The organism is Paenibacillus selenitireducens (assembly GCF_002021565.1).
GTDB lineage: Bacteria > Bacillota > Bacilli > Paenibacillales > Paenibacillaceae > Paenibacillus_K > Paenibacillus_K selenitireducens.
This window is the reverse complement of record NZ_MSZX01000004.1, coordinates 461,372-519,042: the sequence shown is the minus strand read 5'-3', so window position 1 is coordinate 519,042 and position 57,671 is coordinate 461,372. Positions and strand designations below refer to the sequence as shown.

Annotated in this window: 56 protein-coding genes, 6 pseudogenes and 1 other annotated feature (2 of these 63 running past the window's edge); of the genes and pseudogenes, 12 read left to right on the top strand and 50 right to left on the bottom strand. The window is 41.4% G+C overall.

Features of this window, described 5'->3' with window-relative positions; all coding sequences use genetic code 11:
- Positions 1-352 carry the end of an NAD(P)-dependent alcohol dehydrogenase gene (locus BVG16_RS13015; RefSeq protein WP_078499122.1) on the top strand. Its footprint begins 563 nt before the window's first position, so the window shows 352 of its 915 coding nt (coding positions 564-915); its start codon lies off the left edge, out of view; the stop codon is at positions 350-352.
- A gap of 204 nt (positions 353-556) precedes the next feature.
- Here the strand turns inward: BVG16_RS13015 and BVG16_RS13010 are convergent, their stop codons facing one another.
- The 11 genes and pseudogenes from BVG16_RS13010 to BVG16_RS33345 form a co-directional block, all read right to left on the bottom strand.
- Positions 557-988: a serine hydrolase family protein gene (locus BVG16_RS13010; RefSeq protein ID WP_144027369.1), complete on the bottom strand. Its 432-nt coding sequence runs from the start codon at positions 986-988 to the stop codon at positions 557-559.
- Between the two features lie 10 nt (positions 989-998).
- Positions 999-1,463 (bottom strand): serine hydrolase domain-containing protein, encoded by a 465-nt coding sequence (locus tag BVG16_RS13005; RefSeq protein ID WP_158081688.1) that lies wholly within the window; start codon positions 1,461-1,463, stop codon positions 999-1,001.
- A gap of 135 nt (positions 1,464-1,598) precedes the next feature.
- Positions 1,599-2,318: an HAD family hydrolase gene (locus BVG16_RS13000; RefSeq protein ID WP_078499082.1), complete on the bottom strand. Its 720-nt coding sequence runs from the start codon at positions 2,316-2,318 to the stop codon at positions 1,599-1,601.
- 201 nt (positions 2,319-2,519) lie between these two features.
- Positions 2,520-3,278, bottom strand: a complete 759-nt coding sequence (locus BVG16_RS12995; protein ID WP_144027382.1) for a cyclase family protein — start codon at positions 3,276-3,278, stop codon at positions 2,520-2,522.
- 225 nt (positions 3,279-3,503) lie between these two features.
- Positions 3,504-4,481 (bottom strand): phosphotransferase enzyme family protein, encoded by a 978-nt coding sequence (locus BVG16_RS12990; RefSeq protein ID WP_078499080.1) that lies wholly within the window; start codon positions 4,479-4,481, stop codon positions 3,504-3,506.
- A 68-nt stretch (positions 4,482-4,549) separates the two neighbouring features.
- Positions 4,550-5,371: an aminoglycoside 3'-phosphotransferase gene (locus BVG16_RS12985; protein WP_078499079.1), complete on the bottom strand. Its 822-nt coding sequence runs from the start codon at positions 5,369-5,371 to the stop codon at positions 4,550-4,552.
- Positions 5,372-5,567: 196 nt separating this feature from the next.
- Positions 5,568-6,356, bottom strand: a complete 789-nt coding sequence (locus BVG16_RS12980) for a DUF3888 domain-containing protein (protein WP_078499078.1) — start codon at positions 6,354-6,356, stop codon at positions 5,568-5,570.
- A gap of 45 nt (positions 6,357-6,401) precedes the next feature.
- Positions 6,402-6,479, bottom strand: a pseudogene (locus BVG16_RS12975) (NIPSNAP family protein); the annotation flags it as partial.
- A gap of 47 nt (positions 6,480-6,526) precedes the next feature.
- Positions 6,527-7,297 (bottom strand): DeoR/GlpR family DNA-binding transcription regulator, encoded by a 771-nt coding sequence (locus BVG16_RS12970; protein WP_078499121.1) that lies wholly within the window; start codon positions 7,295-7,297, stop codon positions 6,527-6,529.
- Between the two features lie 366 nt (positions 7,298-7,663).
- Complete coding sequence (locus tag BVG16_RS12965) at positions 7,664-8,155, bottom strand: AAA family ATPase (RefSeq protein ID WP_198957456.1); 492 nt, start codon at positions 8,153-8,155, stop codon at positions 7,664-7,666.
- Positions 8,156-8,219: 64 nt separating this feature from the next.
- Positions 8,220-8,447 (bottom strand): annotated as a pseudogene (locus BVG16_RS33345) (IS1595 family transposase); the annotation flags it as partial.
- A gap of 221 nt (positions 8,448-8,668) precedes the next feature.
- On the opposite strand from BVG16_RS33345, the gene BVG16_RS12955 reads away from it, so the two are divergent.
- Positions 8,669-9,829, top strand: coding sequence for a serine hydrolase domain-containing protein (locus BVG16_RS12955; RefSeq protein ID WP_158081687.1), 1,161 nt, complete (start codon positions 8,669-8,671; stop codon positions 9,827-9,829).
- Positions 9,830-10,040: 211 nt separating this feature from the next.
- On the opposite strand, the gene BVG16_RS12950 is transcribed toward BVG16_RS12955, so the two are convergent.
- The gene (locus BVG16_RS12950) at positions 10,041-13,154 is read right to left on the bottom strand and encodes a hybrid sensor histidine kinase/response regulator (protein WP_078499119.1); all 3,114 of its coding nucleotides are present in this window, start codon (positions 13,152-13,154) and stop codon (positions 10,041-10,043) included.
- Between the two features lie 352 nt (positions 13,155-13,506).
- Between BVG16_RS12950 and BVG16_RS12945 the strand changes: the two genes are divergently transcribed.
- The gene (locus BVG16_RS12945) at positions 13,507-14,514 is read left to right on the top strand and encodes a phosphotransferase (protein WP_078499076.1); all 1,008 of its coding nucleotides are present in this window, start codon (positions 13,507-13,509) and stop codon (positions 14,512-14,514) included.
- 115 nt (positions 14,515-14,629) lie between these two features.
- Here BVG16_RS12945 and BVG16_RS12940 read toward each other — a convergent pair whose 3' ends face one another.
- Positions 14,630-16,306 (bottom strand): glutamine--tRNA ligase/YqeY domain fusion protein, encoded by a 1,677-nt coding sequence (locus BVG16_RS12940; protein WP_078499075.1) that lies wholly within the window; start codon positions 16,304-16,306, stop codon positions 14,630-14,632.
- 78 nt (positions 16,307-16,384) lie between these two features.
- Positions 16,385-16,638, bottom strand: a binding site (T-box leader).
- 77 nt (positions 16,639-16,715) lie between these two features.
- The gene (locus BVG16_RS12935) at positions 16,716-17,573 is read right to left on the bottom strand and encodes a helix-turn-helix domain-containing protein (RefSeq protein WP_158081686.1); all 858 of its coding nucleotides are present in this window, start codon (positions 17,571-17,573) and stop codon (positions 16,716-16,718) included.
- Positions 17,574-17,729: 156 nt separating this feature from the next.
- On the opposite strand from BVG16_RS12935, the gene BVG16_RS12930 reads away from it, so the two are divergent.
- Entirely contained in the window at positions 17,730-18,461 is a 732-nt protein-coding gene (locus tag BVG16_RS12930) for a phytanoyl-CoA dioxygenase family protein (protein WP_198957455.1), read from the top strand.
- A 228-nt stretch (positions 18,462-18,689) separates the two neighbouring features.
- Here the strand turns inward: BVG16_RS12930 and BVG16_RS12925 are convergent, their stop codons facing one another.
- The 18 genes and pseudogenes from BVG16_RS12925 to BVG16_RS12845 all read right to left on the bottom strand — a co-directional run bounded on the left by BVG16_RS12925 (position 18,690) and on the right by BVG16_RS12845 (position 34,747).
- On the bottom strand, positions 18,690-19,577 hold the full coding sequence (locus tag BVG16_RS12925; protein WP_078499073.1) for an aminoglycoside phosphotransferase family protein: 888 nt from the start codon (positions 19,575-19,577) through the stop codon (positions 18,690-18,692).
- 79 nt (positions 19,578-19,656) lie between these two features.
- A complete protein-coding gene (locus tag BVG16_RS12920) occupies positions 19,657-20,529 on the bottom strand; it encodes a copper amine oxidase N-terminal domain-containing protein (protein ID WP_233147022.1) in 873 nt (290 codons plus the stop codon).
- Positions 20,530-20,646: 117 nt separating this feature from the next.
- Positions 20,647-21,174 carry a putative periplasmic lipoprotein gene (locus BVG16_RS12915; RefSeq protein WP_078499071.1) on the bottom strand — a complete coding sequence of 176 codons (528 nt, stop codon included), beginning with the start codon at positions 21,172-21,174 and terminating at the stop codon, positions 20,647-20,649.
- Positions 21,175-21,438: a serine hydrolase gene (locus BVG16_RS34000; protein ID WP_408635333.1), complete on the bottom strand. Its 264-nt coding sequence runs from the start codon at positions 21,436-21,438 to the stop codon at positions 21,175-21,177.
- Between the two features lie 113 nt (positions 21,439-21,551).
- Positions 21,552-21,686 (bottom strand): hypothetical protein, encoded by a 135-nt coding sequence (locus BVG16_RS33690; protein WP_269845595.1) that lies wholly within the window; start codon positions 21,684-21,686, stop codon positions 21,552-21,554.
- Positions 21,646-21,885: pseudogene (locus tag BVG16_RS12905) on the bottom strand (MerR family transcriptional regulator); the annotation flags it as partial. The pseudogene BVG16_RS12905 and the gene BVG16_RS33690, both read right to left, overlap by 41 nt.
- A gap of 243 nt (positions 21,886-22,128) precedes the next feature.
- On the bottom strand, positions 22,129-23,166 hold the full coding sequence (locus BVG16_RS12900) for an alpha/beta hydrolase (RefSeq protein WP_078499068.1): 1,038 nt from the start codon (positions 23,164-23,166) through the stop codon (positions 22,129-22,131).
- Between the two features lie 188 nt (positions 23,167-23,354).
- Complete coding sequence (locus BVG16_RS12895; RefSeq protein ID WP_233147021.1) at positions 23,355-24,026, bottom strand: response regulator transcription factor; 672 nt, start codon at positions 24,024-24,026, stop codon at positions 23,355-23,357.
- Between the two features lie 5 nt (positions 24,027-24,031).
- A complete protein-coding gene (locus BVG16_RS12890) occupies positions 24,032-25,186 on the bottom strand; it encodes a sensor histidine kinase (protein WP_078499066.1) in 1,155 nt (384 codons plus the stop codon).
- Positions 25,187-26,166: 980 nt separating this feature from the next.
- Complete coding sequence (locus tag BVG16_RS12885; protein WP_078499065.1) at positions 26,167-27,189, bottom strand: serine hydrolase domain-containing protein; 1,023 nt, start codon at positions 27,187-27,189, stop codon at positions 26,167-26,169.
- A 590-nt stretch (positions 27,190-27,779) separates the two neighbouring features.
- Positions 27,780-28,748 (bottom strand): hypothetical protein, encoded by a 969-nt coding sequence (locus BVG16_RS12880; RefSeq protein WP_078499064.1) that lies wholly within the window; start codon positions 28,746-28,748, stop codon positions 27,780-27,782.
- A gap of 268 nt (positions 28,749-29,016) precedes the next feature.
- Positions 29,017-30,534 carry a glycoside hydrolase family 5 protein gene (locus BVG16_RS12875; RefSeq protein ID WP_078499063.1) on the bottom strand — a complete coding sequence of 506 codons (1,518 nt, stop codon included), beginning with the start codon at positions 30,532-30,534 and terminating at the stop codon, positions 29,017-29,019.
- Entirely contained in the window at positions 30,531-31,382 is an 852-nt protein-coding gene (locus BVG16_RS12870) for a MerR family DNA-binding transcriptional regulator (protein ID WP_233147020.1), read from the bottom strand. The genes BVG16_RS12875 and BVG16_RS12870 overlap by 4 nt, the downstream gene beginning before the upstream one ends.
- Before the next feature lie 174 nt (positions 31,383-31,556).
- Positions 31,557-31,853, bottom strand: coding sequence for a hypothetical protein (locus BVG16_RS12865; RefSeq protein WP_078499062.1), 297 nt, complete (start codon positions 31,851-31,853; stop codon positions 31,557-31,559).
- Between the two features lie 335 nt (positions 31,854-32,188).
- Positions 32,189-32,629 (bottom strand): SRPBCC family protein, encoded by a 441-nt coding sequence (locus BVG16_RS12860; RefSeq protein WP_078499061.1) that lies wholly within the window; start codon positions 32,627-32,629, stop codon positions 32,189-32,191.
- Positions 32,630-32,631: 2 nt separating this feature from the next.
- Positions 32,632-33,075, bottom strand: coding sequence for an SRPBCC family protein (locus tag BVG16_RS12855; RefSeq protein ID WP_078499060.1), 444 nt, complete (start codon positions 33,073-33,075; stop codon positions 32,632-32,634).
- A gap of 11 nt (positions 33,076-33,086) precedes the next feature.
- Positions 33,087-33,578, bottom strand: coding sequence for a MerR family transcriptional regulator (locus BVG16_RS12850; protein WP_078499059.1), 492 nt, complete (start codon positions 33,576-33,578; stop codon positions 33,087-33,089).
- A gap of 164 nt (positions 33,579-33,742) precedes the next feature.
- Positions 33,743-34,747 (bottom strand): serine hydrolase domain-containing protein, encoded by a 1,005-nt coding sequence (locus tag BVG16_RS12845; protein WP_198957454.1) that lies wholly within the window; start codon positions 34,745-34,747, stop codon positions 33,743-33,745.
- A 467-nt stretch (positions 34,748-35,214) separates the two neighbouring features.
- Here BVG16_RS12845 and BVG16_RS12840 point away from each other — a divergent pair, with 467 nt between their 5' ends.
- From BVG16_RS12840 to BVG16_RS12830, 3 genes and pseudogenes are all read left to right on the top strand, one after another.
- Positions 35,215-36,102: an ABC transporter permease subunit gene (locus tag BVG16_RS12840; RefSeq protein ID WP_158081682.1), complete on the top strand. Its 888-nt coding sequence runs from the start codon at positions 35,215-35,217 to the stop codon at positions 36,100-36,102.
- Positions 36,099-37,019 carry an ABC transporter permease gene (locus tag BVG16_RS12835; protein WP_158081681.1) on the top strand — a complete coding sequence of 307 codons (921 nt, stop codon included), beginning with the start codon at positions 36,099-36,101 and terminating at the stop codon, positions 37,017-37,019. Before BVG16_RS12840 ends, BVG16_RS12835 begins: the two co-directional genes overlap by 4 nt.
- A 197-nt stretch (positions 37,020-37,216) precedes the next feature.
- A pseudogene (locus BVG16_RS12830) lies at positions 37,217-37,792 on the top strand (transposase).
- Between the two features lie 381 nt (positions 37,793-38,173).
- On the opposite strand, the gene BVG16_RS12825 reads toward BVG16_RS12830, so the two are convergent.
- The 8 genes and pseudogenes from BVG16_RS12825 to BVG16_RS12790 all read right to left on the bottom strand — a co-directional run bounded on the left by BVG16_RS12825 (position 38,174) and on the right by BVG16_RS12790 (position 44,605).
- Positions 38,174-38,785, bottom strand: a complete 612-nt coding sequence (locus tag BVG16_RS12825) for a histidine phosphatase family protein (protein ID WP_078499055.1) — start codon at positions 38,783-38,785, stop codon at positions 38,174-38,176.
- A 137-nt stretch (positions 38,786-38,922) separates the two neighbouring features.
- Positions 38,923-39,348 (bottom strand): ankyrin repeat domain-containing protein, encoded by a 426-nt coding sequence (locus BVG16_RS12820; RefSeq protein ID WP_408635330.1) that lies wholly within the window; start codon positions 39,346-39,348, stop codon positions 38,923-38,925.
- Entirely contained in the window at positions 39,332-40,309 is a 978-nt protein-coding gene (locus BVG16_RS12815) for a proline dehydrogenase family protein (protein WP_078499054.1), read from the bottom strand. The genes BVG16_RS12820 and BVG16_RS12815 overlap by 17 nt, the downstream gene beginning before the upstream one ends.
- A gap of 78 nt (positions 40,310-40,387) precedes the next feature.
- Positions 40,388-41,197, bottom strand: a complete 810-nt coding sequence (locus tag BVG16_RS12810; RefSeq protein ID WP_078499053.1) for an AraC family transcriptional regulator — start codon at positions 41,195-41,197, stop codon at positions 40,388-40,390.
- Between the two features lie 368 nt (positions 41,198-41,565).
- The gene (locus BVG16_RS12805; RefSeq protein WP_078499052.1) at positions 41,566-41,985 is read right to left on the bottom strand and encodes a VOC family protein; all 420 of its coding nucleotides are present in this window, start codon (positions 41,983-41,985) and stop codon (positions 41,566-41,568) included.
- Positions 41,986-42,134: 149 nt separating this feature from the next.
- Positions 42,135-42,603, bottom strand: a pseudogene (locus BVG16_RS12800) (VOC family protein).
- 342 nt (positions 42,604-42,945) lie between these two features.
- Positions 42,946-43,275 carry a hypothetical protein gene (locus BVG16_RS12795; RefSeq protein ID WP_018759972.1) on the bottom strand — a complete coding sequence of 110 codons (330 nt, stop codon included), beginning with the start codon at positions 43,273-43,275 and terminating at the stop codon, positions 42,946-42,948.
- A gap of 451 nt (positions 43,276-43,726) precedes the next feature.
- On the bottom strand, positions 43,727-44,605 hold the full coding sequence (locus tag BVG16_RS12790; RefSeq protein ID WP_078499051.1) for a PhzF family phenazine biosynthesis protein: 879 nt from the start codon (positions 44,603-44,605) through the stop codon (positions 43,727-43,729).
- Between the two features lie 183 nt (positions 44,606-44,788).
- On the opposite strand from BVG16_RS12790, the gene BVG16_RS32430 reads away from it, so the two are divergent.
- From BVG16_RS32430 to BVG16_RS12780, 3 genes are all read left to right on the top strand, one after another.
- Positions 44,789-44,947 (top strand): hypothetical protein, encoded by a 159-nt coding sequence (locus tag BVG16_RS32430; protein WP_233147019.1) that lies wholly within the window; start codon positions 44,789-44,791, stop codon positions 44,945-44,947.
- A 622-nt stretch (positions 44,948-45,569) separates the two neighbouring features.
- Entirely contained in the window at positions 45,570-46,247 is a 678-nt protein-coding gene (locus tag BVG16_RS12785) for a hypothetical protein (protein WP_144027366.1), read from the top strand.
- A 541-nt stretch (positions 46,248-46,788) separates the two neighbouring features.
- Complete coding sequence (locus tag BVG16_RS12780; RefSeq protein ID WP_078499049.1) at positions 46,789-47,760, top strand: S-layer homology domain-containing protein; 972 nt, start codon at positions 46,789-46,791, stop codon at positions 47,758-47,760.
- A 558-nt stretch (positions 47,761-48,318) separates the two neighbouring features.
- Here BVG16_RS12780 and BVG16_RS32795 read toward each other — a convergent pair.
- Positions 48,319-48,456, bottom strand: a complete 138-nt coding sequence (locus tag BVG16_RS32795; protein ID WP_158081680.1) for a hypothetical protein — start codon at positions 48,454-48,456, stop codon at positions 48,319-48,321.
- A complete protein-coding gene (locus BVG16_RS12775) occupies positions 48,437-49,639 on the bottom strand; it encodes a bis-aminopropyl spermidine synthase family protein (protein WP_144027365.1) in 1,203 nt (400 codons plus the stop codon). Before BVG16_RS12775 ends, BVG16_RS32795 begins: the two co-directional genes overlap by 20 nt.
- A 622-nt stretch (positions 49,640-50,261) precedes the next feature.
- Here BVG16_RS12775 and BVG16_RS12770 point away from each other — a divergent pair.
- Complete coding sequence (locus BVG16_RS12770) at positions 50,262-50,498, top strand: hypothetical protein (protein WP_144027364.1); 237 nt, start codon at positions 50,262-50,264, stop codon at positions 50,496-50,498.
- A gap of 593 nt (positions 50,499-51,091) precedes the next feature.
- Here BVG16_RS12770 and BVG16_RS12765 read toward each other — a convergent pair.
- From BVG16_RS12765 to BVG16_RS12750, 4 genes are all read right to left on the bottom strand, one after another.
- Positions 51,092-51,619 (bottom strand): hypothetical protein, encoded by a 528-nt coding sequence (locus BVG16_RS12765; RefSeq protein WP_078499047.1) that lies wholly within the window; start codon positions 51,617-51,619, stop codon positions 51,092-51,094.
- Positions 51,620-51,824: 205 nt separating this feature from the next.
- Positions 51,825-52,310 carry a DinB family protein gene (locus tag BVG16_RS12760; RefSeq protein ID WP_078499046.1) on the bottom strand — a complete coding sequence of 162 codons (486 nt, stop codon included), beginning with the start codon at positions 52,308-52,310 and terminating at the stop codon, positions 51,825-51,827.
- A 40-nt stretch (positions 52,311-52,350) separates the two neighbouring features.
- Entirely contained in the window at positions 52,351-52,593 is a 243-nt protein-coding gene (locus BVG16_RS33995; protein WP_078499045.1) for an NUDIX hydrolase, read from the bottom strand.
- Between the two features lie 13 nt (positions 52,594-52,606).
- Positions 52,607-52,879: an HAD family hydrolase gene (locus BVG16_RS12750; RefSeq protein ID WP_233147018.1), complete on the bottom strand. Its 273-nt coding sequence runs from the start codon at positions 52,877-52,879 to the stop codon at positions 52,607-52,609.
- 7 nt (positions 52,880-52,886) lie between these two features.
- Here BVG16_RS12750 and BVG16_RS12745 point away from each other — a divergent pair.
- Positions 52,887-53,327, top strand: a pseudogene (locus tag BVG16_RS12745) (SDR family oxidoreductase); the annotation flags it as partial.
- A 33-nt stretch (positions 53,328-53,360) separates the two neighbouring features.
- On the opposite strand, the gene BVG16_RS12740 reads toward BVG16_RS12745, so the two are convergent.
- The 4 genes from BVG16_RS12740 to BVG16_RS12725 form a co-directional block, all read right to left on the bottom strand.
- A complete protein-coding gene (locus BVG16_RS12740) occupies positions 53,361-53,894 on the bottom strand; it encodes an RDD family protein (protein ID WP_078499044.1) in 534 nt (177 codons plus the stop codon).
- Positions 53,895-53,989: 95 nt separating this feature from the next.
- Complete coding sequence (locus BVG16_RS12735) at positions 53,990-55,000, bottom strand: phosphotransferase family protein (protein WP_078499043.1); 1,011 nt, start codon at positions 54,998-55,000, stop codon at positions 53,990-53,992.
- Between the two features lie 137 nt (positions 55,001-55,137).
- Positions 55,138-55,572 (bottom strand): LSm family protein, encoded by a 435-nt coding sequence (locus tag BVG16_RS12730; protein WP_078499042.1) that lies wholly within the window; start codon positions 55,570-55,572, stop codon positions 55,138-55,140.
- Positions 55,573-55,741: 169 nt separating this feature from the next.
- Positions 55,742-57,671, bottom strand: partial view of a heavy metal translocating P-type ATPase gene (locus tag BVG16_RS12725; RefSeq protein ID WP_078499041.1) — the 3' portion only. Its footprint extends 578 nt past the window's final position; the window shows 1,930 of its 2,508 coding nt (coding positions 579-2,508); the start codon falls outside the window, past its right edge; the stop codon is at positions 55,742-55,744.

The following is a 57,671-nucleotide window of genomic DNA, read 5'->3' as shown; positions in this document are numbered from 1 at the left end:
TGCGAATGTTGAGCTGGTGAAATCTCTAGGAGCGGATAATGTCATTGACTACACACAAGTGGATTTTACAAGAAATGGTGAAGCATACGATATCATTTTTGACACAGTGGGCAAGAGTTCACTGTCACAATGTAAAAGTTCGTTGAAGAAAAACGGATCTTATCTTAACACTCTCCGGGGTGGGACAGCAGTAATACGGAACGAAGATTTGGATTTGCTTATTGATCTGGTAGCGACGAACCGGCTAACACCGGTTATAGATCGCTGTTATCCGCTAGAGCAGGTCGTCGAGGCGCACAGGTATGTCGATCAGGGGCATAAGAAAGGGAATGTGGTTATCACATTGGCGTAAGAAATAATTAATTATTTCTTTTATAGATATCCTTAGCAATACTATTTTGTAGATGAGTATTTCTTTTAGATGGATAATAAGGTACTCATTTTATAATGATATAACTGCTGAATTGCAAATAAAAAGAGTGATAAATCAAATGATCTATCACTCTTTTACTCTCCGTATAAGCTAACGTGTCCCGTTAGCTTCACCATTCCTCAGTTACTCAGCCAGGCATTGTAACAACATACTGTTAAATGCAAACTGGTCGTCTTTATAATCGTCAGTATATTTATTTAACATTCGAATGCCAACCGTATTAAACTGAGGCAGGATTACGCAATGGCATCCTGCTGCGCCAGTAGCATAGTACCAATCAGCTTGATGGTACCAACCGAGTATGCGCTTGGTTTGAAATTGGGCTTTTAACTTTTCTGTAAGTTCAAACACTTCTTCGATAATGAGTTGAGTGCCATCAATAACTCCGTTTTTTAGGTGTAAATATCCCCATGTGGCCAAATCTCTAGTACTCGAATACAAGTTCCGTTCATGACCATCTGTTGATTCCAGTCTAACCATGGCAAAGTTATCTGAAGTAGTGTAATCGGATACTAAATTCTGATGTGGATTGCTGGCCCATTCCGTTCCTTTCATCTCTAATGGGTTAAGGATTTTCACTTAGATATTCGGATATAACTTTACCAGTCAGTGCCTTTACAACAAAGCCTTGCACACCTTCCCGTTCGATCTGCTCCTTTCCAAAATACTTAGGTCCAGTGGCGGTTGCCAGATCGCATAATGTAAGATCTCCAAGTTCTTTTTCGCCTAGTTCATTGATGATTTTGTAAATAGGTGTATTTAAGTTGATATTATTTTCCAAAGCAGCCATAGCCATTGCTAAGCAAACATAGGTCTTTCTCGTTGAATAGATATTGAACTGGGATTGATCAGATACAGCAAGAGCCCCCTTTTTGTGATGATGGAACCCGTAATACCGTTCAAATACGATTCGGTCATTTTGTATAATCAATACCGATGATGCTGATGCTCCAAACTCCTGTTGTGCTTTATGTATATAGTTGTGTATTGGCTCAAACTTCTCATTCTCATAACATACAGGAAGATTCACTTTGCCACTCCTCACAATTAAACGTTAGGAATATATGTTCGATATATATGGAAAAATATCCTTCCCCAACTTGAGCTTTTTGAAATCTTCTCTTCACATTACGTTAAACTGCCCGTTAGCGTAACGATTAGAAGCTTATAAAAGCAGCCTCTTGAGCAATATGTTTCGTATCTCTGTGACGTCTGACACAACTGCAACTGGAATATGTTTGGTGGACGGTGAAAGTCCCTTTCCATTAACCCAAATAGCTTCCATCCCAATTTCCATTGGACCAACAACATCGTGAGTCCAAGAATCTCCAATAAAGAGGGTCTCATTCGGTTCTTTACCAAAGTGCTTCAATGCGACTAAATAAATTTCTGGATCTGGTTTTCTATATCCTAAATGCTCTGCATGGAATATTGTGTCTTCGCTAAACACTTCCGATAATCCCATTTGGCGAATTTTCATTCTAGAATCATATAGCCCATTTGTAACAATTCCAACATCATAATGTCTTTTCAATTCATTTAATAAACTTGTGACTGACTTATTTATTTCAATATAAGCCATACTTGTTTTAAAGAAGAGTGTATCAAACTGATCTATGACTTCCACATCAGGGTGTAAGTTAAAATGGGTAAACGCATGTCTCCATCTAGCCCTCTTAAATTCCGTTGGAGTTAGTTCTCTACTTTTAAATCGCTCCAACAAAGAGTTCGGGACCTGCATCACTTGCTCAAGGAATAAAGATGCGTCAAGATATCTTGTAACAGAATGCATGCCAAGAGTCTGAATTAATCCAACGCTAAACCAAGATGAATTATTAAGAAGCGTGTCATCCAGGTCAAATAAGAGCAAACTATACTTACTCATTCTCCTCCCACCTTATCCCTTGAATCAGTAACGATTCCCCCTACTTTAACATCTCATACTGTCTAAAGACTCAGGGGTCGTTGTCGATTGGTGAGGCTGCCGATCTATCTCGCAGCAGCCTCGTAGTATATCACCGGTCTTGATTATCGGTGGGCAAGTTATACGCTACTACACGATGATACACGCTATACTTTTTCCGTCTCATTCCTCCACGATTGCGACCGGACGGGCCCAGCCGGCACTCGCCATTTCTACTTTAATCGGAAAGCAGCAGACTTTAAAGCCAAACGGCTTCGGAATTTTCTCCAAATTGGCCAGCTTTTCGATCTGGCAATATTCCCGGTCCTTGCCGACATAATGTGCTGCCCACAGAACGCCTTCCCTCGGCTGCTTTTTATACGCTTCGGCCTGCAGGTTGAGCGGAATATCCCAGCCCCAGCCGTCAGTACCGACTACCTTGACGCCTTGGTCCAGAAGCCACAGCGTAGCATCAGCCGATACCCCGGCATGAAGGAACGCATAATGTTCGTGGTACAACCGTTTGTCCGCATCGCTCCGGATGAGAACGATATCTAGCGGTTTCAGTGTATACTCGATCCGTTTCAGCTCGGCGATCAGGTCGTCCGTCGTAATCTCGTAACCCGGCGGCTTCGCACTGAAATCGAGCACTACGCCGTCGGAATAAAACCATTCGAGCGGCAGTTCGTCAATCGTTCTTGCCTGCTTCCCTTCCGAAGTCGGCCAGTAGTGCCACGGTGCGTCGACATGAGTACCCGCATGCGTATTCAGCGTCACCATTTCCGTCGCCCATGCCTTGCTTTCCGGAAAATCCTCCTGCTTGAGGCCAAGTGCCGCCGCCGCTTGCAGCGCCCCGTCTTCATGGGTCGCATACTCGATCTTCGCCGGCAGCGGCTCGCGGATGCGTGGACTAATAGGCACACTCAAGTCAATAAGCTTCATCATGTATTCCCCTTCCCTTGTCTCCCAATTCATGCATATTATACTAAATTGACCCAAATACCGATAGATCACCGTCGCGTGCTATGGCATCCTTTCGAGCAGTGAGTCTTCGCGCGACGCTCTACCGATGGTGTGTGATCTCAGTTTTCCTTGACGCCGTTTTTTATTACGCATGTGCTGTTTAGTTGAACAGAAATGATTGCTGAAATGATTGCTTCGAATGAATCAAATATTGTAAAAAACCGTTTTACCGTTTAGGAAAGGTTTGCAAAAATGTTCAATCAGACCTGGGATATTTTTATGTATCCACATATGCTTATCTTTATTACTTACGAGAAATGCGTAGTATGCAGCTATCGCCAAAAACATAAAGCTCTCTAGTTGCTCAATGTCTATTTTTCTGGAAATAATACTCGTGTAGCCGGAAATTAGGGCATCTCGCAATTTGTTCTCGGTCAATAGGGCACCCATAGCGACGTCCATCGCGTAATATCCAAACCCTGATAAACCAAAGTCAATGAATGAAATCCCTCTTGATGTGTGGATTAAGTTACTATAGTTGATGTCGGCATGGATGAATCCCCATGTTTCAATCGATTTGCTCAATACTTTCATACGATCGTCTATCAACGAAAACGTATTTTCAAGAATATGAAAATCTCCCGTGGTAATAATACCCATTTCTTCACCTGATCGCAATTTGGTCAACACGCTATTTGTCCACTCCATCCCGTATTCGGGTCGCATAAAACTTGGACCATGTTGAAAACTCTGCGAAAACTGATGCAAATATGCAATACGCGTCCCCAAGGTACTAACTGTCCCCTCACTGTTCAAATCTTGCTTAGACATGGTTTCCCCAAAAATCCATTTTAAGACTGAACAATGCACTTCTTCGTGTTCAATGACAACGGTTGTTACCAGTTCACCGTTTAGATTTGAAACAGGGATTTGAACAGGTAATTCGGAATGAGACGACCAAGCTAACAGATATTCTAGTTCCGATTGAATAGCCTCGCGTGTATTATGCACACCCTGCATGTTTTTTGTAATAGGTTTATGCATTCGCAACAAGTAAGTATCTTCAGATCCCTTTTCTGTTACTTTGTATGTAATGTTTTCATTATGACGAATCAATTCCACGGTAGGGTCAATAAAAGAATACTTCAGTAAGACTTCCTTAAAACACTTCGTATAATCCATAGAATATCACCCCATAGAGTTGTTTTTATATAAGCCACAATACCATAATATAGGGGATGTTATCTTTGCTATTTTTCATAATAGTCTTGTCCTCTAAAACCGTTAAAGACAGACAAAAGTCCACAAAGATGAACCCGTTCTTGATCGATCATTTCTTTGCCATATGCTTGTATAAACCGTTTGGGATTGTAATCACTCTTTAAATTATGTTGTAATGACCATAGCCCCCAGAAAATATCATAATGGCGATCACCTACGCCACCATACCCTACATCAACATATCCATTCAATTTAAAATCGTAAAGGATTATGTTAGGTAAGCAATAGTCCCCATGAATAACTACTTTATGTTCGTTGGCATTTCTGTTCAAAGACATCATATCTCGATAAGCGGTTTCGATGCTTGTATATCCCATATACCGAAGAAGTCCCTTCTCGGCCCTGCCCTCAAGATAGTTTTCTTCCGCTCGAATAACCATTTCCTCTATTCCGTTTATACTAGGACAGCCCTCTTTTCGGACTCGATGCAAGTTTACAAGACTTTCTGCAAATACTTCAGATAAACGATTAGGCTGTTTAACATATTCATCACTTGTTGCATCCGAACCCATAATTCGGTTTGTAATAAGATAATCCCTTGTAGCATCAGAAGTGGAGTGCAATACTCTTGGACATGCCCCGTGATTATATAGATAATCCGTCATCAGAGCTTCACACTGCATCTGTCCTTTTGGAGTCACTTTTAGAAAAATATCGTATGTAGGTTTTTCAATGTGATACACAGATGATCTGACTTTATTCTTAATGACTGTCACTACTGCATCTCTTAAGTATCCCTGTACTTCATCGGGAAATGTCTCGTAAATGGCTGATTCATTTTTTAGATTCACTTATTTAGGTTCACTTCCTTATTTTTATATTTTTTGGCATATTTATTATTAAATAATTCGTATCTTATATACTATTTTCCTCCTGACATGGCTCTGTTGCCCGCACTATTCTGCGCGTTACTTCAACAAAAGAAATAGGAGCTGCTCATAGCAAACTCCTACATTTTCGTATCCCGTTAGATGAATAATATGTCTCTTACATGTACCATAGCAGTTCCGACTTCATAGGCACGCCATTTTTATTGGATTTCCTGATAACAGTCCAAGTTCCATCTTCTCTCTTTACCGTTATGACAACATTTGTCCCGTTGCTCTTTTTGTAAACGATGTATCCATAATTATCCTTGATAAAAGTAAAGGGATTAAGCACGTTTTTATATCCTCCCGTTACTTTAGGTTGGAGATCCTGTTCAATAATTTGTTTGTTGATCTCAACAAGTGATTGTAGTTCTTTTTGTTTTTCCGAAGCGTAGAGTAATTGTCCGTACTCGAATTCCTTATACAAGGTAAAATCTATACCGAACGTTTTTTGAATGTCTTGAATAACTCGATTTTTAAAGGCACTAATTTTACTTTCCCACTTGTCTCCCTTGTGTTTAAAATCAGTCACAGTTACTTTGCCTAAATCAATCTCAAATGTAATGAAGTCTTTTCCATAAGGAGGATTGTGGGCATGTTCAAAGGTATCTAATTTTACTCTAACCAAGAAGTGATATTTTTCATTATTCTCATCAATATGGCTAACTTCTGTAATTATTTCATTCATGAATTGCTTTCGTACCCCATAATAATTTGTAATTGCTTCAAATACATTAGGATACAACACAGCAAATAATGAGTCTTTAAGAACCTGTTCTGTTGTGATATTTGTTTTCTGAACCTTTATTTCATTCGGGGTCGTTGATTTAGTGATATTGCCTTGTACTATACCTAAAAAAAGTACCACAGCCACTAGAAAATGTGTTCGCATAAATTCACCGTTCATGTTTTCCCAGTATTATTCCGTTGAAGGTAAACTTTATTCAACATTATTAGTTTCATTAAAATGTGTATTAAAAATATCAATAAATTCATTTTTTACAATGTAAAACTTCCTTCTATAAAACAAAGTAGCCACATCCTTTCTAATTGCCTATCCTATTTATTTCAGTGTAATTAACCCTCTACCTGAGCCACGATCACTTTAACCCCAAGCGCTTGAATTCGTTCAATAGCTTCAGGATCCGCGTCCTCGTCCGTAATCAACAAATCTAAATCCTCAATCCGCCCAGCCTTTGCAAACCCTTCGTTGCCAAGGGAATGGTGTGTCGCAATTCCAATACGGCGGCGGGACACAGCGGACACCGCTCGCCCGAATGCCCCTACTTCAGGAGTAGCTACAAATATCCCTTCTTCCGAGATACCGCCTCCAGTGACGAAACTAACATCAAATTTGAATTGACGAATAAATTCATTTGCAAGCACATCGGTCATATTTCCAGATGACTTTACTCGACCACCTATCAAGTAGGTTTCAATCCATTGCCTTTCCCTTAATACGTCGGCTACCCGCATGCTGTTTGTAACTATTGTAAGTGGCATTTGGTCGGGAAGATTCTTAAGTAGCCCATAGGATAAAGAACCGCTGCCGATAAATACAGTATCGTTTTCTCGAATATACGATACAGCCAATTTAGTAATCGCATTACCTTGCGGAGTTCCTTCGCTGTATCGTATTTCTGGGGGCTGAGGGGCCATTCGAACTTTCATGGATGGTATCGCACCACCGTGGGTTTTTTTCAGCAATCCCTGTTCCTCCATAATGGAAAGATCACGCCTGATCGAATCGATTGAAACCTGGAACTTCTCCGCCAAATCTTTGGCCATTACACGCTTTTCTTCGTTCAGTAACACTAAGATCTTCTCCCGACGTTCTTCGGCAAACATACCTGCATCTTCCTTCACCATGCATTAATCCTCCTGTATTTTCATCTATTACTCTAGAGTGATTCAATTATATCCAATTTTATGCTGTTTTGTGAAGTGTTTTTGAATAAATGTTTTCATTTTTGTGCTGTTTTATTAAGTTATTTTCATTTTAGAATTCACCAGTGGTATAACCCAGTAAAATGAAACAAGACCGCCTGTGCGGTCCTTGGAATTTTTGAACAATTAATGCGTAGGATATTTCGCCTTTGCTTGACGCCTGCAACAATATAATAAAATGGCTATGTTAATCCTCGATGTTGATTTTCAGCAAAAATAGAACCGCCCAGCAAAGGGCGGTTTATTAAGCTATCGTTCTCCGATAGTTTAATCCTTAGAGGAATCAAGTTCCTCTGATGAAGGTGGCTCAAAAATTTGTATCCATTCTTTAAGTTTTGCTTTTGGTATGAAAAAAGTTCCTTCTGTACGCATATCATTTCTAGCTTTTAGACGTTCAAATAACACTTCTTCAGGCACATCAACAAAATGAATTTTAAAGTCAGCCCCTAAGTTTTTGGCTCTAGAACGAAACTCGTCTCGTTGACTTCGAACCCAGCATCCAAAATCCAGAATTACATCAACACCAAGAACTAAAACTCTAGCCGCCACATCCCACATTAGGGATTCCACTGAATCATGTCTAGAACCATGCTTAGCTTCGTCAGATTCCGTCATGTTATCCCCGAAATCATGCCCAAATAATCTGATATGCCATTCATCGGGAGTAAGGCGAAGTGCGGAGTATTTCGTTTCAAGTTGTCGAGCCAGAGTAGTCTTACCGCTACAAGGGAGACCAACCATTAAATGAAGTGTCGCCACGTGATTCCACCTCCTTATATAAACGGATATTTACAGATTGTTTTGCATTAATCTGCCTGATAGCTCAACAGTAAGCCATCCGTCGAAGTCTGGCGTTCGTATCTTTCACAGAAAACAGGCATGAAGATACCAACATGTTCTTCTTATTCGACGTTGTGTTCTCATAGTCCTTGCTGTCAAGGTAGCGGAACCACGCCAAATAATGCTCCAAATACTTGGTTGCAACTCCATTGAAGCGATCCATCCATTTTTTCAGACGGCTGTGGTAGCTGTTGACGTTCTGGATAGGGTAATCAGCTCCGAGCCATATGATGACCCTAACTATAGAACAAACGTTCGAAAACCTCAAATATCAACAATAAGGTTTAACATAGCCAATAAAATAAAGGATTTACCTTGGTTGTTGCAGAATTTACTAGCGTTAAGTGAACCGGGGTGAGAATATCTGTTCTGTTTCCATTATATTTCAACTTTATGGTAATTCATGAAAAAGATAAAAAGGAGATGGCGTGTATGAAGCTTAAGCAAGGTACACCGGAAGAAGCAGGAATGTCCTCGCAAAAAATCTTTCGCATGGAGAAAATGGTACAAGGATGGGCGAATGATAACGTATCTCAAGCTTTTGTCATCGTCGTAGCTCGTAAAGGTATTATCGTTAGCCATAAAGCCTACGGCACCGCATCCCCCGAGGCAGAGGCGGTTCCGCTATCGAAAAATACGATTTTCCCGCTCGCCTCGATTTCCAAACCCATAACAGCTACAGCGGCCATGATATTGGTTGAACGGGGATTGCTCTGCTTAAGCTTTCCAGTGTCGTACTACATCCCGGAATTTGTAGGAGAAGGCAAACATAAAGTGCTTGTTCATCATTTGATGACACATACATCCGGACTCCGAAATATGGATGTCGCCGAGCATTCCAAAAAGAAAGAAGGAATGATCGACATCCCTCAGGCAGATGAAACCCAGCACCCTGCCATTCACCAAAGGTTGTTTCTCGGTTACGACACGCCATTATGGAAGCCACCCGGAACAGAGATGTCTTACTGCGGCTATGGAGTGGAACTTCTTGGTGAAATTGTACGAAGAATAAGCGGTCAATCGCTTGAACAATTTTGCAGGGGAAATATTTTCAGCCCGATGGAAATGGACGATACGTACTTTGTCGTTCCAGAATCGCTACATAGCAATGTTATAAGGAGATCGGAGGATGTACCGGGAGGGAATTGGTATCATACGCCGGAAGCGCTAACGTGGCCGTCAGCGGCAGGTGGTGCATATGCTACCGCTCTTGACATTGCCAAATTCGGACAGTTGTTTCTGAACAAGGGCAAATACGGAGAGGAGCGGATCTTGAGCTCTGCAGCCGTCACTGAAATGACTCGCGACCAGATTCCGCATGTATCATCAACTTATGGTTCCCAAGTTTTTATCGATGCCTCTTACGGCTATTGCTGGCCGGTTAACGGCAACAAAAAAGATAGTGGTGACTTGTTTTCACCGAAAGCTATTGTTTGCGGGGGAGCGGGCGGAGTCAATATAACGGTTGACCCTCACTATGAAACTGTCCAAGTTATCTTTTCTGTGGAAAGCAGAAGAAATGATGGGCACGATGTTTGGTTCCCTTGTATGAATTTATTCAATAATGCCGTTATAGCTGCGATCGAGGATTGAGGCTACATTATGAACGGATAAGCAGTTGGCCCCGGTAGTCGTCTGCTTTTTTGGATATATACTGCACATTAAGGAAGAAGGGCTGCCAACACCATCGGTAGCCCTATTTTCTTTACGCAATGTAACATCGTGTCCCCTTAGTTGAACGAACCACTATTCTTTGTGATACGGTTCAGCTTAACGGGTCTATCCGCAAAAAGTAAAAAGGGGCTTATCGCGGCGCGACACTATTCAACCTGTTACGTACATGAAAAGTTACCTTAGTCCCTATACCTAATGTACTTTCGATATGAAGTCCTGTTCCGAAGTGCCGCTTTAATCGCTGATCCGTATTTATCAACCCGACTCCTGAACTACGATCTACTTTTCTTTCTAATAATCGTTGCAATTGCACTTCGTCCATTCCGATTCCATCGTCTTCAACTGTTATCTCTGTATGCGTGTCATAGACTGAAATCCTAATAAAAATATTTCCCCCACGAGCGCGCTTCATAACGCCATGTCTTATCGCATTTTCAACTAGAGGCTGGATCGAAAGAAATGGGATTTTTAATTCCTCGTAGTCAGCTATCTCCCAAACAACCTGTAGCCTTTCTTCAAAACGAACCTTTTCAATATAAAGATAAGAGCGCACTAGACTTAGCTCCTCTTCGATCGGAACAAGCCCATCCATATTTTGAAATTTAAATTTGTTCCTCAAATAATTGCTGAACTCATTAAGCAAATTACGCATCTTATCCAAATTAATGTCACTTAAAGCTGTTACAGCATTCAACGCATTAAATAAAAAATGAGGCTGGATTTGTGCTTGCAGCCATGCAGCTTCTAATCGCAGTTGTTCCCGAACAAATTGTTTAATCGTAGTTAGTGCATCGATCCGGGATTTTATTTCTATTGCTTCCACTGGCTTTGTCACATAATCGTTAGCTCCCGCTAAAAAACCAATTTGAATATCTTTCGGTTGGCTTCTTGCTGTAAGGAGCAGAACAGGGAGCTCTGTGAGTGTAAACCGCTCACGAATCATTCGTGTCAGCTCATAACCGGACATCTGCGGCATCATAATATCGGAGATGACTAGATCCCATTCCTTCGTATCCAGCACAGCTAACGCTTCTTTACCGCTTGTTACCATCGTTATATCATATTCGTCTGGTGGTAGTATTGCTTCAAGCACTTGAAGATTGACAGGATCATCATCAACAATCAATATGAGCGGACGTTCACGATTCATTTCTACTAAAGTTGTAAGTTTCGTAACTGGTGGGATCTCCACTTCTTCCAAACCGATTGAGGCTTCTTCCTGAATCAGCATAGATTGGTCGAAGGAGTTAGAAATATTATTCTCTTCCTCCGCATTCAAACCTGATAGCTTTAACGAAAATGTGAATTTTGAGCCTTCTCCTAAAACAGAGGACACATCTAACGTACCTCCATGAAGCTCAACCAGTTGCTTGCTTATACTTAAACCTAACCCAAAGCCACCTTCAATCATGGTCTCACTCATGCTGGCTTGCTCATATGGATGGAATAGGCGCTTAAGTATGTCCTCATCCATTCCGATCCCGGTATCCGTAATAACAATATAAGCTCTTCCGTCCTTTGCAAACGCTTGAATTGAAATTACTCCTTCATTCGTATATTTCACAGCATTATGAAGTAAATTGAAAACGATTTGAATAACCCGGTTCTCATCCGCAATTACTGGAGGAAAATCTTCAGGAATCTGATTTACCATCTTTACAGGCTTCACTTCTGCGTTAAATTGCAGCAAATCAAGCACTCCGGTCGCGATTGGCTGAATCCAGATGACTTTTTTCTGTAGACGCGGTTTGCCTTCTCGTAAACTCATCACGTCAATCAAATCGTTTAATATCAATGTCAGCCGACGTCCTACAGATAAAACTGTTTCAAGCTCTTTGATACTCCTTACCTGTAACAAATGTCGTTCCCTTTTTAAAACAGATTGTGACATGTTAATCATGCCATGAAGCGGATTTTTAAATTCATGTGAAGTGTTTGCCAGAAATTGATCCTTATGGTCATTCATTCTTTGCAAGGTTGCAGCAAGCTCTTTGGTGTTCGCATGCATGATAAAGTAACCCTTAAACCATTCAGAGGCTAAACAACCCATCGCAATAATCATATCGAACGGATAGTAGACAAGACTCAAACCGCTATCCAGCAAGATTAACGACCAAAGAACATAGTTCACAAACGCAAGAAAAGAGACAAGCAGTAAAAGATTGCTCTTTAAATCTTTAATCACTTTTTTAAACATCGTAATTAGCGTAATAACTCCAGCAGTACCACCTAATGCATAATAAATAGGGAAGAGCATGATCACCTGAGTTGGATTTAAAAACAACGTGATGCCGGCAGTCCCTAGATTCATTATTTTATAGACAGGGTACATCCTACGCCAATATGGAAGCTCACGATGATTCGTACACTGGAGCAAAGCATAGGCTGCAATAACGAAAGCAATATTAGTCAGCCTAAAATCCCAATTACTCCCAATATAAAATAATTGATGGAACAACTTCTCATCCGTACTAAAGACACTCGTGATCGTTACACATAATGCAAGCAAACTGAAATAAAGCAGCTTCTTTTCCTTATTTCCTAGTAAATACAAAATAAGTGCATAGACAGCATGCATAATAAATATAATCGCTGCCAAGAACTGCATAAAAATGGAAGCTTTCATCTCTTTGGCAATGGCTTCTTCTGAACCAAATTTAATGGATCGGACAATGCCCCCGCTTCGACTATCCACATAATTTGCCGCCTGAATGACGAGTTCGATTACACCGTTGTCATCTGCTGTAAAGGTTGTAGAATAAGGTAGGTCCTTTGAAATATATTCATCCTTTGTTGTCGCCACCTGTCCGGATTTAGTAAGCAATCGACCGTTTACATATAATTCTGATGCAGTGCGTATGCTGGGTACACGAATACTATAATTAAGATGCTTTGCCGGGTCTACATAAAGACGCAAACGATAAGAACCATACCCGTATGAAGATGGCTTGTCAGCATGCAAAGCTTCACTCCATCCTCCCGGTACCTGAATATGCCTTGGCGCATTATCACCTAACAATTGTTGCCGACTACCATCTATCAACCATTGCGAGGGATAAAACTCCCATTCCCCATCAAGTAACAGAATGTCGCCATCTTCTGCATTCCAACTGCGCAAATCGAATTGCCCATTCTGAATTGACGCCTGTTTGGGATCATGAAACGTTTTCATCCATAAAATGCGAAAGCCGGTTAAAACAACTAATATGAACACTAGTAATAATATAATATAGCTCTTTTTCATTTGATATTTGGATGAGTGAGTTTCCAAGAAGTATTTCTCCCCTAGTCATTTTCTTCTAAGACATTTAAATAAGTACTCTCCATAATTTATCACAGTTAATATAGCAGAGAAACGGACGATAGAGATATCTTTATATCTATTATACAGCCATACCTACTTAGCAGGCTTTAGTATTCAAATCGGAAATGGTACTATTTGTGATACGGTTTACCGCGCTGTCTGTAACAGTTGTTTTTTTATTCCCGACATGGCATTAGACCATATCATTATTCTCCAGTTGAATATTGTAACTAATACCCACTCATTTAAGATGTTGCCTATTTTCATTATTACTGAAATGAGGTCACCCGCCATGGCTAGTTTCTACACAAAATCACATGTTGGTACGATTACACGCCGTTTCGGCCTACGGCCCTTGAAATTTAGATGGATTCCTTCCCTTTACCGAAAAAATGCTGTGATCCGGATACAAACGAGCACTGAATCCTATGCTTTGAAACCTTATATTCGAAGTACCTTACTCCAGTCGAGCACGGTTCATCAAATGAAAACAACCGCCGACCTTATACAGCTCTTGATGAACAACGGTTACAGCTATATGCCCCAATGGCTTTATGCAGACTCTGGTAAGCTATGGATTGTAGATAAAGGAAGGCCTTTTTACATTACGGAGTGGATTCATGGGCGAGGTTTGGTGGAATCAGGAGACTTTGAAAAGCTTGGTCGAGCCATAGCCACACTTCATACAACCTCGAACGATCTGCTTCACACAAAAAAAGCGAATTCTTTCACTCTCAAACAAATCCGATTACGGAAAATCGAAGATCGCCTTTTCCATAGACGCATGGAACGAGCTGTTCAAAATAATGGCAAGTACCGCAGATGGTACAAAAAACACGGAAAAGCCTGCAAAAGACTGTCCGATCAATTATGGACCGACATGAAGGACCCGGAGATTGTAGATCTCTTGAATCAGGAATATACCCGCCCCGCATTGATACACGGGGACATCACTTCAACGAATGTGATTGTATCTGATGACGGCCGATTATTCATCATCGATTGGGATCGCGTGAAAATAGACTCCATCTATGTAGATTTAGCAAGGGCCCTCGTAAATACCACGCAATTCAACCCGGAATTCATACGATCCTCTCTGAAAGGGTACGAAGAAATTAAGCCATTACATCGGGCTGAACGGAGATTAATTACCGCCTTATATAGATTACCGCGTGAAGCTTGGATTGCAGCCCGGTTTCCTGGTCGAAAGAGAAGTGGACAATTACTCGACATGATGGATACAACTTGGTCTTCCCGATTGGAAGCTATAAAATTATTAGATGAATGGGCACATCAATAGAAGAACGCAGGGGTACAATCGGCAGTCTTGAACGAGAAAATAAAGTCCAAGACTGCCGATGCTTTAAAACTACTTCATCTATTGATCAACTTATAGAAAATACTTTTTCAGATCCTTATCTTTTACTCCAAGTATCTTTTAAGGGTACGACACGATTAAATACAAGGCGGTCACCGGTTCTATATTTCTTATCTAGGCAAAAATATCCATGACGTAGAAATTGGAATTTCTGTTCCGGACGGGCATCTTCAACGAAAGGCTCCATTAAAACGTCCCTTATGGTAACCAACGATTCAGGGTTGATCATAGTCTTCCAATCTACGCTTTCCTTCGGGATTTCTTGGTCAATCAGCAGTTTCTCATAAAGATGGATATCAGCCTTAACCGCGTGGTCCTCTGAGACCCAATGGATCGTCCCCTTTACCTTACGCCCGGTAAACCCCGTGCCGCTTTTCGTAAGCGGGTCGTAGGTACAGCGAAGCTCCGTAATTTCACCTGTCTCTCGGTCCTTGATCACTTCCTCGCACCTGATGAAATACGCACCCTTCAGCCTCACCTCACCATTCAGACTAAGCCGGTGAAAGCCCTTAGATGGCTGCTCCATAAAATCGCCCCGTTCGATATAAATCGTTTTGGAAAAAGGAACCTCTCTTTTCCCCAGCGCCTCGTTTTCACTGTTGTTTTCAATTATCAACAGCTCCACGTTACCCTCCGGGTAGTTGGTAATGACGACCTTTAAAGGTTGCAAAACGGCCATGACGCTAACTGTTTTTGCTTTTAGATCCTGCCTGAGGCAATGTTCTAAGAGCGAAATGTCTACCGTGCTTTGGGTTCGGATGCTGCCAATCTCCTCAATAAAGCTGCGTATGCTTTCTGGTGTGAAGCCTCTTCTTCTAAAGCCTCGCAGGGTCGGAAGTCTTGGATCATCCCAACCGTCCACGTGTCCCCCTTCTATCAGCTGCCTTAAGAACCGTTTACTTGTCACAACACCTGTTAAGTTCAGCCGGCCGAACTCCTTTTGCCTTGGAGGTTCAGGAATATCGAGCTCCTTCAAGACCCATTCGTACAAGGGCCGGTGATCTTTGAATTCAATGGAGCATAAAGAATACGTGATGCCTTCAATCGCATCTTGAATGGGATGAGCAAAATCATACATCGGATAGATGCACCAGTCATTTCCTGTTCTATAATGCTCAGCATGGATGATTCGATAAATAACAGGATCTCGGAGAGTTAGATTGGGTGATCCCATATCGATTTTGGCGCGAACAACCTTGGAAGAGGCTGGGTAGTCGCCATTTTTCATTTTCGCAAAAAGCTCCAAATTCTCCTCAACTGATCGGTTTCTATAAGGGCTATCCCTGCCCGGCTCCGTCAAAGTCCCTCGATACTCCGTTACTTCTTCTGGCGTCAAATCACAGACATATGCCTTCCCATGCTTGATCAAGGTGGCAGCGGCGTTATATATTTCGTCCGAGTAGTCCGAGCCGTAATAAATATGTTTTCCCGGATCATAGCCAAGCCACTTGATATCCTCAATAATCGTGGTCACATACTCAAGGTCCTCCTTAAGAGGATTCGTGTCGTCAAAGCGTAAATGAAACGTTCCGTTAAACCTTTGGGCTATAGTAAAATTCGTGTGTATGGCGTAGGCGCTTCCGATATGCAGATAGCCGTTGGGCTCGGGAGGAAATCGTGTGCACATATCCCTGCCAAATGCTCTCTGTTCAAGCTCCTCACTAATCAGCTTAAATAAAAAATTTTCGTTATGATGCTCCTTCTTAATATCCAATGTCGACTCCTCCTAATGAACGTGAAAAGTGGTATTTCGGTACAAAACAAAAAAAACTTCACCTCCAAGACCTTCTGTCTTGGGGACGAAATTTTCGTGGTACCACCCCAGGTTCATTAATATGTCGCCATATTAACCTCTTCAAGTACGGCATTGCAGGCAATGCTTATACTCTAGCTCAATAACGGGAGCTCCCGTCACACCATCCCCCCTGAAGGTTCCGACATGCTGCTCAGAGACTTGTTTCAGGGAAAAACTCTTTGCTCCTTTTCAGCTGCCGGAGCTCTCTGCGTAAGAACATCTTCCCCTACTCTTCTCATCATTGCGTTTGCGTTTGAATATTGCCTATATAATATCAAATCATTACCTTTTTTGTAAACTACTATTCTTGGCAATTACCAAATAGGCCTTAGTGCGAGACATCCCTTCGATGCGCACTTGGTGTACAACCGTATCGCTGTTTGAATGCCCTTTCAAAGTGAGGCACTGTGTTAAAGCCTGATGCATGGCAAACCTCAGTTACCGTTAGGCGGGTAGAACGAAGAAGGGAGCTGGCGAATTGGAGTCTAAGCTTCTGTAGATAAATCTGGTATGATAAACCCGTTTGCTGATGGAAGCATTCACTAAAATAATTGACGGACAGACCGCCATGAGCCGCTACATCGTGCAAAGTTAGCTGTTCCCTGAAGTGATGGTGCATATAAACAAGCGCCCTACGAATAGAAGGGTGCATTTGCATGGATTCGTTGCGTATGATGTCGCCTGCATTTGAGCGTTTGCTGCACGCGCGGCTAAGGTCAATGATCATTCTCTCTAATGCACCTTGAATGACTATTTCTGCTCCGAACTCCATCTGAACCGATTCCTCCCAAATTCTATTGCACTCCTTCTCGATTTGGCTTGAAATCTCATTTGGGAAAATATGCATATACTGCGTTTCCGCACGAAAGATCATTTCATGCACTTCATACCGAATAAATCGCTCTTCAAAAATAAGATCATATAAACAGATCGTTTCACCGGGATCCGGGATAATTTTGTGAAAATCAGCAGGCGTAAGAAGAAACATCATACCTCGCCGTAAAGGCATCTTCTCGCCATTTAACAGATGCATGCCTGTACCAGAAACGACAAACGCAATTTCGAAAAATTCATGCCAATGTGTATCAATATTTCGGGTAATCGTATGTTGAAATATTCGAAACGGGGATGAGACCGTCAAATAATTCTCATTCATCAATCGTTCCGGAGTTAGATTCGCATTCAAGATGATTGCTCCTTTCCTGATAAAATCATACTTTAACATAACATCCGAAGATATGCATACTTTTGCCGATGCTAAGTGTAGTCCTCATGATTGTTGAATCGTTATGATAGACCTATGAAAAACATCACTGACAATGTCGGGAAGGATATGATATCAATGGCGATACTTACACAAGAAGAAGCAAAACATTACGAGGAGAATGGTTATCTGCTCCACAAGAAACAATTATTTAAGCCTGAACAAATGCAGGAATTATCGAACATTTTCGAAGAACAATGGGCAGCGGTAGGCAAGAAACTGAACAGTGAGCTCGATACGCCGCATTTTCGCGATGAGAGACTTCTGAAGTTTCTGCTTCACGATGAAGTGCTTGATTTAGTAGAGCCGTTAATCGGTCCGAATATCGGTTTGTGGTCAAGCCACTTCATTGCTAAGGAGCCTTATGTAGGCAAGCAAACGCCTTGGCATGAAGATTCAGCTTATTGGAAAGGCAGATTGGACAGGTTCGATAAAATCGTTACCGTTTGGCTTGCGATTGATCGAAGCAATAAAGAAAACGGATGTATGCGAGTTATCCCCGGGACTCACAAAAACGGTTTTTCGGAATACGAAACGGTGAGCAAGGACAGCAATATTTTTAGTACCCAGATTAAAAATATCGATGATTCCAAAGCAGTGTACTTCGAGCTTGAACCGGGCGAATGTTCGCTACACGACTCACGTATTATACACGGCGCCGCAGCAAATACAAGTCCGTATCGTCGGTGCGGTTATACAATGAGATATTTTTCTACGGAAGCGAAAGTTATTCCCGACAAAAACCCAAACTTCAAGATCTGGCTTGCACGCGGTAAAAACATTGCTGGCAGCACGTTTGTAAACGAATAAAACGGAGGCAACGTGTAAGATGCAGAATCACAGGAAATGATCAATCGACTCGAGAATCAAATTTCTTTCATCATGAACAGTACGACTTTATTCATTGATTGCGTACGCGCTCGAGTGCCCAAAACACCATCCTTATCGCGAAATTAACATCGCAACATTGTTTAGCTTACTAAAATGAGCAGGCTGTGGTAGCCTGCTCAACAATATGTGTTATTCAACGAATTACTTTTATATTTTCTCTGATTCATAATCATCTACGATGATATTAATAATTTTATATGATTCTTCTGCCATTGCCTTGCTAGTATTTTTATTACCATCGTAGGTTATTAAAGCCTTCCATAAAGCCCATCCTCTTGCTCTGTTCCAAGTTTCTTCGTCCATATTCAATACAGTCTTGAATATCTTTCTACTATTATCATCAAAAAATGTCCATGCCATTGCAGCATCACAAGAAGGGTCTCCTACACCCAGTATTCCGAAATCAATAACTGCACAAAGTTTCCCATCTTTAACTAGTAGATTTCCTGGTGCTATATCACCATGAACCCAAACTGGATCTGAATCCCATTTAGAACCTAATGCCAGTTCCCAAATTTCTTTCAATACATGTTCATTAAAAGTATCTCTATTATTCTCAATTGCATTTCTAGACTCTTCATCGTATACAGCTAAGGCTCCACCTCTATAAAAATTATGCTTCCCAGCTAATGGACCTCCACTAACATCAATAGATTGTAATTGAACTAAAAATGTCCCCAAGTCTCTCGCAAATTGATTTAAATCATTAATAATCTTGTGAGTTAATGTCTCTCCTTCCAACCACTTGTTGATGGACCAAGGATATGGATATTCTTCACTAGGATTACCTTTAGCTAAAGGTGTAGGGATTGGTAAAGAAAGCTTTTCGGATAATATGGGTAGCCATATTTGTTCTTTCTCCACTTGAGGAACATAGGATGCTGCACTTGGTAATCTTACACTCATATGTTCACCTAAATGAAAAGTTCTATTATCATTCCCACTAACTTTTACAGGTCTGATATCTAAATCAGACCATTCGGGAAATTGTTCATTTATTAATTTCACAACTAAATCGACGTTAATATTATTCATTCATTACCTCTCCAATCACCCAAAATTTTGTAAGAGTGTAAAAATTAATCAAAAATAGATGCTATCCCAGCTGATCGCCCTACTTCTTCTCGTCCGTTCTTACCTCTCCTTCGATAGGTACGATGACGATGTTTTTGTATTGCGACTGCTGATCACGGTCAATCCGTCCCAGCTCCATCTCTTTGCCGCTAGCGTCAATCTTGCCGTATATGAGCAGGTCGTTCATCAAACTGTCGGTGAAGAATACTTGATTGCCGAAGTCAACTGGTTTCGTCCCCTTCTCCATTATTTGGGGAAATTCAAATGCGTCTTTCTGCCATTTCACTTCCGCCAAACCATCTTCGTTAATCTCCACATAGTTAGTTAATGACTTGTAATCGACCATGAAACGCATCGCCTGACCTTCGGGAAATGTATAGTCTGTCGTGAAGCCTTCTCCCTGAGGAGTTAATGCATCTTTTGCGTAAACACGTGATAGCCTGATCGCAATTGTACGCGCCTCTGTCAGATCGCCGCTCATTAGCTTTTTGTACGCTTTCTGGCCAGCAGGCGTCCGGATAATCACACGCTTGTCCGCATCATTATATGTAACGTATGCATTCAACGATTCGCTTATAAACCGCAGCGGCACATACGTGTGTCCGTCCTTGATTATAACCGCGGCATCAAGAGTCGTTTTCTTACCGTCAACAATAGCCACTTTCTCTCCCGCTTTAAGTTGCACGACTCTGCTGTTATCTTTGCTCCGGGCAAAAATCGTTCGCGACTTAGCATCATAGGTATACGTAAGCCATTCCGGATCATCGAGTGCCCTCAGCTGCACAAACGTCCTTCCCTGTATGGTTATAGCACTGTCTTCCATCATTCCATTGATAAACACCAGATTCGATACTGGCGTGCTCGCGTAAGCCGAAGATCCTACAGCTAGCAGGCCACCTAGCAAAGTAGTCACTACCAAAGATTTCATCCATTTTTTCATTTCTTCACTGCTCCTATCTTTCTTAAGTGCATTCATGAATTGAATGGGCAGTCCGGAGTATTTGTAGCACAAAACCCATGCAACCGGTATTCAACCCTTGTCTCGTTCGTTCAGCAGTACAACCTCAAAACTTGCCTTGTTTGTTTCAACTTCAATATCTTTTTTATTGTCCCCCTCATCATTTGAGAATCTTGCAATTGCTGACACTTCATATACACCTGGCTTTTCAATTTTATACACATACTGCTCAGTTATCATCCCTTTTCCTTGAATAAGATGATATTTTCCTACCTCAGCCATAACAAATGTATTGACGCCCTTGCCGTTCGTGTCTTTAATAGACAAATAAAAAACACCTGACGCATGTAAAATCGTTAAATCATTATCAGATAAGTTCTTTAGAGTTGCCTTAATAACGAACTCTTCATTTGATTTTATTTGATTAGGGACAGAAATACTTGCTAAAAAAGGGTCTTCTTCAGGAGCAGGAACCGTTGTTATTACAGCTTGATCCTTGGGAATATCGCGATTTACAGTAATCTGTTCTTCAGATTGTGAAGACTTATCACATGCAACTAAGCCAAGCAAGGCGAGAATTATAATCATTAATTTCTTCATTTAAATCACCCCCAAGAAAAAAACGCAAAATTCTGGGATTTTGTTGCAATGAAATCGCAATCGATAAAAAATGTCCCTAATCTTTATTTTAATGGATAGTTTACCATGCTCCTGAAGCAACAATATTGCTGCTGCCGTAAATTGTTTGCTAACTGATCCAATACGAAATTTTGTCTCAATTTGGTTTGGTACTAAATGCTCTCGATTTGCTAATCCCCATCCTTTGCTAAGTAGGCGATTACCTGATTTCTCTGGTAGTTGAATCCATAACGATATTTTTGAAGCACCTTCTTAAAAACAGCCTGTTCCCACCACGACGTCATAATTAAGACATACAGGAACACCTTGATTGGCAATTTAGAGATTAGTAATTCCCTTTAATTCGTTACCGTAAAGATCGTATCATTTTCTTTAAGATGCTTTATTTTTTTCGAATAATCTTGTTCTGCTGTTTCCACTTCCTCATTCAAAATTAATTTTTTCCAAAATACAACCGTCTTGGATAAACTCATGAACATCCTCTAAAGACATTCCAGTTTCTTTTAAACCTTTCAGGAACATCAAGAATCGAATATCAGTTTCTATATAAAAACGCCTTCCACCGTTTTGTCTTTTGGGTGGGGGAAGTAATCCAAGCTTTTCGTAATATCTTAATGTATATGAACTAATACCGGACATCTCAGCAGTTTTACTTATGGAATACAATAACATCATCCCTCTCTTTGGATTAGTTAGTTTACAACTTAGAGTTAACTCTAAGTCAACTAAAATAAAAAACCTGCACCGATAATCACGGAGTGCAGGCTCATGGCTTATTTCTCTTCTGCTATTTCAAAATAAACGATTTCGCGTAATTGAATGTAATGCGTTTTGCCAGGAAACGGCTTATTGCTAGAATACAAGATATTCAACTCTTTAAGAAAATTAGGAACCAACATAGTTATTCGTTTTATATTACTTTATAAATGTATCGCACATCCATTTATAAAATTTTTCCTTCTCTTCAAATTGTGGATAATGAGCTGACTCTTCAAAAGAAATGAACTCCTTTTGATCCGCTTCAATCCTATCAAAATATTTCTTTGCTGCATTAGATGAAGTCATAGCGTCGTATTTACCCATTACAAAATAAAATGGTAAATCAAGTTTGGTAACTATCTTAGGTAGTGGCTTATCAAAAACCTCTTTTACAAGCTGTGCTTGTGTCTTAAATCCACTGGTATAGCGAATTAAATCTAACAAATTATATTCACGACTTAATAGTATCCCTAATATATTGCCATCCGGCATATTGATAAGTCTTGTAGCGCCGCCGTACTTCCCTACATAATCTCTTGGAGCCACTGCCTCTCCTTTATATATATTTTCAGCGATCCCCTCTAAGTACTTCACATCTTCTGTATTTCCGGCTTTTTTCGCTTCACTTATTGTATAATTCAAATTATCTATTTCACTTTCTTGCATATTACCCAGTTGACCAATCCCAATATAGGTTTCATATTTTTCTGGTGCTTTATAAGCAGCCATTGTTCCTAAATATGTACCGTAAGAATGACTTAATAAGATCACTTTCTCTTTACCTAATCGTTTCGAAATATAATCGGTAAGTTCTAATAAATCATCTACAAGTACATCTGCCGTTAAATTAGAATAATCCTCATTAAAATGATATGATTTACCGCTTCCTCTTTGATCGTAATTAACGATAGTGAAATCCTTTTCTAACAAGTCCTCGTACTTAGCTGCATAAGGAATTTCGGAACAAGCCGGTCCCCCGTGTACAGAAATAATAACCGGGTTATTTAGATCACGGCCTCTAATCATGATTTGCTGTTTGGTGCCATTGATCTCAACTTGTTCTAAGACACTAATACTGTTATCCCCTTTTATATTCGAAGTCCATGTGGGCCTGAAAAGTGCAATTACCAGTATGATAATAATGAATACACCGACATATCCGACATATTTTATGAATCTCTTTAAATTTTTCATCTAACCCCTCCTTACCCAATACTCTACAATTGAAAAGTAATATACTGTAGTGCCGGTAAGTCATTAATAAGTCATAAATATTTTTAAATACAACGAAAATTATGACCTTTGGCTAATATTTAAATAAGGGGCTGCAATCAAAAAAGAGCGTAGACAAAGTCGAATTAACTTCATCTACACTCTCTTATTTAATGTTTCTTATCTTCTATAAGACTCTCTTCCATTGCTTTAGTAATAGCGGAAGATCTGTTTTTTACATTTAATTTCGAATAAATGGTAGAAACATAATTTTTCACCGTTCCCATGGAAAGAAACATCTTTTCGGTAATGTCTTTATTAGACAATCCTTGGGTTAAACATTTTAAAACTTTTATTTCTTGATGATTTAAATCATATGGATGATTTATCGAGTTATGGTCTTGATCCGAGTGTGAGTTATTATTTAATTGTATCTGCCCAAACACCTCTTTTGCTAATTGTTGAGGAATGAGGGAACCTCCGTGATACACCATTTTAATCCCCTGAACTAAATATTCTGGATCAACCGCCTTTAATATGTAACCCTCTGCACCAGCATTTAAGGCATTCAAAACATGAGTAACATCTTGAAAAGTAGTAAGTATGATAACTTTAATATGGGGCCAACGTTTTTTAATTTCGTCTGTCGCCTTTACCCCATCCATCACCGGCATTTGAATATCCATTAAAAGAACATCAAGGTTTTCCCTTTCGCATAAAGCAATGGCTTCTTCTCCATTTTCCGCAGTTCCAACAATCTCAATGTCAGAAATATTTTCAATCACAATTTTTAAGCTTTTTCTCAAAATCTCTTGATCTTCAACGATTGCTGCTTTAATCATGATCATTAAACTTCCTTTGCCATAGGTATGTTACACGTGATCCTCATACCATTATTCAATTTAGAATCAAAGTTAACCGTACCCGCTAATGCCGATATTCGATCTTTCATGGAGCGTAAGCCAAATCCTAAATTCAATTCATTACAACCATTTCCATTATCTTCGATAAGAACGATCAACTCTTCTTGTTCAAACGAAATATTTACTTTAATAAAAGTGGCCTGACCATGTCTTTTCGCATTTGTAAGTCCTTCTTGGATACAACGAATAATGGCTAACTTTACTCTTTCACTGACTTTGGTCGCTTCCCCTTCGACATTCAGTTGTATATCCGTTGATGTATGTTTCATAAAATCAGCAATCAATTCTTTCACTGATTCAACAAGCGTCTGATGGTCCGTTGAAGACATATGGTGAATTGTCTTTCTCACATCGTTTAATCCATTTCGTGCTAAATCTGATATCTCTTTTATACTTTTTTCTGCTTCTTTTTGATCTGCCTGATATAGAAAAGGAAGGGCATCCAAACTTGTTATGACTGATGTGAAAATATGGCCTACCGTATCATGCAAATCTTGTGAAACTCTATTTCGTTCTTCCTTAATCGTTAGTTCCTCAATCTTTTTCGCGTAATATTCCAAATCCTTGTTTTTTTCCTCTATAGAGGCAATTAACTCTTTATTAGCTTTGTTGACAATGGTCATCCTTCCTAAACAAAACCCAATACCATAAAAAATAGTAGTATCAATGAAGAGTTTAAAGAAATCCTGATTAGTGAAGAGACTGCCTGCCCATGTACTAGCTAATACGGCGAAAGGTCCTAACCAAATTAATGGCTTAACTTGACAAGCATAAGCAAGAGTAAGGATAGGCACAAGTAAAAAACTGTAAGTCACTGATATATCATACTGACTCGATAAGTAAATAAACAAAGAACCCGTTAACAGCACCTCGGCCATTAAATAATATTGGAATTTAATAAGCCTAGGTCGATAAAATAGATGGGGTAATATATAAGAACAACTAGCCCATAAAAGTAAAATCCACTTTTCTGAACCAATCGTACTACTAAATATCGCGTAGCCATTAAATGCAAACCATACCGTACGCATGAGAAATAGAAAATAGTCCAACCAATGCCATTTCCTTTGATCACTCATTTTCGAATCATGCCTGGAGATGATAAATTTAACTGCATTATGAACCTTACTCCCCTTTGTGAATTTTGTATTTTCTTATGTTAAAGCCTAAGAAATCAAACCCAATGAAGTGCTTCAATATCAACTAAAGGATATAACTTTTTTTGAGGATTTGTCTATACTTTAAGGGAATAGGTCTTTTTATTGGAGACCCAGGCGCAGGAAAAAACGTTTACCATGAATACAATAACATCATCCATCTCTTTTGATTAAAGTTAGTTTACAACTTAGAGTTAGCTCTAAGTCAAGTTAATAAAAAAACCTGCACCGATAATAACGGAATGCAGGTATATACAAACAGATGGAACAAAAAGGTACATCTTTCTTTCAATTCTACAAAAGATGTCTTATGAAAATAAAGTCAATGAAAATTCGGCAATACCAGATTTTCCTTGCACTGTACGTCTCCATTCCGATAATATTGCGGATATGACAACTACCTATATGGTGTTCCAATACGCCAGCCTCCTCATTTCATCTCAACTTCCAGTTTAGGTGAATTCGGCTAAAGGCAAAGTTTTTTGAAATCATGCTACGTTCACTATTCGGTTCGGTACAACTGACCGCATACCGCATTAATGTCCGATCCGAATTGTGACGCCGCCCGGCCCAGACAAGAACATGTATCGATAACCGAGATACCTGAAATATTCGTTCGACCTTTTAAACGACAAAAGCTGCCGGATCCGACGCCGGCAGTTTTGAACTATCCTGCCGTTACTTCAATGCGAAAGGGAGCAGCTGCCCGTAGCGGTCTGCTCCCTGGTTGTTTGAACTATCGTTCTCCGTTAGTTCAATGATCTGGGCTTCTCCCTCTGTTACGTTCTCCGTGCTGTCTGTATCGGCAAATTTTTGCCATTGTTTGTGGGAAGATCCTATCTATGCACGCTTTATTCAACTTTGAGCCACCGTTACCTGAAGAAGAATCAACTCGAAATGGACTAAAAAATCTCGTCATCAATACATTCCATCATGTCATACGCACCCGATGACCTATTTGAACACACAACGGCTTTAATCGATTTACGTGGATAATAGGCAGAATGGAAGCTCACGCCAGGATCGTAGCCCATTACGTGATACTTTACGATTTCATCTTTTTCATTTTTCGCGATCCAGACTCCATATCCGTAAAAATTGTCTCCGTTATCGACCTTTGCATGAGCAGTAAGCATTCTCTGAGTGGTCGAAGGGCTTAGTAACTGATGTGTCACAAGTGCTTCCCAGAACTTTTCCATGTCATTAACAGTTACAAATGCTCCACCGTCAGAACCGCCTTTGGCAGGCAAAGAATAGATGTTTGTCTTCCACGTACCATCCGAGAAGTCGATATACCCTTGTGCTGTGTTTGATGGAAGAGTATCGAACTCAAAATAACCTGACCTACTCATACCAACTTTGTTAAAAATATTTTCGTGAACAAATTCGGTAAAACTATGTTGAGTCGCCGCTTCAACGATCAAGCCCAACAAAATATAACCTGCATTATTATAACTAAATTGCGTTCCAACATCGAATTTCATTGGTCTGTCCTGAAACAGCGGTAAGAAATCCTTAAGTTTTCTTATGTGGTACATAGGTGTCTCACGCCACAACTCTTCGAAGTCATCCATAATCTCTTCATCAAAGTAGTCTGGTTTTCCCGAAGTGTGCGTTAGAAGATGATGAATTGTTACTTCTTCATCGAAATACGGGAAGTCAAAATCAACGCAGTCTTTGATCCTTGAATCGAAGGATAGTTTCCCGCTTTCAACGAGCTGACAAATAGCTACGGCGGTGAAAATCTTGCATCCTGAAGCAATCCCATATCGAGTCAATGTATTATTTGATAATTGTTCCGATCGATTTGCATATCCGAAACTCAACTCCACCAAGGAATTCGATTCATCTTTAACAAAAACTGTTCCAGAGAAATCGTTATTTTCTCGAACGAGTCGAATCCTCTGTACAACACTCGCTTGCATATAACCACCTCAAATATAACATTCTTCTTCAATACTACTGCTCTTTAGAGCTTAAGAACCGAATCAAGTAAATTATCGAACATATATCATATTCGTGACTAGTGCCAAGACTCCTTTCTGAGGGGTCATTCTCTTTTTCAGGAGGGATCATCAAAACGAAGAGGGCATTGCCATTTTGTGCCGCACAAGTACACTTCCGGTGAAGGGCTTGAACAAATCTGCCCGTTAGTTCAACGCCTCGGCAGCCTCCACGATGTTATTGAACTATCGTGTCCGTTAGCTTAATGCTTACTTGTATCGTCCCTCATCAATTCTATTCTTGGCAGCATTGTGATGAACGAGTCATGCTCTTAAATTGTCAATTTCCAGCAAAATCTTGGATCCCATTTTACATACGCTGTTTTGACATCATTTGCAGTCAATCTGAACACCTGCGAGTCAGAATTGCTAGGTACGCGGGTCTTCATTCGGACAATGTTCTTGTCAGCCGACACCAAAGGAGGATTAAAGTGTGATTGTATTTTCTAACAAAATCTTTGACTGCAAGCTCTAGCAAAAAAAAAGGACCAGATTTATCTGGTCTCTGTTGATTACATATCTAAACTTATCGCCGCTTCACTCATTTGTCTCAACGCAGCACGATCTTTATCCATAGTTGTTTGATTTGAACGTTTCTGACCAGCTCTCCATTTGGTTTTAAACCCTTCATCAGAAACCCTTCGAATTACTTCGAGTGAATCCATCTCCGAAGAAGAAGTGGGTCGCTGGCTTGGGGATGAACCAATTTGATTGGCAATCATTTTTTTCATGATCTTCACTCCTTCGCTTAATAATTCAGGCATCTGGAAATCTCCAAAGTGGCAAAACTTATTTGGTAATATAAACTTACCATTCGTATCCGATAAATCCAAGGAAATCCGGTAATCTTCCACGAATGCCTCTTTTAAAATCCATACTTTATCCAAAGCTGATTTGTTTTCAAAACCAGGCATTCTCATCTCCACAAGTTCATAATAACCATGTTCCACAAACCAATCGTATATATCTAGAGGCGAATGGATACCAAGATGATCGAACTCTCTCCAATGCAAGATATGCCCATACTCATGTTGTAGGCTTTGGGCACATCGCTCATGAACATTTAATAACTGTAGATTTTCGATCAACTCACTTTGTTCATCTGAATCCATCCAACCTCTGAACAACAACCCCCTAGCTACACCAAGATAACTCCGACGCTCGTCTGAATATCTTCGCTCCGTATTATCCGGTAATAATATAATACGCTCTTGGTTATGATTGGTTCGATACATTAACGCAATACCATCGCCTCGTAAGTGACTTCTGAATTTGAAATAGAAATTGAACACTTCTACTTCATCAAGCCTTGCACCGCGCCTACTTGCGATTTTGTACCCACCTCTAACTTCATGTTTTGAACGCGCAGGATCCCTAGTAGGTAAAACATCAGTATGATCATTGATTAGTTCCAAAATTAATCCTAAATTTCGTCGGATATTCCGAAAGGTATCTCTATCATATTCAATTTCATGATCCACCCTTCTATCAGATCAAAAATAACTCACTTTAATACAAATCCCTTTTTTTCTCAATATTACGAATTGAAAAAATGTTCTACTCGAAAACAGGTTTCGTTACAATGAAAAAAGACGCTAAAAAGCGGCTTGATAAGCAGATATGTTCATTGTTATCTAAGTTTGCAAATAAACATAAAGGCAAAGCATGTATGTATAAATGGGGCTATTTGTAATTCAAGAATTATTTTAATATGCATCTTCCTGCCTTTTAGTACTGTTACATAACGTCTTAATAACGAACTTCGCTGTTGATTAAATTCGAAATACTAGTACCAACTATGATTGTTACCAGACCTTCCCCCTTCTCAGCTCTGACAGCAATCCATCCGCTCTCCGTATTCGGGTATGGATGCAGTTCAATCTGATATGACGCAGCTCCCGAAATCCGCACATCTTCCGCTGTAAGCAGAGCAGCGCGAGGATGGTAGATCCGCGTCTCACCCCCGCTTGGGATATACTCGACTTTAACAATCTCCGTATCGTAATCATAGTGGTAGCCAATAAGCACGCCTCCTGTTGTATGCGGAAAGCCGCGTCTCAACGCCTTTACGAAAGGCGTATCTTTGAAGCCGTCATACCAGCACCAGAATGTGTTGCTCCACAAATATTGCTCAAAAATAGAATTCACTGCCTTTGCAAGCTCATAGGTTGCTGGATGAGCATTAAAGGCACCCCATTCGCCGATCAGAACCGGCGTGCTCAAACGAGTCTGAACCTTGCGGTGGGTTGAAAAGATGAAGTTTACTCTCTCCTGGTTATAAATCTCGTAGTGATCCGTATCAACGACCAAATCATAACCATGTGGTGCGTAAACCTGATGTTGCGCTATCGTTCCATCCGGATTTTGCACAAGCTCGATTCCAGATTCCACCCCCATATTCGTAAAATAGCTCGTTTCCAGCATTAAGAAACCATCAGAGTCCACGGAGCGAACCGCTGCCGCGATCTTGTTGAAGAAAGGAGTGAGTATATCCCGATCGAAGGCTTGTGAGGCTTGTTCCGCGCTATCCATCAACACTCGGTATATGTCCATATCCGCCATGCCTTGCAGTATCTCCTGCTTCTTCTCGTCATCAAACCACAGTACAGCAATCTGCTCCATATCGACCTCGTTCATTCCCATGACAGTTTCGGCATAAGCAGCGATCATGGCGCCAAACACCTGCTGCCCGCTCGTCCCCGGGTAAGGTTCGTTCATCATGTCGTAGCCGATCACATTGGGGCAATCCGCGAAAAATGCAGCCACATGCCTCCACATCGCTTCATAATGATCCTGTAGGCCAATTCCGTCAGCAGCAGGCGTGTTTTGCCAAAAATGGTCCAAAGCCCGATTCACTGCTGGGCTTTTCAGATAAGCATCACTCCACATGTCCCCGACAATATGCGGCAGATCATCCGTTAAAGTGGCCCACGCCGGCGCTCCGTCTCCATAAAGCTGGCTGTACAGGTCCTGATGCATATCCAGAAAGACGTAGAGATGGTGCTGCTCTGCCCATCTGATCTGCTGTTTGATTCTGCTCAAGTATACATCATCATAAATACCTGGCTCGGGCTCCACACCATCCCAGATCAGGCCTAAACGGATAACATTGAAGCCCTGTTCCTGAAACCATTGGAATAGGCTTACATCGCAAGGTTCCACATAGCCTAATGACTTATTTTTGCAAACGAGATTTATACCGCTTAAGATGACCTGCTCCCCATCCTCATTCACAATTCGTTGTCCGTCAATCGTTAGCTTCTTCATGATCCATCTCCCTCACCTTCTTGTTCAGCTACAGGTATGTAAATTTCAATGTAGTGCTTGTTGTACTGGTTATATAGGTTTATTTCGAGTGAATCCCCTGCGATCTGCAGACCGCATCGATGGATAAACGCTTTCATCTTCTCATAATGATGGTCCAGCTCGGAATAACGCTCTTTGTCGATCACTGCATATTTTCGGGCACATAAACATGGCTCCAACCTTTGGAAGCCTCCCGCTTCACCCTCCATCGGAAAAGTGGACAATATCCCATTGTTCAAATACGTGTGGTATTGCCCCGCGATCACATGCTCCATCGACACAACGGAAATGATATGGCAGATAGCGAGCCATTCCTTATTGGCGTTGATGCTGCGGAATTGCTGCTGCACTTTGCTTCCAAGCCGCTTGTCGCCACTCTCCATGATCGAGTCAGTCAGCAGCACCCAGCTTGAGCTCCGTTTGACCAATTCTATGGTATCCGAATCTTCAAACCGCTGAAACTGCTCATTCAACGCCACCAACTTCTTAGATAACTGCGTTAAATAGATCAACTGACGTTCAATATCTTTTTGCTTGCTGGATAGCAATGATCGTATCTCCTTAAGATTATGATCCGCCAGAAGTCTCTGAATCTGCTCAATGGGAACATCCATAGCGCGCAGCATTCGAATCGTAATGAGAGAATCGAATTGTTCCAGATCATAGTAGCGGTATTTGTTTTCATCTCGTTTGAGCGGCGGAAGCAATCCGATCTTGTCATAGTAGCGCAAGGTGTCGATCGGGATATCTAATAATTTCGACACCTCACCAATGGTGAAAGTAAGCTTGATCATCGAGAAGCCGTTCATATCATTCACCCCTTTTAGCGTGATAGTCTTAACGCCGCAGTCCAGATGCTGGTAGCGGATATTTCGTTCTACCATCATTATAAAGTATGGAGTAACTCCAGTTTAAAGAGGAAATTGCAAAAAAACGGAACATTTCCACTCGCTTAAGTCTCGGTTCTATCGATACGATGTAAATTATGTGTGTTTTCTGATCTCAAAGGAGACGATTGTTCCTTCTCCTAACAAGCTCTCGATATAGAGACCTTTTTCCTGCGTATAAAACAGCATTAATCTTTTGTTAATATTTCGTAAGCCTATGTTTTCACTCGTATCGTACATGGGGATGTAAGCGAAAACAAATAAAAAGATGACGGAAGGTATGACCATGGATTGCAGTGCCAGTTGATCCATCATTTTGAATCGTCCTGGCTTCTTCACTTGCCTTCTGCGAACCACCTCCTCTTGCTTGCTTCCAAACACCTCTGCTTGCATGCTATCAACACCTCCTGATCTTTTCTCACAGCTTCATTATAGAGGAGGCACAAAGAATGGATGAATGGGGATAATTACGATTTATTGAGCATTTTTGTCACCGCTTTCAAAAGATATTCGGCACCGAATGAGAACTGGGGTGAAATATCAAGTTCCATGAAGGAACAATCCAATTTCGTTAGACAGTATCCGTTGGGGACAAATTAAAGAGGCATTTCGTAATAATGATTACGAGATGCCTCTTCTTTTTCACATGATAGTGTCAAATGGGGTTGCCGCTAGTGGAAACCCTTTTGCTAGATATAGTAGCGGTTCTTCCGATATAAATTGCCTAACTAGGAGGCCAATTCCGCCAGCAGGTTGCCAAGCCGATCAAGGTTCTGTTCATTACCTTCTATGCAGTACGGCTTAGCTTGTTCAAACTCCTCTTTTTTCTTGAAAAGCTGACGGATGGTGACCCTGGTGCGGCCTTCGAAGCCCTCGAAGGTAGCCGTTACCCGAAATTCGTGGTCGGATAGATGGTCAAGCACGATCCGCTCAAACGGCACGATCTCAGCAAAGACGTTATGGTTCGGATAATCCACGCCATTCGGTCCATGCATGGTGAATCGCCACGTGCCGCCTGACCTTACATCGCACTCGTGGAACGTATTGGTGAAACCATGTGGCCCCCACCAACGAGCTAGCAAATCGGGGGTTGTCCAGGCCCGAAACACGAGCTCCCGCGGGACATCGTACTCGCGTGTAGCAATAAGTTCATTTTCACCAAATGTCATGTTCATACCTCCCCTTCAAATATCTTACCCAGTGCGTCCAACATGAAGTTTGTACCGTGTTCCCGAACTTCCGGCGTATCGTGTCCATCAAAGTAAGCTCCTTGCTCCGTAAAAATCAGTTTCGTGCCACCCTTCACCTTGATCAGCTCGACCGTTGTAATCGAGACGGAGATGCGTGTTCCGCCCGAATCCAGGGTGTATGTATAGACAATGCGCTGCTCCGGAACAAGCTCTTGGTAACTGGCGTTGAAGATAAAGATCGGCCCTTCCGGCGGCCCATCGCTGCTGTACTCGCGTCCACCAACCTGAAAGTCGAAGATGTCCGGCTTCGAAAACCACTTGGCTTTGGCAATCGGGTCGGCCCAGGCTTGGTAAACCCGCTCCGGCGAAGCGGCATAAGTCCGCTCGACGACGAAGGTTGCATGCTTGACGAATCGTTCGTTCATTGATTTCCCTCCTAAGATTTCGGCATTCCACTCTCCTCGATAAGAAAGTCTCCCAACAGATCCAAGTGTCGCTCCCAAATCATTTGCCGCTCCATGACCGGCTTCTCAAATCCCATTTTCATCGCTTGCAGAAGGCTCGTGAAATCTTCAACAGTTAATAGCGCCTTGCCCTGCATAAGCTTGGATACATGTCCTAGCTGCTCCAATAGTTTCTGCTGCAATTTGATCTGCTCTTTGATTCGGTTGATCTGCAGGTTGACGATCTCAAGCGGACTGATTTGCCCGCCACTTAAGGCCGACTTAATCTCCTCGAGAGATAACCCCAGCTCCTTAAGCGATAAAATCTGTTGCAAACGCGACAAATCCGATTCACTGTACAGCCTATGGCCGGATACCGTCTGTCCGGATGAAGAGAACAATCCGATTTGATCATAAAACCGCAAGGTTCGTACGGTAAGCCCCGTCAGCTTGGCGAGGTCCCCGATCTTCCAATAACTCTTCATTAACCATCTCCTCACTGGCACTAGCGATGTACCGGTGTCTTTATTATAAAACCTTACGTTGCGTAAGGTGCAAGCGTTATCGTGACGCTCTATTGCAGAAATCCTTTTGATCATCTGAAGTGATTTGTGCTTACTTTTGATACAGTTCAGCTTAACGGGGCTTTTTATTGTGACAATACACATTTGCAAACCATGTTTCCGAAGGTTTGAATGTCTTTTATATAGTCATATTGCGGAGGATTACGTTCGGTTTGGTTCAACATTCTTACTGCCACAACATTATACTCAGGAATAACCAAGACCGTATTTCCATACAAACCAAGTGACTGATAAGTATTTTGGGGGAGTTGGTCTCCTAATTCCGATAAAGGTCGAAACTTGTCCTGGATCCACCAGAAAAATCCATGACGTGGTAATGCCTCGTTAAGGTTTAGTGGTGTAGCTATAGAACTGACTTGTTCGAATATGGAGCTAGGAACAAATTGCATTCCATTAACTTTTCCTTTGGTTAAATGAATATAACCCCAATAGGCTAATTCCCTCGTACTAACAAAAAGATTTGCATCATTGCCTTCATTATCCTTGTAGTTTTCATTCAGCCATACTAATTTTTCCGATTTTTCTTTGATCCAACCTGTTTCAGTAAATCCGTAGGGTAAGAACAGTCTTTCTTCCATTACCGATGCGAGTGTTTGACCAAATACCTTTTGTACAATTTTTATTAGCAAATTAACACCTGTGTTGTTATACTTCCAATCCGTCCCTGGCAGAAAAATCTTTTTGTTAAGATTATCACTACCTTGGAGACCGTGAGTATGCGTAAGCAAATGACGTATTTTAGTATCTTTTAAAACAAGTTCGTCCAAATCATCTAGATAATCAGTAACATCGTCATCTAAATTTTTAATTCTTCCCTCGTATAGAGCGAGGCTAACAGCGAAACCTAAGTATGTTTTACGGACTGATGCAACATTAAACCTGGACTCCGCATCAACCATTCGACTGCCTTCTGTATTGTCGTGACGCCCCGAATACCATTCATTTACGACACAATCATTTTGAATTATATAAGTGGATGCGGCTGATGCAGAAATCATATTTTTTATCTTTAAGACGTACTCATTTAGTTCACGAAACGCATTATTCGAAGTATCAACTAACATTTCCATCGATATTCTCCTATCCATCCAAGACTATTCGGTAGACTTATTCGAGATTTCATTGCCTTATCCTGCCGTTACTTCAACAAAAGAAGAAGGAGCTGCTTCATAGCATACTCCTATTATCGTATCCCGTTAGCTGAGAGATGAGATATTCTTATCAACGAAATTTTTGATGGTTTCTGCAAAAAGCTCAGGTTCCTCATGGCGAGGCATATGAGCAGAGTTGTTAAATATTTCTACAGTCGAGTTTCTAACATTTCTTATGAATTCTTCTGTTTGATATTCACTGCAGATCGGATCATATTTTCCTTTTATTAACAAGGTAGGACAAAGCATTCGCCATGGGGGTCAGGCAGACGAGAGACTTCACGGAAAATGGAGGATTTTACCTGCGTTTGTCGAATACAACATACTTGGTCTCTGATAAAGGGATGTTCCATCATTTGAAACTCTGGTTGAAAGGAAGCTTTAGGATGTCAAAACTATTTCAAGTATCGCTGTTTGTGCCCGGGGTACTGCTCATTGTTCTGCTGTTTGCGATGCTGCCGGCTCTGATTCAGGCGGATCCCATGAACGGTGGGCTGCATCTGATGTGGGGGCAGGCGTTCTCGAAGATTAGGGAATATATCGAGGGCATCTGGACGGGGCAATCCTTCCATTATTATGCAGGGCAGAATGAGTTATTGTTTTGGGAGCAGATTGGCAATAGCCTCAAGGTGACGAGCTTCTACATGGTTATCGGTGCGGTGATTGGAACGATCATCGGTGTGCTGCTAGGAATCTATTTTGCGGTGTCGCGCGCGGGATGGCTCATGCGTCTCATGGAATTATTCGGCGCCTTGCCGGACTTCGTGATTGTGATTCTCTTGCAGTTTATAGTGGTGCTGGTTGCGATGAAAACGGGGGTGGTCTTGGCCAAAGTTGGAAGCTTCAATCATAACGAGCCAGCGATCTTACTACCGCTGTTATCTACAATCATCATTCCTGCTAGCTTCATGATCCGTAATGTAGCACTTCATATGAAGCATACGTTGACGGAGGATTATATTAATTTTGCCAAATCGCGTGGGCTGACCAAAGGGTATATCATTTTTCACCATGCGCTCCCGAACGTGCTGCCGTTCATCAAAGCGGACTTGCATAAGTTTATGGGGATCTTATTCGGTAATTTATTTATTTTCGAATATCTGTACAATTTACTGGGGGTTACGCTACTCGTATTTGTCAATGCATTTGGTATGCACGGCTATCAGTATAACCTCGTTGTCAATGGTATTCTGACGTTCTTGCTGCTCTATGCGGCCGTGTATCTGCTGCTGAGGCTCATGATCATCGGATGGGAGAAGGTGCTCACACGATGAATCGAACTTTGCTAACCGGTCTCATCATCACTGTGATTTTGATCGCAATGTCCTTGATTGGACCTTATCTGGTGCCGTATAACGAGAGTAAAGAGGCAACTGTCCATTATTCGGTCGATGCGAATGGACAAGGTACATTGGTCGTACCGCCGCTATCGCCGAATGCCGAATATCCCTTAGGAACGGATAAAACCGGTAACGATCTCCTAGCAAAAATCATAGCGGGGTCCAGGTACACCATCCTTGTCACGATCGTTGTTGCATTCGCTCGCACGTGTATCGGTGGGATCGCGGGGTTATTCCTAGGTTACTTCGGCAAAGACAAGATAAAATCTGCAAGGCGGCTTCCCCTATGGAACGTATTAAACGGCATACCGATCTTCATCATCGTCTGGATGGTTATGATCGGCATCTCGATTAACGCGGTGATCCCTCCGCTCTTTCTAACCATCATGCTGGCGGTTGTGATGACGATGGTTGGTATCCCTTCGGTCGCAACGACGATTCGAGAGAAGACGCTGGTCATTCGAGATAAGCAATTTATTATCTCGGCGCGATCCATCGGAGCAAGCCCGATGACGATCATTCGAACACATATTTTCCCGCATATGAAGGAGAGTCTCATCATTCTGTTCGTGCAAGAGATTGTCCTTATTCTAGGACTCATGGGCCAATTGGCCATTTTCAATGTGTTCGTTGGCGGATCGACGATGTACTTCGATCCCGTTGAATATGTGAGCCGCACGAATGAATGGACGGGACTGATCGGTCAAGCACGGAACTATCTGTACGTGTATCAGTGGATCTTGGTGTTCCCGCTGCTTGCTTACCTTCTCTTTATTTTTGGATTCCATCTCATTTCTGTCGGGCTTGAATCCATCTATAAGGACAAATTTTCGAAGGTATCGCATCTTTAACATAGAAAGGCTCGTGTTCGTCTCATGATTTGCAGGCGAATGCAGGCATACTAATGCAACGTACAAGGACTGACGTTAGGCAGCGGGACTGACCCCGTAATGTGAGACAAATTAAAGCACCTTCAAGAGAATGCAACCATGTCGTAAGATATGGAGACAACCTTGGAGGTGTTTTTTCGTTGACAAAAGCCATTGAGATGAGATTGGCTGGCATTCCAATTTATGAGGTAATGAATGAGTTGAATATATAATGGCTGCGCTGGTATCGAAGCGGAGAGATTCATCGCCTTGAACAGCCAGTTGGTAAACAATACAGTTATGGCAAAGGTCCTGAATATTCATCGGAAGTCGAAAAATTGAAAGCCGAGAATCGCTTTCTAAAACAACAGCTGGTGGCTTATAGTATTGCAGACAGATAAACAAGATACAGCGTTTGTTCCTGACACGTTGAATCAATTACCAGAACTGTCGGGAATGATGCCCTATAGTGATCAAGGCAGCGTATACACATCCTGGGTATACCAAGAAGCCGTAAAAGGAAAGGCATTACCATAAGCATGTCCCGTAAGGGTACGCCCGCTGATAATGCCCCCATCGAATCGTTTCATTCCACACTAAAGTCTGAAACATTCTATCTCGAAGGTTTGACCTGTACAACGACGGCAATCGTTGAGCAGACCTTTCGAGACTACATTCAGTACTATAACTCAATTCGCATTCAAACGAAATTAAATAACCAGTCGCCGATTGATTTTCGACGACTGGCTGCTTAAAACTTGCTAGGTACTTTGATCCCTGTCTCACAAACGGGGGTCACTTCAATATTGCTGCCTTTCCTTATGCGTATTGAGGTAAAGTGTCCCATTAGCGGAATTAACACATGCAAGACTAAGTACAATTGAACTATCGAGTCCCGTTAGCGTAATGATTTATTTGTCTTTGAGCTTTTCTTCTTGGTACCGTTCTAAGGCTTCTTTTGCCAAATCACGCCTGGGTAGTTTCGAGTTAATTCTAAGAAGAAGTGTAATGATTATTAATAATAAAATGACAATTAGAACTTGCATCATTAACACCACCTTCATCCAATTAATAGCCTTATGCATTAGTTCCTGGTTATCGTAACGTTCCCCGTTAGTTGAGCGACGTTATTAGAATTACAGATGAACAGTTAGATTTTCTAATGTTAACTCCCATTTCCCTTTGCAAAAATCAATCATATGAATACTGGTATTTGAAGCTGGGAAAAACTTGTTCTTATTCGTCCACTCTATGCCTTTTAATATATGATAAATGATATTTATTACACCGCCATGAGTTACAACTACTACGTTTTCATTATTTTTTTTGTTAATATGTTCATTACATATACCATAAAAAGTTTCTTCTATACGCTTAAAATTTTCAATTGGACTCTCACCATCAGGGTATTGTTCATCCATTCGTAAACTTGAAAAATATAAACCTGGATATTTTTCATTTGCAATATCGTTTGGCATCCCTGCCAACACTCCATTGTTTGTTTCTCGCCATTTTTCCGAAATTGTAACTGATATGCTAAGTTTTTGTCCAATTATACTAGCCGTTTCGAAAGCCCTTCTCAAATCGCTACTGATTATTTGTTTAATATTATATAAATGATTACTTTCAAAAAGATATTGTCCCAGTTTTTCAGATTGTTGTATTCCTTCGTCAATAAGTCCTCTTTCACTCCATCCACCACGATACCCATCTTCATCTCTACCATGTCTAACGAGATAGATTGTCATTGTTTCCTCCCCATTAATTGATGTTGAGTATATATAATTCATCTCAAAGTTAGTAATTTCCTTCTCATTCAGCATAACTGCCCGTTAGCGAAACAAATGCAGGACTAGAATAAATTAATCCACTCTTTGTAATATATTTATTGTCTTAAGTACTCAACAACTGTGAGTGAATCATCTCCACCAGCTTCAGCATGATTTATAAGTGGGATACCGTGCGGGCCAAGTGAATGTTTCAGATTAGGATTATCAGTAAGCATCGCTATGACAATGTCGATCTTCCCTAACATTGCAGTTGCAAAAAGGTCAATGCGAGCCCCTTTACTTAAAAGAAAACTCGCAATGTCTTTTCTACCCATATGAGCGGTAGCCCCTAAAGCAGTCTCCCAATCACCATTTCCCCAATCCCAAGATGCATTTATAAGGCCTGGTTCTTGATCGAGTAGTTGTTTAATCCGTTCTAAGTCACCATGGGCATTGCCTACCGGCATCCCTAACTTTCTCGGAAACCAGTCTTCTCTAATCGGTTTTTCCTTTTTATGTTTTTTATTATCCTCTTTCGACATACGCTTGCATGCGTTCAACTTCCTCATTGCCTACCATATCGATTACGGCTTGATAAAGATTCGGCGGAAATTCCGCAATCCGATGACACAAATACAAATACCATTCATGCCCGTATGGAAGATAAATCCGTACCGGGTGCCCAACATTTTGCATCCTGCTGGCTAAATCCGGTCGAATGCCATATAACATTTCGATTTCCGCCTTAGAGTCGGATAACCATCCTCGTTCCAGCACTTCATCCATAATGACTTCGTCATGGCTAGCGATCGACACGTGGTGTCCCTGACGAATAGCGCTTTCGACAAGTTCTAAATAACGATGATTAAGCTCCGGAGAACGAGGAATCGAGTAATCACTCGATTCCTGATAAGCCCCTTTCACAATGCGGATACGACTAGGAGAAAGTAGCGAAGCCAGATCCTCCGGCGTTCTTGTCAAATGAGCCTGCAAAGTAATGCCGATATTCGGATACACACACACTGCCTGTTTGTAAACGGAAAGAATATCGTCTGTTTTGCTAGACTCTTCCATGCTAATGAAAAGCTCTACGTCGGTTCCCTGTACTTGCTCCGCTAGATTCATCAAATGTGAGAAGGCAAGTTCTTGATACAAAGAAAGTCCGATATGCGATAAATCAAAGGATACCCGGGCTGATATTCCAGCTTGTCCTAAATCACTGATCAAGGCCTTCATTTCAGCAACGATTGCTTCACATTCGGTGGCATCCGTTGTATTTTCACCGATATATTCGATGGAAATTGCATAACCTTTAGCCACTAACTTTCGGCCAGCTTCTAGCCCGTCTTGACGAAAATTCCCCGTAATATACCGTGAGGCAGCTTGTCGCAAAAGACGATTCAGTTGAGGCGTCCGCTCCACATAAAGCTTTAAGTCCGCGCGGCGAGCGATTGATTTTAATGTTTCTGTGAATTGTTTTTCCAAAAACAATTGTTGGTACATGATACCACTCCCTTTTCCAAATTAACTCTCATTGTACTGGGGAGTGGAGAGACTGTATTGTATAAAATTGCTCCTAATTTACATCGATAACGCGTATTTTTGCGGTGTAATCCCTACAATCCTGCCAAATGTTCTCGCGAAGTGGCTCTGGTCGTAGAATCCCGCTTCTACAGCAATTTCGGCAATAGGCCGCTGCTTCATTAATTCTGTTTTTGCGTGATTAATTCGCAATAAGTTTTGATAGGCATGCGGAGGCAAATGATTCCACCTCTTATATAAACGAATGAGATGAAATCTACTAATTCCGGATACGTTCTCCAGCTCATTCATCGTGATCCGTTCGGTATAATGCTCGTGCAGGTATTCCTTTATGAGTTTAGCGTACTTGTGGTCCTGGTTGCCACGGCGCGATTCATGTTCAAGATCCGAGGCATTCTGGCTAATGAGCACATGTACCAGCTCAATCAAAGCCGATTCGATCTCAAGCGGAGAACACGATCCAGTAAAGGCCTCCATCGTACGGTTGATGTGCTTACGACAGGCTTTATTCTTACCCTCTCCCAATAAAAAAGGAACATGCAACTGATCGAGTTCCTGTTGTTTAAGCCCCTGCAACCACTCAGTTTTAATGAACAGCATCTTGTAACTCCACTCTACGCCAGCATCCGGATGACATGCATGCAGCATCATCGGCGGAAAACTAATCATCCTCCCCGCTTCAACCCGATGCAAGGTTCCATCGCACCAAGCGTTCGTCTCACCTTTATCAATCAACCCGATCGAATATTCTTCATGGAAATGCTTTTGATAAGCAAAATCACTCTTCAGACATCGCTTGGCCTCCAAGAAAGGCAGCTTATTATCTCGGTAAAAGGTTACATCAGACATACTTCACTAAACACCCTTTCTATACGAAGAAATTCTACGCTGAACACAAACGAGCTTTCTATCCTCAGCCAATGCGCAGGTCGCGAATGGAAGAATTGCAACAGACAGTATGATAGGAGCAAATATGTTGTGTCGGTTTAATGTTAATTTAGACGCATTAAAGCTGCTATTGTTGCACTAACCTGCCCGTTAGCGTAACGCGGCTACCCATCGATGCCGGCAGCCGCGTCTTAGTTGTTTATTAAGCTATCGTGTCCCGTTAGCTGAATACCAAATTAACAATCTTTAATAAGGTAAGATAGCCCTCTGAATCAGTTACGTGAAAACTAGTCCAATCACTTCAGCTGTCGGTGAACGCGGACCAATGCTCAAAAGCCATTAATATGTAAATCGGGATAGTTCGCTATATTTATAATATTGCCTGAAGGGTCTGTAACATTGAATTCAGGAAATCGATCAATACCCCAAGTATACGTTATTTCGGTTACCTCTTCACCTGCGTCGACGAATCTTTGGTAACATTCAAAAACATCAGATGTTTTTATACAAAGTACCGCATAGGGTTTTCCGTCCGATACAATATGGATTGGAATGGGTTGTTCTACTCGTTTAAAAAACAAATAGGGTCCTGGTTCAAGCTTCAGGTCTGATTCTTCTTCGGTTTTCCAGCAATGTGTAAAGCCGAAATACTTTTCATTCCATGCAACGGATTCATCGATATTTCTAACTGGCAGTCTAACCTGAACTACAGTATGAACAAGTGTTTTACTCTTTGATGTGGTGTTCATTTGAAACCCCTCCTTCAAGAGAAATAAATCGTGATTGTATTTCAATTCGAGATACACCCATTATTTTCCTGATACACAATCAAACTATCCTGCCCAATAGCGAAACGCGGCTGCCGATCTATGCCGGCTGCCGCGTTTTAGTAATTTATTTAATTTTCGTTCCCCGTTAGTTCAACGGCCTTTCTTGTCTCTATCATCTCATTCCATTCACTTAGATAAATTGCATATCCCAAATTGTGAGGTTCGTCTGGTAACCATGTAATAAATTCCAATTCGTTTCCATCAGGATCATTAAAATAAATAGCTGCCGCAGGCATCCATGTATGTACAATTGGTTCAATTGGCTCTTTTCCAAAGGTTTTTACGGGTTCAATTCCCCTTTCTTTCAGCCAATCAATTGATTTCTTTAATAAATCTAAATCAGTCCCAAAAGCAAAATGCCTTCTACTTACTTCATTGCCGTCCAGGACTTCCCAAAGACCAAGTAATTGACGTTCCTTTCCAATATAAAAAAATGCAATCCTTCTATCTTCAATTAATAAAGATAGCTCAAGCCCTAACTTGTTATAGAATTCAATTGAAGTATTGTAGATGAGTCTCGTACAAATTCTTAATCATGATTGCTTCTACTCCTTAACGTAAAGTTAGAAAGAATAAAATGAATTTTGCTCTGCCCCGATTGCATATAACGTTTCCGTGTTCACGACGTCCCACCACCTTAAGCGAACGTAGTGACCGACCCGCGATGCGGTTAGGTGGTGCGGATGTGTCCCGGCATCTGCTTCTTCGACTTTCTCCCGGGACCGAGGGGGCTTGTCCCCCGATGCGTGAACACATTGTTATCTGATGCATCTGCCCTCTTCGAATAACTTTTACATTTCATTCCTAATGATTATTTGAGTCGGTTTTTCTAGTGTAGATTGTTGCTTCGAAAGACCACAAAGTGAGGTCTTTGTACTTTTATACTATTACTTGATTTTTACTCTTGATCTTGAGTAAGAACAAAACCCACCATAGTAATAAAAATAAATTACCCAAAATTATATATATAGACCAAATTGCCCCTTGTTGTAATTGAATAATTAAATGTTCAAATTCATTTATTCCTTCTGCCCTTCCAATACTATTTATCAGGCCAATAATTGGAATCGTTACAGTAAAAACAATGGCTACCATGGATAAACTTCTTATTTTCTTTCGTATAACAATAAATACTGCAGTTCCTAATGTTGTTAATAAAAACAAGTAATATAGTGCCCAAAACCAATTAGGAAGGGTTTCCCAATACACTTTTTTCAACTCCTCATAATAAGTTGGATTAACCTATGAATGGTTTTCAATATTGCAGATGTTTCAGATAACGTCTTATTCACGAACTTCGTAAATAATTCCGTATGTAGGGTATTCGCGAAACTTTTGAACTATCCTGCCCGTTAGTTGAGAAAAGGCAGCCGATCACAAGAAGCCGGCTGCCTTCAACTGCCTTTATGGAGCTATCGTGTCCCGTTAGCTCAATGCAACTATGTGTCGCTCACGATCTTCAACGCAAGCGACCTAGCATTGCGCTTGCCCCGAGGAACGCAAAACGATCAAAATCAAGGGAAACAACAGATTGGATGAAAAACGGTTAACCCGTCTGCTCACGCATACATCCTCTGCTATCTATCCTCGCCTGCCATTAGCAGAATTAACCTACTTGCCCCTATAGTATAGTGGCTGCAAACAGGCTATTTGATTCCGCTTATATCATGATATGTCTTTGTTCAATGCCAGCCACTGCACCGCCAACTCGAACTTGGTTGATTTCACCGCTCTCGCTCAGGCGCAAACTTGCCTTGATTTCAGAAGGACAATCCATCGAATACCCTTGCCTGAACATGACATGCTCCACTTCCTGCAAAGATCGTTGGCCATGTTGGTACAAATAGCTGAGCAGGGCACCGTTGGATGTTCCTGTCGCGCTTTCCTCGGGAATATCGTACAGCGGCGCAAAATTCCGGCATTCCGCAGCAGCATCGTCTGGAGTATCCATCGTGAACAGATGATATCCAACCACATCATATTTTTCGCTGATGGCGGTTATAGCGTCAAAATTGGGCTGAACCTCATTCAAGAGCTTCCTGCTGCGGATCGGGATCAAAATGTCCCGCAGTCCCGTCGAAACAATTTGGATGGGTAACCCGGTTTCCAGATCTTTGGTATCCATTCCCAAGGATGGAGCTATTTCCTCACAGGATATCCTTTCAAGAAATTTTGGTAAAGCCTGTGACAAATAAACAAGACCCTCGGAGCTAATACCGACATCCAAAATCCCTGCCTTGGTTTCTATCGTATAGAAGGTCCCTTCTTTTGCCAAACCCAGCGAATGCATGAGTCCAAATGCAGCAATCGTGGCGTGTCCGCACAGATCAACTTCGCTGGCGGGGGTGAAATAACGGATTTTGTAATCCGCAAGCAAGGATTTTTCCATAAAGGCCGTCTCCGATAAGCCCAATTCCTTCGCTATGAGCTGCATTTCGGCAGCCTTCAGCGAAAGGCCATCCTCTAAGACAACACCTGCTGGATTACCGCCACGCTCCCCTTTCGAAAACGCATTTAATGTATACACTTCCACATTCATGTTCCGCTCGTCCTCTCCTTATCTTCAAAAAAACGATGTGCGCAACAGCACGTCCCATTCGCTAACTTGAGATCCAGCTGGGAAATCTCTTAGTACAATAAATTGTATCATTAATAATACAGATAAAAAGCCATAATTATCAACACACAAGGAAAATCGCATGCCCAATATGCCGCAAGTGGCATGGACAAAGCTTTAATTCTGACTTCCGACATAGGCATTTTCGAATATTGTGGTCTAGAGGTGCTGAACCATGTGATTTTCGAATCCGTACCGAGTTCCGAAGAAGCAACTCGTGCTGATTGGCTGGAACAGATCAAGGAGATGGTGAACAAGTTGTAAGGAAGAAACACAAAAAAATAATATACGGCACTAGGAGCAGCTCCGCAACGGGCTGCTCCCTGTTTTGGTTGAACTATCGTCCTTAGCAAAATCTTTCGTTGCCGATTATAGATACTGTTTTGAACAGTAAACAAATGCTTCAATAAGCCCAGTTTGACTCTATCTGTTTGCAATAGTGCAATGTGGTGTCCACATATTGGTTAAGTACAACGATTCTGGATTTTGAGTATTCACTAAAGCTAGCGAGATACTCTATATGTAGATCAATGAGCTGTTTGGGTGGAGTTGGGGTTAACATCAAGGTTCCAGCATTTAAAAATGTAGAAAGCGCACAATAAATTCAACATCGATTTCTAAGTAGTCTGCAATAGTAATATGTAGCTTCCAATTAGAAATTTCATAAGCGTTGTTAGATACATTACAATACCACATATTGGAACTATCCTGCCCGTTAGTTGAGAAAACGGTATCCGAGTAGTATCCGGTATGCCGGCCAAAATACAAGATTATAAACAAAAGAATAACATGTAAAAAAAGGAGCCTCCGGGCTCCCTTTCGCTATGTCAGGGGAAACTTTTTCCAGGATGAATCGTCTATACTTCTATATGAAGAAGAGGTGAATATGATGAAACCCCTGTCAAAAATTATGCTGTGTACTGCCCTCGGGGCGATGATTGCTTTAGGCTCTGCTTATGCAGAATCTAAATTGAATTTACTTATCAATGGACATGGCGTTGTGACGAGCTATCTAGACCTTCAAGTCAAAGACGGCAAAGTGCTTGTTCCGATCGATCGCCTTGCGGAAGAATTTAAAGGCAAGGCGGTCTACGATGCTGATAAGAATGAAGTTCAAGTGACGCTGCCGGATTCCGCTCAACAAGCGATTCAGATCGAACGTTTGGAAGCGGCGATGGTCCCCTCTACAGCAAAAGAAGCCTTAGATACTTGGGTCAAAGGCATTCAGACTCGCAATGGAGCGCTGCAATTCGCTGTTTTCTCACCTGAACTACGTTCCAAAACCAAGAAAGAATTCGAAGATTACTACTGGACAACGGGCGGCTCCAGTCCGCATATGTCTGAGATCGAAAAGCTCAAAACAAAATCTCTGAATAAAACGACGACTCAGTTCTCATTCGATTATGGCCTTGTTGCTTCCAATTGGAAAGGCAAGGGCTCTGCGGTTGTCACCGTACAAAAGTTTGCATCTAAAGGTCATGAAGGTTGGTTTATTACGAATATAAAAATGAAAGACCCGAGCGATACAGGTACTACGATCGGTGTCGAACCGTTAAAAAAATAATTGATCCCAAAATGATATATCGAACTAAAACCTCTAAGAGCCCTGTCACCCTGTTGTCAGGGCTTTTATTTATAATCATACATACAAGAGAATCAAGCCAATCGATAAGTTTTTTAATACAATGACTGTTGCAATGGAGGGCAGGAGATATTCCTTTAGTGCTGTATGACGATTTCAACCTAACACAATCTTGAGGGACTTGCTTCCTTACTTCGTTTTGTTCAAGATTTAGAATCCTTTACAGGGAAGTGTGCAACTGTCGTATTAGAAGCAACGGGCCATTATCATAGTTCAGTTGTTCAATTCTTGGAAGGGCATCAGTATCTGCATATCGTCGTCATTAATCCGTTGCTTTCACACCAAGCGAAAAAGTCTAAAGTATACAATTGCAGAGCATTTATGGGGGGATTTATTCAGCCCAATGGAATACCAAAAGTAATTTTATGTTTGAAAAATAAGATGGGACCTGCTGGTAAGCTGATATCCTCACGCCAACTTGGTGGATTCTTATACTTAAGAAAACAATAAGGGAGCTATAATAATGAAACTATACAAAAGACAAATTTGCGTTGCGATTCTTTCAATAAGCATGTTATGTATAAATTTAGGTCCAACATATGCAAAGGGGACTTCCTTTAGCGATGTGACAGCTGAATATTGGGGTTATGCAAGCATTCAATGGGCTTTTGAAAATAAGATAGTGGATGGATATCCAGATGGTACTTTTAAGCCAGACAAGGTCGTAAGTCAAAGTGAATTTCTTGCTATGCTTATAAGAGCTTTTCAGCCCAATGATTTCATACTGGGTACCCATCCAGCACACTGGGATGAACCGTATTTAAATTATGTTGATAAAATAGGTTGGAAAGTGAAGCCCACCAATAAGACATTTTCTAGGGGAACGGCCGCTCAATATTTAGCAAACGCCGCAGGACAAAATTACAATGTGGCTGATTCGATTCAGTACCTCCTTGATCTTGGATTAGCTAATGGAAAAACTACAAGGACTGTAAAAGGATTTTATAAAGACGATACACTGTCAAGGACTGAAGTTGTCGTATTTATTGAACGTCTGCGATTAGACTCTAAAGCTCTGCAACCCATTTCGGCGGTAGAAGAAAAGTATAATCGAAGTGAAAATGTGCTGGTTTATAATAATACTGAGTATCACTTTACACTCACTCTTCCGAAAACTTGGGAAAATAAATTTGAGGTAGTGGATACTAAAGATCCACAATCCAATCACATTCTTAAATTTATTAACAAAACAACAAAATATGGGGTGTTATTTACAATAGCTGTGTGGCCTAAAGACTATTGGATTGAGAGGGAAGAGGAAATTAAAGGCCAAATTCCTGCCGTTAAAGTTGGTGAGTATGGAGACCACGCATACATTTTCCATACGCCAACGGATGTTCAATATGATCCAAGCGATAATAAGTCAATGGAGGATTATAAAGCTATGTTTAAGGATGTTCAGAACATTAAATCATCATTTGAAATTATATTGTAGTAGTATGAAAGCAGCGGTCGAATTGAGAAATTCAACCGCTCTTTTTATGGATAATATACCCATTTTTCACTGCGATTCAGGACTATGGAAATGTAAAAGGGTCTTCTTCCCCGTTCAGTCTGTTAATAATCGGATGTCGACAAATCATCCAGTATTTGTTGTGCATGGTGCAACACCGGAAGATGTTGTTCAGTGGGTTTGACTAAATTCGTTGTAAAAATAATAAGGCAATAACAGAAAGAGCAGCGAGGTGTTCCTCCTGCTCTTTCTGTTATTGTACCAGGTTCAATAAGGGGGTGTCCTAACCTATAAAAATCACGCAGGTATGAATTATGCAGTAAAGCTATATAAAGAAGGAGGTATGACTTTTGATATATTGTCTGTTAATTAGATTCAACTATCGTGTCCCGTTAGCTTAATGGTTACAACTAATAAAAGAACAACAATAAACAAAAAAGCATTACTTAATGATTAGAGTAATGCTTTTTTGTTCGATTCTCGACTTTACGCGTTTGATTTACTTCTGGTCGACCCTGTAACGCTGCAAATACTCATCATTTATGTTGTTTTCTCCAGCTTGTGCAAGTGAAAAGCCAAGACCGTAAAGGCTTCCTCGCCAAAAGAGATCTTGGAAATCTTCCGTTCCCATTTCGCTATCTCGGTCAAATCACGAGCTTCAATCTGCCGTATAATCACGCTTGTCATTCCTTTCTGGAGATACTCGTTTCTTGGCCACCATATCAAACGAATCATGACTGCAGCCCGTGCATCCTTCATTCTTAAGCTGCTCTATGGTCGCAAATTCCCCGTTAATTCCGACATACACATCTCTTGAGCACTGCTTGCAACGGTAAGTACGAAGCGTTTGTTTCACCTCGCCAGTATACAAGGCGTCTGTAAATGCCTCCGGATATTCCGGTTTTGACTGATCTGTTGTCCGCAGAATGAACATCTGGCTTCGATTGGCGATCATTTCCGCGCCTTCGTAGGCGTTGAATTGCGGAAAATTAGCACTGACCGTCAGCCCCATGCGGACAAATTCCCGTTGCATGGCAAGCATAAACTCTGGCGATTTATGCGCAAATGACAGAAAAATTGGCAGCCCCCTCTCCCTCATTAATGCCTGCATGCCGCGCGATACGAACAACCCCATTTCCTGAAGCGTATAGGGCGGATCTGTAAAGAAACAATCATACTGCCCGTGCAGGTTTTCCGGCAGCGGCTCCCTCAAATCCAGCCGGTGGCACCGAATCGGCAGTCCCCGCTCCTTTGCAATCGTTCCAATGTACGTTATGAATCTTTCGTCAATATCCAGAACATCTACATGCGTAACGGTGTGCCCGCCATCTGGAAACAAACGCTGCAGCAGCAGACCAATAGACACACTCACCAGGTCATCATCGCCGACACATAAAATCTGCTTTCCGATCAATGCATGCTGCTTCAAACAAAGGATAGCCCGGCGCAGGCTCGTTTCCGGTGTGCATTTGGACTGATCAATCTGAACATCCACGGAAGGCCGCAGCGATAAAAGTTCCTCCAATATAGCCAGCGTATCTTTAAGACTCTCGATCCATTTTGACTCATCAAGCAGATCATGATAAAGGGAATGATTCAAGCCGCGGTATCCCCATTCCCGTTCAATCGATGCGAGTCCGTCCGTTGTACAGCGGACGCCGCGTTCCTGCACGAGCGCCCCCGCTTTAATTAATTCCCGTTTGATTGCCGCAGCCACAGGGGTAGGGAGTAGCGTTTTGCGTGCTAACTCTTTCGTTGAAATCCCCGGGTTCAAGTAGCATTCGAGTAGTAGCTGCTCGATCACCTGAGGCCCTTCTTGCAGCCGGATATGCTGACTTGCTTGTTCAATGTACATATTCACACAATCCCTCCTAAAAACTGTAATTTCACCATAATGAAAATACAAAAAGGGCAGGAATGAACATACGTCATCCCTGCCCTTTTTGAACACTACCTAAATAAACACCGCAAAAAAACAAAAAACCCGCGCTGAAGACAGCACGGATTGTGGGTGCATAACAATAGGCAGCACTAAGGCTTTGATTATTATCCGCTGTTCTTAACTAATTCCGAAGCCTTCAAAATTCCCATCAAAAAAAACCATGCTATATCAGCAATTGGTCCCTAGGACTGTTGAAAACTTCAAGTATGGAATTTGGTTAGTTAAGAACTACCGCCGACATCAACATCTCTCCCTTAGTAAATATTACTATATATTACTATACACGATTACTAGAGTCAAGTTGATCAGTGCGGGCTTTAAATTATATCGAAATTCGCACTTGACTTGAGCAACCGATTGATAATTGGCTGCCTTCTTGTTGCTATTGAACTATCGTGTCCCGTTAGTTGAACAACTGTTGATTCATTTGATAAAAACCTTTACCCAGCGGTATAGAAGTTTATTTTAATCTCAAATAAACGCTCGTCCAATCAGTGCAACTTATTGTACATACTATATAAAACAAGGAGGTGATAAATAGATGAAAAACACCAACAAAAAACATGTGCGGACAAGCTCAAACAAAAATATGAATAATAAAGCTAAACAAAAAAACATGAAATCAGTACGCACAAAATGTTCTTCTTGCGGTTCTGACCGTTTTGACCGTTTTGATCGTCGTGACCGTTTTAACCGTTTTGATCGTCGTGACCGTTTTGATCGTTTTGATCGTCGTGACCGTTTCGAGCCATTCTTTTTTCCATTCTTCTTCCTCTAAAATAATAAGCTCTTGATCTTCATCCTAAAATAAACGAACTTTCTGATCGGGAACCAAATTTTGCACATAATTGTAGCGTAATCCGGCAAGGTCCTGTAGATCAAAGCTCAAGCGTACGATGCTTGGGCTTTTTTTGTCTATGAATTTATAGACGATGAATCATACCCTACGATAGAAGGTAACAAGGAATGGGGAAACGCATCTGACGATACTACGTAATCCTGCCCGTTCGTATTATGAGGTCACCAAATCTTTCTGGTAGACCTCATTTTTGTGTGGTCGTAAGATAGCTGTAGCCGGGGATCGAACGAATCTGCCCGTGGGAGCTGGATCCCGAAAGCTATACAGTTCATCCCACCTACTTGTTAAACCATGATCTGGTTGGGACGATGATCCCGAATCACATGCGATAATGTGGACGACAAGAAGGTGAGGGGTTGCCGGTGAAAATTATTTTGGGAGTGATGAAATGAACCCTGTTATAGTTGAATGCAACGTCGGTCTCGTACTTAGATTCCGAAATGAATAATAAATTAATTAACGCTCTGCCCTCATTTCCTCTAACGGATCATTCAAATCGCTCTCAAGTGCCTTTATTCTCGCGGAACAAAAGTCGAACCATACTTCTCTCTCATCTTCTTTTGAGTATCAATCACCTCTTCATAAGAAGAACCAGAAACGATGAAGAACCACAATTTCTTATTTGGTCCCCATTTACTCACAATATTTATATGTTCAAAATTGTCATCAAACCAGATCATACTTAAGGTGACAATTTCCCCTGGCTTTGAGGGTTTATGATAAACAAGATTTCCTGAATTGATCCCATTATTTTTATCAAGTACATAGGTATCGAGGGTTCCATTCTCTTTAGTAAATTCTAAGCCATCAATCGTTACTGTGCCTTTGAATATATGTTGTTGAAACAAAGGTCGGTTCAATGTTCCTGATATTCTTATTGAAGTATGCTTGATGGAAGAGGGGTCTTTCTCGTAAAAACTTACAGCAGGGGAAACTATATCCACCTTCTTAGGGAATTGATAGAAAAATAAAATGAGTGTTATTATTATTCCTAAAACAATTATCAGAGATATTGTTACTTTAAATACATTGGATCTCATAAATGCACCTTCTACTTTCAGGAAAATTCAATAAGATTTGTGCGAAGTCATAAGTCACACTTCGACACAAATCTTATTATTTTACGGTATTATAACTGTGCTGGAAATGAAGGTCAAAGTCAGATTAGTGAGTTTCAACCTATCTGTCTCGATATCAGGAAATTTAAAGTTTGAATTGGACAATTCTTATGGCCTCCAATAAGAATTATTTTTTCGAATGAGAGGAAAGCCCCCGTCCGATAAAGTTTGCAGAAACAGGCTTTCTTCCTAATTCTCTTGCCCAAATTGATAATTGTCCTATATGGTGAATTTCGTGAGCAATGGCATGGCGCATAACTTCACCCCAAGTATCTGTTACAATTCTTCCATCTGGCAGGGTATCGTAAAATAATTGATTTTCCATACTATCATCCCAGTTGTTCACAAAGTTCTCCACTTCTAAATGAAATTCTGCGTCCAATTTTCTAACCTTGTTCAAGCTTTTATAATTATCGAAACTCTCCTGAAAGTCAGTTTTATCCTGTAAGAGACGTATCCAGCTCCACTCGACATCAACAATATGGAAAAGCGTATGTAATATACTTCCCATTCCACCCGTTCTGTTTTGCAAAAGCTCTTCTTCACTTAACTCTTCACACCAACGATACCAGTCTTCTCTTACCATCCAGTTATATCTAAAAAGTGTTTGCAATAAAACCCCTCCGCAATAAGAAAATAAATTAACTGTTAAATTATACTTTAAGAATATACTTCGATAGGTATACAGTATTTGCAGGGTTCAAGCTCGGAAGATCGTGCATATCAAAAAAGCGTATCTCGTGTGATTCAGTCGGATCGCTTAATCCCCAATTCCCGTCTTTGCGATGTTGTAATAGAATTTGATCGTTATCATTTTGAATGATTACTACCGAACCAGTTAAAATTAAAGGTCTTGTTCCAACTAATGAACGTAATTCTCGAATATATTCGCTCATTTTGTCCCCCCAATTAATTGAGTAATAAGTGCCGTATCTCTGTAACATCAGGTACAATTGCTACTGGACTATGGTTTGTAGTCTGAGGGAGCCCCTTTGGGTTAACCCAGATAGCGTCTATCTCAGCTTCCATTGGACCAACTACATCGTGAGTCCAAGAATCACCAATAAAGAGCGTCTCATCGGGCTTTTTTCCAAACAGCTCTAACGCAACAACATAAATTTGTGGATCTGGCTTGCGATAGCCTAACTGCTCTGCGTGAAATATGGTTTCATCACTGAACACTTCTGCAAGTTCGGAACAAATGGAGAAAACCTTCCGTACCAATTTCTTCTCTATCTTTTATTTGGCAAAGGCTGCCTTACCCTATTTAAAACAAGGAAGTACGATCATAAACGCAGCATCGCTAACGGCTTATGAAGGTAATGAACAGCTAATTGATTATTCTGCAACAAAGGGCGCTATCGTTGCATTTACGCGATCCCTTTCGAAATCGCTCGTAAAAAGCGGGATTCGGGTTAACGGAGTCGTTCCTGGAACGATATGGACACCCCTCATCCCTGCTTCATTTCCTGCTGATCAAGTTGCGAGATGGGGAGCGACGACACCAATGAAACGTGCTGGACAACCTCAGGAAATCGCACCAGCTTATGTTTTTTTAGCTTCTGAAGATGCTTCTTATATTACCGGACAAATGATTCATATCAATGGCGGAGTGATCATTAATGGATAAATAACGAACATGCTTTCTTCCCCAGATGAATCCTTAATTTTTGTATCTTATAACGGTGCCCGCAATAAGGTCATATACAGTTTGTTTATTTTTGCTCCATAATGGACTTATCAAGTAGATAAGTGCCAGACCGTAGACCGTCGCCAATAATGAATAAATGAATGAATTGGGGTAATCAGAAGGAATGACCATGTGCCAAATGGTGAAATGGGCTAGTTCCCAAGGGATGAATTTAAGGGCAGAACGAAAAAGCGAGGAGCCTAGTCCGATGGATTGACCATAAATCCCAGTCACCACAATCCCCACTTTTCTTTTCCCCCATGTCGCGTGCGATTTCGATCCCTCACATACGGCAAAATAAAGATATACAGGTAGAGTAATGAATAGAAACCCAGTGATCTCGGCCGAAATAGGATTTATCGTAAACAGTGGAATCAACAAAGGCCGTATAAGAAAGGATACGCCGATTAGCAGGATGATGTAGCTCGTAATGATAACATAATCCCATAAAAAGGCGATTATGCGGGTACCTAGAGATACGCTTTTTAACTCTCCATGCCTATGCACAACTCTACCCCTCCTGACCCAAATAAGGAACATAACACTAGTTGATTATTCGGGGTTTTATTCAACTTTCCTGCCCATTCCGTTAGCTGAATAAATCAACTTAACAAATATGCCGCCGCTTCTGTGTATCTTTCCACCCATTGAGAAAAATGAAGGTTTTTATCCCAAGTGACATTATTTATTGCTTTGGCACATCCCCAATCTAACACCCGTTGGTGAAGCATATGGATTCTAAAGCGTTCTAGGAAGGCTTCTTTTGCTTTAGAACAATTGAAATATACAGTGATGAACTGCTTTGCTAGTTCTTCTTCCCCATGATCTAGATACATGGAAACTATTCTTGGCAAGTCTGCAATTCCATCACCAAAATAACCCGTGGTGAAATCAAAAATACCACTTAACTGAAAACCATTAGTTTTATCTTGCACAAGAATGTTATCTGCTTTGAAATCGCCCATGACGAAGGTTGGTAAGCACAAGTTATCGAATACGTCTTCCGAAGCAGCCAATAAATCTTCGACCCATTCCGTATCTCTAGAGGTGATTTCTGAATATTTTTTAGCATCCTCCAACCAATATCTAATTCTGTTGTAAAGCCATGTTTTGTAAGAACCCTCAAACGGACGAATAGTCTGATTTTTAGTGTCAAACTCGCCATATTGGTCAACTTTCCAACTATGTAATTCGCATAAGCAAATTGCTAATAATTCAGCAACTTGTTTTTTTTCTGTTACATTAAGTCCTGCTTCAAATCCTGGCTCGTTAATATGTCTGCCCGGAAGACGAGGCATTATAGAATAACACCAATCAAATATGTCTTTCGATTCATCAATTAGGTATGGGGAGGGAACAGGCAATTCTGTTCGTCTAAGCAGATTATCCACATAGAATTTTTCTTCAATGAACTGTCCCTCATAGAGTGGGTTTCCTTTAAGCACATACTCTCCCGAAGAGGATAAAACAAACAGGGTCTGGTTTCCCACACCATTTGATGTTCTTTCAGAGGAAATGAGTTTTCCTAGATTAAATCGGTTAAGCATCAACTGTAACTGCTCGTTTGTTACTACGCCCAATTTGTTCGAAGAAAAAAAGATTTCAGTAGTCAATTGCACTCACCACCATTCGTATGATAAATTATTAATTCGATTCCAATTATTAGTATCCTGCATGTAAAACTCTCATAATAGTACTATGTAGATAACCAGCTTCGCTGACAGCTTAGTCTGCAAAGCTGGTTTAAGCCTTAACCGTTAAACATTTTCATAAGCGGCATAATGGATTTGATCATTCCATATCCCATCCTCATTATTGGGAATGCTTTTCCCATAAATCCCATGATGCTCCCTAAGCCTCCAAAGCCCCCACCTATTCCACCTGCTGCGCTTCCTCCACCGATGCCCCCGGCGCCGGGATTCAAACCACCGCCAAACATCGAACCGCTCCCAACCATTGTCCCCAACATACCTGGTATAAAACTGGAAACCCTAGCTTTGCGTACACGTTTGTTAGAAATCATTTTTGTCTTCCTTGGGCTACTCTGTCCGGACAAAATCAGTTGCCCACTCTCTGCACCTGTGACCCAACCAACATAAGAGCGCCCGTTCTTTAATTCGATATATACGGGTTGACCTATCCATTGCTTTGCGCTGTTCCTTGTCATCTTGGATTTTACAGCCATCAATCATCACCTCTTTTCTACAGGTATTACAATCTATTCAGGCAGTAGCAAGCCGTCTGTACGCATGTGCCGTATGAAACCATAATGTTAGGAACTGGTCAGGATGTTAGCTTAATCACGACGTATTCAGCAGGCTGCCGAAAAGCCCGACAGCCTAACTGGCGTGGTATTAATTTTTTATCCTAAGTAACCTCATGCTGTTCAATATAACTATCAATGCTGCTCCCGTATCACTAATCACCGCAATCCATAATGTGAGCAGTTCTGGGAAGATAAGAATCAGGGCAGTTGCCTTGATAATTAGTGAAAACCATATATTCTGCTTAATAACTCGAATTGCTGCCCGACTTAACTTAATCGTATGAGGGAGCTTCTCTAAATTATCAGCCATTAAAACAATGTCCGCCGTCTCCATGGCAGTATCTGTCCCAGCTCCACCCATAGCTACTCCTAGATTGGCCGTTGCAAGAGCAGGCGCATCATTAATGCCATCGCCGACCATTGCGACAAGGTAACCTTCATCTTGCAGTTGCTTTATTGAATTCACCTTGTTTTCAGGTAATAGCTCAGCGAAATAACGATTAACCCCCGTTTGAGCGGCGACCTTCTTCGCTGTGCCTTCGTTATCACCCGTAAGCATGACGACTTGACTAATCCCGACTCTATGAAGATCGCGAACAGCCTTAACAGAAGTCTCCCTAACGCTGTCCGCGACAGCAATCACGCCCAGGATTTTATCTTGTGTACCAACAATCACGATTGTATGGCCTTCTTGTTGGAGATGATCGATTTGTGATTCGAGTTCCCGTACCGGATAGTTTAGCGCTTGAAACAGCTTAAGATTTCCAGCAAAGTATTCTTGGCCACCAATCACAGCCCCAACGCCTTTACCGACGATGTTTCTAAACTTCTCACCTTGGAGGGCATTAAAATCTTTAGCTTTCGCATAACCAACAACAGCTTTAGCTATCGGATGTGTGGAATACTCCTCTAGGGTATGCGCGATGGACAATAATTCACCTTCTGTTGTTCCTGTAGCAATGACTTGAGAAACGCTGGGTTTGCCCTCAGTTAACGTACCTGTCTTATCGAAAGCAATCGCTGTTATCCTTCCCGCGATTTCTAGGAAGGCCCCTCCTTTGATCAGAACGCCATTTTTTGCTGCATTGCCGATTGCGGATACAATTGCCACCGGAGTGGAAATAACGAGTGCACAAGGGCAAGCTACAACCAGCAGTTCCAATCCTTTATAAAACCAATCACCCCAAGTACCGGGGATAAAGAGCGGTGGGAATAGCATTACAGATAGGGCAAGAATAAAAACGATCGGCGTATAGACGCGAGCAAACTTGTCTACAAAGGCTTCCGTTGGTGCTTTTTGTTCTTGTGCTTCTTCAACAAGGTGAATGATCTTGGAAATCGTCGTATCTTCGACGAGCTTCGTTACCCTAATATCCAAAGATCCATGCTCATTGATCGTTCCAGCATACACCGAATCCCCGAGATGCTTATCTACAGGAATGGATTCTCCCGTTATCGGTGCTTGATTAACGCTGGATTCGCCGCTGATAACTTCTCCATCAAGAGGGATTTTATCTCCCGGTTTAACGACAATGACTTCCCCAACCGAAATTTCTTCGACTGGCTTTCTGATGAGCTGTTGACCGCTTTTAACAAATGCTTCAGGAGGGGCTAGATCAATCAGACTTCGAATGGAGTTACGGGTCTTTTCAATGGACATTTCCTGAAGGATGTTACCTAACGCAAAGAGCCATACCACTGTTGCACCCTCGAACCATTCTCCAATCGCGGCAGCACCAAGAACAGCCGCTGTCATCAGTACATTCATATCCAACGAACGACTTTTCACAGCATAAAAGGCGCTTTTTGCCGGCTTGTAACCACCAAGGACAATGGCTGCTGCATAGATGACATTAACCAAGAACTCAGAAACACCAGTATACGAGCCGATAAAACCGATCAGCAATAAGACTCCCGATAGAACAACGCGGTTTATCCCGGACTTGCCTTTTTTCACTTCACCAGACCGGTTTCGTGAAACCAGGGAGGCTTTATATCCTGCCTTAGATACCTCTTTA

Excerpts from the sequence above, each read along its gene's own strand:
- BVG16_RS12845 (WP_198957454.1), bottom strand. The coding sequence starts at position 34,747 with ATGGAAATGTTAGTTGATACTTCGAATAATGCGTTTCGTGAACTAAAT.
- BVG16_RS12925 (WP_078499073.1), bottom strand. The coding sequence starts at position 19,577 with ATGAATAATATTAACGTCGATTTAGTTGTGAAATTAATAAATGAACAA.
- BVG16_RS12950 (WP_078499119.1), bottom strand. The coding sequence starts at position 13,154 with ATGAAAAAGAGCTATATTATATTATTACTAGTGTTCATATTAGTTGTT.
- BVG16_RS12815 (WP_078499054.1), bottom strand. The coding sequence starts at position 40,309 with ATGTACCAACAATTGTTTTTGGAAAAACAATTCACAGAAACATTAAAA.
- BVG16_RS12765 (WP_078499047.1), bottom strand. The coding sequence starts at position 51,619 with ATGAGATCCAATGTATTTAAAGTAACAATATCTCTGATAATTGTTTTA.
- BVG16_RS12875 (WP_078499063.1), bottom strand. The coding sequence starts at position 30,534 with ATGAAGAAGCTAACGATTGACGGACAACGAATTGTGAATGAGGATGGG.
- BVG16_RS12970 (WP_078499121.1), bottom strand. The coding sequence starts at position 7,297 with ATGTTTGCCGAAGAACGTCGGGAGAAGATCTTAGTGTTACTGAACGAA.
- BVG16_RS12835 (WP_158081681.1), top strand. The coding sequence starts at position 36,099 with ATGAATCGAACTTTGCTAACCGGTCTCATCATCACTGTGATTTTGATC.
- BVG16_RS12900 (WP_078499068.1), bottom strand. The coding sequence starts at position 23,166 with ATGAAAAATTTAAAGAGATTCATAAAATATGTCGGATATGTCGGTGTA.
- BVG16_RS12790 (WP_078499051.1), bottom strand. The coding sequence starts at position 44,605 with ATGAATGTGGAAGTGTATACATTAAATGCGTTTTCGAAAGGGGAGCGT.
- BVG16_RS12855 (WP_078499060.1), bottom strand. The coding sequence starts at position 33,075 with ATGAACGAACGATTCGTCAAGCATGCAACCTTCGTCGTCGAGCGGACT.
- BVG16_RS12995 (WP_144027382.1), bottom strand. The coding sequence starts at position 3,278 with ATGAAGCTTATTGACTTGAGTGTGCCTATTAGTCCACGCATCCGCGAG.
- BVG16_RS12820 (WP_408635330.1), bottom strand. The coding sequence starts at position 39,348 with ATGTCGAAAGAGGATAATAAAAAACATAAAAAGGAAAAACCGATTAGA.
- BVG16_RS13000 (WP_078499082.1), bottom strand. The coding sequence starts at position 2,318 with ATGAGTAAGTATAGTTTGCTCTTATTTGACCTGGATGACACGCTTCTT.
- BVG16_RS12930 (WP_198957455.1), top strand. The coding sequence starts at position 17,730 with ATGGCGATACTTACACAAGAAGAAGCAAAACATTACGAGGAGAATGGT.
- BVG16_RS12980 (WP_078499078.1), bottom strand. The coding sequence starts at position 6,356 with ATGAACGGTGAATTTATGCGAACACATTTTCTAGTGGCTGTGGTACTT.
- BVG16_RS12895 (WP_233147021.1), bottom strand. The coding sequence starts at position 24,026 with ATGATTAAAGCAGCAATCGTTGAAGATCAAGAGATTTTGAGAAAAAGC.
- BVG16_RS33995 (WP_078499045.1), bottom strand. The coding sequence starts at position 52,593 with ATGAGCGAATATATTCGAGAATTACGTTCATTAGTTGGAACAAGACCT.
- BVG16_RS12805 (WP_078499052.1), bottom strand. The coding sequence starts at position 41,985 with ATGAACACCACATCAAAGAGTAAAACACTTGTTCATACTGTAGTTCAG.
- BVG16_RS12885 (WP_078499065.1), bottom strand. The coding sequence starts at position 27,189 with ATGCAAGCGAGTGTTGTACAGAGGATTCGACTCGTTCGAGAAAATAAC.
- BVG16_RS12955 (WP_158081687.1), top strand. The coding sequence starts at position 8,669 with ATGAAGCTTAAGCAAGGTACACCGGAAGAAGCAGGAATGTCCTCGCAA.
- BVG16_RS12780 (WP_078499049.1), top strand. The coding sequence starts at position 46,789 with ATGAAACTATACAAAAGACAAATTTGCGTTGCGATTCTTTCAATAAGC.
- BVG16_RS12945 (WP_078499076.1), top strand. The coding sequence starts at position 13,507 with ATGGCTAGTTTCTACACAAAATCACATGTTGGTACGATTACACGCCGT.
- BVG16_RS12825 (WP_078499055.1), bottom strand. The coding sequence starts at position 38,785 with ATGACAATCTATCTCGTTAGACATGGTAGAGATGAAGATGGGTATCGT.
- BVG16_RS33690 (WP_269845595.1), bottom strand. The coding sequence starts at position 21,686 with ATGAGTTTATCCAAGACGGTTGTATTTTGGAAAAAATTAATTTTGAAT.
- BVG16_RS12770 (WP_144027364.1), top strand. The coding sequence starts at position 50,262 with ATGAAAAACACCAACAAAAAACATGTGCGGACAAGCTCAAACAAAAAT.
- BVG16_RS12890 (WP_078499066.1), bottom strand. The coding sequence starts at position 25,186 with ATGAGTGATCAAAGGAAATGGCATTGGTTGGACTATTTTCTATTTCTC.
- BVG16_RS12865 (WP_078499062.1), bottom strand. The coding sequence starts at position 31,853 with ATGCAAGCAGAGGTGTTTGGAAGCAAGCAAGAGGAGGTGGTTCGCAGA.
- BVG16_RS12990 (WP_078499080.1), bottom strand. The coding sequence starts at position 4,481 with ATGGATTATACGAAGTGTTTTAAGGAAGTCTTACTGAAGTATTCTTTT.
- BVG16_RS12860 (WP_078499061.1), bottom strand. The coding sequence starts at position 32,629 with ATGACATTTGGTGAAAATGAACTTATTGCTACACGCGAGTACGATGTC.
- BVG16_RS12785 (WP_144027366.1), top strand. The coding sequence starts at position 45,570 with ATGATGAAACCCCTGTCAAAAATTATGCTGTGTACTGCCCTCGGGGCG.
- BVG16_RS12730 (WP_078499042.1), bottom strand. The coding sequence starts at position 55,572 with ATGGCTGTAAAATCCAAGATGACAAGGAACAGCGCAAAGCAATGGATA.
- BVG16_RS32430 (WP_233147019.1), top strand. The coding sequence starts at position 44,789 with ATGGACAAAGCTTTAATTCTGACTTCCGACATAGGCATTTTCGAATAT.
- BVG16_RS12840 (WP_158081682.1), top strand. The coding sequence starts at position 35,215 with ATGTCAAAACTATTTCAAGTATCGCTGTTTGTGCCCGGGGTACTGCTC.
- BVG16_RS12810 (WP_078499053.1), bottom strand. The coding sequence starts at position 41,197 with ATGTCTGATGTAACCTTTTACCGAGATAATAAGCTGCCTTTCTTGGAG.
- BVG16_RS12915 (WP_078499071.1), bottom strand. The coding sequence starts at position 21,174 with ATGAAGAAATTAATGATTATAATTCTCGCCTTGCTTGGCTTAGTTGCA.
- BVG16_RS12870 (WP_233147020.1), bottom strand. The coding sequence starts at position 31,382 with ATGAACGGCTTCTCGATGATCAAGCTTACTTTCACCATTGGTGAGGTG.
- BVG16_RS12850 (WP_078499059.1), bottom strand. The coding sequence starts at position 33,578 with ATGAAGAGTTATTGGAAGATCGGGGACCTCGCCAAGCTGACGGGGCTT.
- BVG16_RS13010 (WP_144027369.1), bottom strand. The coding sequence starts at position 988 with ATGAAAGGAACGGAATGGGCCAGCAATCCACATCAGAATTTAGTATCC.